This is a genomic window from Roseateles sp. FW301-B2, from assembly GCF_058788955.1.
In genome coordinates this window covers 55,299-99,346 of record NZ_JBYTBE010000020.1, presented here as the reverse complement: position 1 = coordinate 99,346, position 44,048 = coordinate 55,299, and the positions used below count along the sequence as shown (strand labels likewise).

Genomic DNA, 44,048 nt, shown 5'->3' with positions numbered 1-44,048 from the left:
CGCTGCGGCGGGCGCCTGCCCCAGCCGCAGCTGCCGCAGCTCCTCGCCCAGGGCGTTGAGCCTGGCCTGCATGCGCATCAGCAGCACGCCCACCAGGCCGCCCAGCACGGCCAGGCCGCCACCGCGCTGGCCGAAGATCTCGCCGGCCAGCCAGGCCAGCACCACGCCCCCTACCAGACCTAACCAACTCATGGTGCAGCCCCTTGTTATGGTGGGGCGATTCTAGGAGGCCGTCTCAGGGCTGCGGATAACGCCTCAGGCCCTGCAGCTCCAGCACCCGCACGCCGCCATATTCCACGCTGATCAGGCCGCGCTCCTGCAGATGGCTCAGGGCCTCGTTGACGCGCTGGCGCGACAGGCCCACCAGCTTGGCCAGCTCCTGCTGGGTGATGCGCAGCAGGCTGCCCACGCCGGGATAGAGCTGGGGGTGGAAGAGGGCGGCGAGATTGCGCGCCACGCGCAGGTCGGGGTCGGAGATGCGGTCGATCTCGCGCGCGGCGATGAACTGGCCGAGGCGCTCGTTGAGCTGGTTCAGCACGAAGCGGTTGAAGCCGATGCTGTGCTCCAGCAGGTCGTGGAAGGTCTCGATCGGCAGGCCCGCCACCACGCTGCGGCGCAGCGGCTGGATGTTGTAGCGGTAGACCTCGCGCTTGAGCAGGGTGCCCTCGCCGAACCAGCCGCCCGGCGGCACGCCGGTGAAGGTGATGGACTGGGCGGCGGCATCGTCGTTGCTCATCTTCAAGAGGCCGTCGATCACGCCGAACCAGAAGTTGGCCGGCTTGCCGATGCGGCAGACGCGCTCACCCACCTCGGCGTCGGCCACCTGCAACTGGGCCACGGCGGCCTCGCGCTGCGCCGGCTCCAGCACGGCGAGCCAGGGAATCGCTTCAAGTTCGGCGGCGCTGGGTGGCCGCGCGCGCTGGCGAAGGGTCAGGTTTTGCGTCACTGTCGAGTTCATCCCTCTATTCATCGCCGCTCAGCATGACGTGATCCTGACGCGGCACCCCCGGGAAAGCACGGGCCGTGATTTCCATCAAATGTCGTCGCAACGACAACACGGCGTCAAAGTAAAGGCCTAGGATTGCACCGCAACAAGGCATGCACCGCCCATCCGTTTCCGTTCGTTCCCGCTTGTGGGGCGCAGTGCACCGAGGAGACACACGGTGACCAGCACGACTTTTCCCAGGCTCTTGCTTGACCATGCGGCCCAGCGTCCGAATGACGCCGCGCTGCGCGAGAAGGAATACGGCATCTGGCAGGCGCTCAGCTGGGCGCAGCTGGCGGAGCTGGTGTGTGCGCTGGCCCATGGCCTGCACCAGGCCGGCGTGCAGCGCGGCCAGCATGTCATCGTGGTCGGCGAGAACCGCCCGCGCCTGGCGGCCAGCATGCTGGCGGCCCAGGTGCTGGGCGCGATTCCGGTGCCGCTGTACCAGGATGCGGTGGGCGCGGAGTTCGTGTTCCCCATCAACAACGCCGAGGTGGCCTTCGCGATCGTGGAGGACCAGGAGCAGGTCGACAAGCTGATCGAGATACGCGGCCAATGCCCGCAGCTCACCCACCTCTGGTACGACGATCCGCGCGGCCTGCGCAACTACGACGAGCCCGGCGTGGCGCCGCTGGACAGCCTGATCGCCGCCGGCGCGGCCGCCGCCAAGACGCAGCCGCAGCTGTTCCGCGAATGGGCCGAGCGCGTCAAGCCCGACGATGTGGCGGCGATGTTCTTCACCTCGGGCACCACCGGCAACCCCAAGGGCGTGGTGCACAGCCATGCCACCCTGATCGACCGGGCCCAGGCCGGCGCGCGCTTCGACAAGCTCGGCAGCCACGAAGAAGTGCTGGCCTATCTGCCGCCCGCCTGGATCGGCCAGAACATCTTCAGCTATGCCCAGTGGCTGGCCTGCGGCTACGTGGTGAACTGCCCCGAGTCGGCCAGCACCGTCTCGATCGACCTGAAGGAGATCGGCCCCACCTATTACTTCGCACCGCCGCGCGTGTTCGAGGGCCTGCTCACCAGCGTGATGATCCGCATGGAGGATGCCGGCAGCCTGAAGCGCTGGCTGTTCGCGCGCTGCATGGCGCTGGCGCAGCGCGTCGGCCCGGCGCTGATGGACGGCAAGCCGGTGGGCGCCCTGGACAAGCTGAAGTACGCGCTCGGCAATCTGCTCATCTACGGGCCGCTGCGCAACACCCTGGGCTTCTCGCGCGTGCGGGTGGCCTACACCGCCGGCGAGGCGATCGGCCCCGACCTGTTCAGCTTCTACCGCTCGATCGGCATCAACCTCAAGCAGCTCTACGGCTCCACCGAGACGGCGGTGTTCGTCTGCCTGCAGCCCGACAACGAGGCGCGCTCCGACACCGTGGGCGTGCCGATCGACGGCGTGGAGATCAAGCTGGACGCGAGCGGCGAGATCCTGGTGAAGTCGCCGGGCCTGCTGAAGGGCTATTACAAGAACGAGGCCGCCACCAACGAGGTGCTCACCGCCGAGGGCTGGTACCACACCGGCGACGCCGGCTTCATCGATGCCAGCGGCCACCTGAAGATCATCGACCGCGCCAAGGACGTGGGCCGCATCCTGGGCGGCCCCAACGACGGCGCCATGTTCGCGCCCAAGTATGTGGAGAACAAGCTCAAGTTCTTCGCCCACATCAAGGAGGCGGTGGCGCTGGGCGACAAGCGCGAGCGCGTCTGCGCCTTCATCAACATCGACTTCGAGGCGGTGGGCAACTGGGCCGAGCGCCGCAACCTGCCCTATGCCGGCTACACCGATCTGGCGCAGAAGCCCGAGGTCTACGAGCTGATCCGCGAATGCGTGGAGAAGGTGAACGCCGACCTGGCCCAGGACGAGTTGCTGGCCGGCAGCCAGATCACCCGCTTCCTGATCCTGCACAAGGAACTGGATGCCGACGATGGCGAACTCACCCGTACCCGCAAGGTGCGGCGCGGCGCGATCGCCGAGAAATACGCGGTGCTGATCGATGCGCTCTACGGCGGCAAGAGCTCGCAGTTCATCGAGACGGCGGTGAAGTTCGAGGACGGCCGCAGCGGCTCGGTCTCGGCCGATTTGAGAATCATGGACACGAAGACGTTTCCGGCTGTCAGGAGGGCTGCTTGATGGCCAAGAAGATTGGCGAGGTCATCCTCGAGGTCAAGAACATCTCGCTGAGTTTCGGCGGCGTGAAGGCGCTCACCGACATCAGCTTCAATGTGCGCGAGCATGAGATCCGCTCCATCATCGGGCCCAACGGCGCGGGCAAGAGCTCGATGCTCAACTGCATCAACGGCGTCTACCAGCCGCAGCAGGGCGAGATCACCTTCCGCGGCCAGCATTTCAAGCATATGAACTCGCGCCAGGTGGCCGAGATGGGCGTGGCGCGCACCTTCCAGAACCTGGCCCTGTTCAAGGGCATGAGCGTGCTGGACAACATCATGACCGGCCGCAACCTGCACATGAAGAGCAACCTCTTCCTGCAGGCGCTGCGCTGGGGCCCGGCCGAGCGAGAGGAGATCGCGCAGCGCGAGAAGGTCGAGCGCATCATCGATTTCCTCGAGATCCAGGCCTATCGCAAGACCCCGGTGGGCCGCCTGCCCTATGGCCTGCAAAAGCGCGTGGACCTGGGCCGCGCGCTGGCGATGGAGCCGACGGTGCTGCTGCTGGACGAGCCGATGGCCGGCATGAATGTGGAGGAGAAGCAGGACATGTGCCGCTTCATCCTCGACGTGAACGACGAGTTCGGCACCACCATCGTGCTGATCGAGCACGACATGGGCGTGGTGATGGACATCTCCGACCGCGTGGTGGTGCTGGACTACGGCAAGAAGATCGGCGATGGCGCGCCCGACGAGGTGCGCCAGAACGAAGACGTCATCCGTGCCTACCTCGGCACCAGTCACTGAGCGAGAGCGCCATGGGATTCTTCCTTGAGACATTGATGGGCGGACTGATGTCCGGCATGTTGTATTCGCTCATTGCCCTGGGCTTTGTGCTGATCTACAAGGCCTCGGGCGTGTTCAATTTCGCCCAGGGTGCGATGGTGCTGTTCGCCGCGCTGGCGATGGCGCGCTTTGCCGAATGGATCCCGCAATGGACCGGGGTGCAGAGCCTGCTGATGGCCAATCTGCTGGCCTTCGTGGCGGCGATGGCGGTGATGATCGTGGTGGCCTGGCTGATCGAGAAGCTGGCGCTCTCGCGCCTGGTGAACCAGGAGGGCATCACCCTGCTGATGGCCACGCTGGGCATCACCTACTTCCTCGACGGCCTGGGCCAGACCCTGTTCGGCAACGACATCTACAAGATCGATGTGGGCATGCCCAAGGACCCCATCATCGTCGGCGAGTCGCTGTTCCAGGGCGGCCTGCTGGTCAGCAAGGAAGACCTCTACGCGGCCCTGATCGCGGCGGCCCTGGTCGCCCTGCTGGCGCTGTTCTTCCAGAAGACCGCCACCGGCCGCGCGCTGCGCGCGGTGGCCGACGACCACCAGGCCGCGCAGTCGATCGGCATCCCGCTCTCCACCATCTGGGTGATCGTGTGGAGCGTGGCGGGCTTCGTGGCCCTGGTGGCCGGCATCATCTGGGGCAGCAAGCTGGGCGTGCAGTTCTCGCTCTCGCTGGTGGCGCTGAAGGCGCTGCCGGTGGTGATCCTGGGCGGCCTGACCTCGGTGCCCGGCGCCATCATCGGCGGGCTCATCATCGGCGTGGGCGAGAAGCTCTCGGAGATCTATGTCGGCCCGATGCTGGGCGGCGGCATCGAGATCTGGTTCGCCTATGTGCTGGCCTTGTTGTTCCTGCTGGTGCGGCCGCAAGGGCTCTTCGGCGAAAAAATCATCGATCGGGTCTGAGCCATGCTGTACAGAGAAAACGGCCAGTTCAAGTCCAGCTACCGTGCTGACCAGCAGATCCTGCCGATCCGGCAGGACCGCATCGCGATGGCCCTGCTGCTGCTGGTGGCCTTCGTCGTGGTGCCGCTGAGTGCGCCGGAATACTGGTTCCGCGCCATCCTCACGCCCTTTCTGATCCTCTCGCTGGCGGCGCTGGGGCTCAACATCCTGGTCGGCTATTGCGGCCAGATCTCGCTGGGCACCGGCGCCTTCATGGCGGTGGGCGCCTATGCGGCCTACAACTTCCAGGTGCGCGTCGAGGGCATGCCGCTGATCGCCTCGCTGCTGCTGGGCGGACTGTGCTCCACCGTGGTGGGCGTGCTGTTCGGCGTGCCCTCGCTGCGCATCAAGGGCCTCTACCTGGCGGTGGCGACGCTGGCGGCGCAGTTCTTCGTCGACTGGTCGGCGCTGCGCCTGAAATGGGTCACGAACGGCTCGGACTCGGGTTCGGTGAGCGTGGCGGGCCTGCAGGTGTTCGGCATCCCGATCGAGAGCCCGGCCGCCAAATACCTGTTCTGCCTGAGCTTCGTGGTGGTGTTCGCGCTGCTGGCCAAGAACCTGGTGCGCTCGAATATCGGCCGCGAATGGATGGCGATGCGCGACATGGACGTGGCGGCCGCGGTGATCGGCATCCGCCCGGTCTATGCCAAGCTGACGGCCTTCGCGGTGAGCGCCTTCATCGTCGGCGTGGCCGGCGGGCTGTGGGGCTTCATCCACCTGGGCGCCTGGGAGCCGGCGGCCTTCAACATCGACCGCAGCTTCCAGCTGCTCTTCATGGTCATCATCGGCGGCCTCGGCTCCATCATGGGCGGCTTTCTGGGCGCGGCCTTCATCGTGCTGCTGCCCCTGCTGCTGGACCGCCTGCCGGCGATGCTGGGCATCCCGATGTCCACCGCCATGTCCTCGCACCTCACCAGCATGGTGTTCGGCGCGCTGATCGTGTTCTTCCTGATCGTCGAGCCGCATGGCCTCGCCCGGCTCTGGGCCACCGCCAAGGAAAAGCTGCGGCTCTGGCCTTTCCCGCATTGATTCACCCTCATTGATTCCAAAAACCGCACCACGAGTGCAAGCAACCGGAGACAAGGTATGAGACAACTGAAGTCGTTTGCATTTGCAGCCACCCTGATGGCCGCCGGGCTCTCCGGCTTGGCCAGCCAGGCCCAGGCACAGGCCAAGGAACAGTTCTTCCCGCTGCTGGTCTACCGCACCGGCGCCTATGCGCCCAACGGCACGCCCTGGGCCAATGGCAAGCAGGATTACATCAAGCTGATCAATGCCCGCGATGGCGGCATCAACGGCGTGAAGATCACCTTCGAGGAATGCGAGACCGGCTACGCCACCGACAAGGGCGTGGAATGCTATGAGCGCCTGAAGGGCAAGGGCGCCAGCCTGATCGACCCGCAGGCCACCGGCATCACCTTCGCGCTCACCGACAAGGTGCCCAACGACAAGATCCCGCTGGTGACGCTGGGCTACGGCCTCTCGGCCTCGCAGGACGGCAATGTCTTCAAGTGGAACTTCCCGCTGATGGGCAGCTACTGGACCGCGGCCGACATGCTGATCCAGCACATCGCCAAGAAGGAAGGCGGCTTCGACAAGCTCAAGGGCAAGAAGATCGCCATCGTCTATCACGACTCGCCCTTCGGCAAGGAGCCCATGCCGCTGCTGGACGAGCGCCAGAAGATGCACGGCTTCGAGCTGGTGAAGATCCCCGTCACGGCGCCGGGCGTGGAGCAGAAGTCGGCCTGGCTGCAGGTGCGCCAGCAGCGCCCCGACTACGTGCTGCTGTGGGGCTGGGGCGTGATGAACTCCACCGCGCTGAAGGAAGCGCAGGCCACCGGCTATCCGCGCGAGAAGATGTATGGCGTGTGGTGGTCGGGCGCCGAGCCGGACGTGAAGGACGTGGGCGAGGGCGCCAAGGGTTACAACGCCCTGGCGCTGAACGGTTACGGCCAGAACCCCAAGGTGATCCAGGAGATCCTCAAGCATGTGCATGGCAAGGGCCAGGGCACGGGCCCCAAGGAGGAAGTTGGCTCGGTGCTGTATTCGCGCGGCCTGATCATCCAGATGCTGGGCATCGAGGCGGTGCGCCGCGCGCAGGAGCGCTTCGGCAAGGGCAAGGTCATGACCGGCGAGCAGGTGCGCTGGGGCCTGGAGAACCTGGCGCTGGACCAGAAGAAGCTCGACGCGCTGGGCTTCACCGGCATCATGCGGCCGCTCAGCACCTCCTGCGCCGACCACATGGGCTCGACCTCGGCGCGCGTCCACACCTGGGACGGCAGCAAGTGGAACTTCAGCTCCGACTGGCTGCAGGCCGATGAGCAGATCATCAAGCCGATGGTCAAGGCCGGTGCCGACAAGTACGCCGGCGAGAAGAAGCTGACGCGTCGCACGCCGGAAGACTGCCAGAGCTAAGCAAGCAGATGAGGGCCTCGCGAGGGGCCCTCTGCGCAGCATCGCGTGCGGTGCTGCCCAGAGTCCAAGGTCCAAGGTCAAAGGCCGATATGAGCAACATCCTTCTGAACGTCAACGGCATCGAGGTCATCTACAACCACGTGATCCTGGTGCTCAAGGGCGTGTCCCTGCAGGTGCCCGAGGGTGGTGTGGTGGCCCTGCTGGGCGGCAACGGCGCGGGCAAGACGACCACGCTGCGCGCCGTCTCCAATCTGCTGGCGGGCGAGCGCGGCGAGGTCACCAAGGGCAGCATCGAGCTGCGCGGCGAGCGCATCGAGAAGCTCTCCACCTCGGAGATGGTGAACCGCGGCGTGATCCAGGTGATGGAGGGGCGGCATTGCTTTGCCCACCTCAGCATCGAGGAGAACCTGATGACCGGCGCCTACACGCGCCAGGACGGCAAGGCCGCGGTGGCCGCCACGCTCGAGAAGGTCTACAACTATTTCCCGCGCCTGAAGACGCGCCGCGGCTCGCAGGCCGCCTACACCTCGGGCGGCGAGCAGCAGATGTGCGCGATCGGCCGCGCCCTGATGGCCAACCCCAAGATGGTGCTGCTGGACGAGCCCTCGATGGGCCTGGCGCCGCAGATCGTCGAGGAGGTGTTCGAGATCGTCAAGGACCTGAACGCCAAGGAGGGCACGACCTTCCTGCTGGCCGAGCAGAACACCAATATGGCGCTGCGCTATGCCGACTACGGCTACATCCTGGAGAACGGCCGTGTCGTGATGGACGGCGAGGCCAAGGCCCTGCGCGAGAACGAGGACGTCAAGGAGTTCTATCTCGGCATGGGCGGCGGCGATCGCAAGAGCTTCAAGGACGTGAAGAGCTACAAGCGCCGCAAGCGCTGGCTGGCCTGAGGCAGGAGCACCGCCGTGTCGGATGAGTTCTTCGCCCCCCCCGCCTTCAACCCCGAGCAGGCGCTGCTGCAGTTCAAGCGCAATCTGCGCGATCTGCGGCCGCTGGCCGAGCGCGGCAACAGCTTCACCCTGCAGGGCCAGCCGGTGATCGAGCTGGCCGCTGACAGCGAACACCTCAATGTGCGCCTGGCCAAGAGGCCGGCGCGTGCGCCCGAGTGGGAACTGCGCGCCTGCCGCAACAGCGCCGACGTGCGCGCCCTGCTGGACGAGATCAAGCGGCGCCTGGCGCGCTGGACGGACGAGACATGAGCATCAGCGATAGCACCACCTTCCACGACGCCCTCGAGGCGCGCGACCCGGCCGAGCGCGAGGCCGCGCTGCTGGCGGCGCTGCCGCGGCAGATCGCCCATGCGCAGCGGCAGGCGCCGGCCTTCGCCGAGTTGCTGGCGGGGGTGGACGCCGCAGGCGTCGACAGCCGCGCCGCGCTGGCGCGCCTGCCGGTGACGCGCAAGCACGAGCTGCTGGAGCGCCAGCAGGCCCGGCGCCAGCTGCAGGAGGGCCGCGATGTGTTCGGCGGTTTCTCGGCCATCGGCTGGGCCGGCTGCGTGCGCACCAGCGGCGCCAAGCGGGTGTTCCAGTCGCCCGGCACGATTTACGAGCCCGAGGGCCATGCGAGCGACTACTGGCGCGTGGCGCGCGCCATCCATGCGGCGGGCTTTCGCAGCGGCGAGCTGATCCACAACAGCTTCAGTTACCACCTCACGCCGGCCGGTTCGATGATGGAAACCGGCGCCCATGCGCTCGGCTGCACGGTGTTCCCGGGCGGCGTGGGCAATACCGAGATGCAGCTGCAGGCGGTGGCCGAGCTGCGCCCGCAGGGCTATATCGGCACGCCCAGCTTTCTGAAGATCCTGCTCGACAAGGCGGCGGAGCAGGGCCAGCGCCTTTCATTTGCCAAGGCGCTGGTGAGCGGCGAGGCCTTCCCGCCCTCGCTGCGCGACTGGCTCGCCGAGCGCGGCGTGCAGGGCTACCAGTGCTATGCCACCGCCGACATCGGCCTGATCGCCTACGAGACCGCGGCGCGCGAGGGCCTGGTGCTGGACGAGGGCGTGATCGTCGAGATCGTGCGCCCCGGCACCGGCGACCCGGTGCCCGAGGGCGAGGTGGGCGAGCTGGTGGTCACCACCCTCAACCCCGACTACCCGCTGGTGCGCTTCGGCACCGGCGACCTCTCTGCGGTGCTGCCGGGCCGCTGCCCCACGGGCCGCAGCAATCAGCGCATCAAGGGCTGGATGGGCCGGGCCGACCAGAGCGCCAAGGTGCGCGGCATGTTTGTGCATGCCTCCCAGGTGGGCGAGCTGCGTAAGCGCTTCCCCGAGCTGGGCCGCGCGCGCCTGGTGGTGGAGGGCGAGATGGCGAACGACCGCATGAGCCTGCTGCTGGAGCTGGCCGGTGGGCCCGACGCAGCGCCCGAGGGCCTGGCCGAGCGCGTGGCCGCCGCGGTGCGCGACATCACCAAGCTGCGCGCCGAGGTGCGCTTCGTGGCGCCCGGCAGCCTGCCCAATGACGGGCGCGTGATCGAGGACGCGCGCAAATACGAATGATCAGCCGCGCCCGAGGCGCTCGCGATCCTCGCGGCTGAGGACGAAGGCCTGCACCAGGCCGCCCAGGCGCAGCGACTGATCCTTCAGCGATTCCGCCGCGGCGGCGGACTCTTCCACCAGTGCGGCGTTCTGCTGCGTCATCTGGTCCAGTTGCGAGACGGCCTGGTTCACGCGCGTCAGGCCCTGGCTCTGCTCGCCGGAGGAGGCGGTCACCTCGCCGATGATGTCGGCCACGCGCTGCACGCTGCTGACGATCTCCTGCATGGTGCTGCCGGCGTCGCCCACCAGGCGTGCGCCGGCGTCGACGTTCTCGAGGCTGTGGCCGATCAGGGTCTTGATCTCCTTGGCCGCCTCGGCCGAGCGCTGCGCCAGCGAGCGCACCTCGCTGGCCACCACCGCGAAGCCGCGGCCCTGCTCGCCGGCGCGCGCCGCCTCCACCGCGGCATTCAGCGCCAGGATATTGGTCTGGAAGGCGATGCCGTCGATCACGCCGATGATGTCGCCGATCTTGCGCGCGCTGTGGCTGATGCTGTCCATGGTGGTGACCACCTCGCCCACCACCTGGCCGCCGCGCGTGGCCACCTGGGCGGCCGAATGCGCGAGCTGGTTGGCCTGGGCCGCCGAGTCGGCGGACTGGCGCACCGTGCCGGTGAGCTGCTCCATCTGCGAGGCCGAGGTCTGCAGGCTGCTGGCGGTCTGCTCGGTGCGCTGCGACAGATCCAGATTGCCGCTGGCCACCTCTTGGCTGGCGGTCTGGATCGACTCCGCGGTGTGGCGGATCTCGCCCACCAGCTCGCGCAGCTTGTCCTGCATCGCGGCCAGGCCGGCCAGCAGCTGGCCCAGTTCGTCGTCGGACTCGGGCACGAAGCTGGATGACAGATCGCCCTGGGCGATGCGCTCGGCCACCACGATGGCGCGGTCCACCGGGCGCTTGATGCTGCGCGTGATGCGCCAGGCCAGCAGGGTGCCCACCGCCAGCGCGGCCAGGCTCAGCAGGCCCAGCACCCACAGGGACTGACGGGCGCCGGCCGAGATCTCGACGCTGGCCGCCTGGCTCATGCGCTCCTGTGCCTCGACGATCTCGGTGACCTTGCGCCGCCAGGCGGTCTCCACCGGCTTGACGGCCTGGGTGAGGGTCAGGGTGGCCTCGATATTGGCGCCGTCCTGGCCCTCCTTGGCGGCGCGCTGCAGCAGGGGGATGGTCTTGGCCGCGCCCTCCTGCACCGCCTTCATCAGCGCCTGCTCATCGGCATCGCCCTGCTGCGACATCAGGTCCGCCAGCTTGCTCTCGATGCCCTTGTAGCGCTCCACCGCGGCGTTCAGCACCTTGACCTCGGCGTCGATCTCCTTGACGTCGGTCAGCAGGGTCACCGAGCGGGCCTGGATGGCCATCTCGTTGATGGCATGCAGCATGCTGTTGGCCTGGGCGCTCTTGGCGTTGTTGACCTGCACCAGCTGTTCGACCCTGGCGCCCACCGAGCGCATCTGCAGCGCCGCCAGCACCGCCAGCAGCAGCAGCAGGGCCAGTACGGCCCCGAAGCTCAGCGCCAGCCTGCGGCCTACCGACATCTTCAACTTGTGCATGCCCATGTCTCGTCACCCCAGCCGATGTTTTGTGGATTGCATCCGGACGGACGCTTATCCAAGGTCTTATCGGCAGGGCGGGCGGGAAGTTGAGCTTACGTAGTTTCCGTAACAACGGCCTCGCCGGGCGGACCTAGCATGCGGCTTCACCCCTACCATCGTTGAGGCAACATGAACAAACTGCTGCTCGCCTGCCTGGCGGCCCTGGGCACCACCGCCGCCTGGGCCGAGTACCCGGAAAAACCCATCACCATCGTCGTGCCCTTCGCGGCCGGCGGCCCCACCGACAAGGTGGCGCGTGATCTGGCCGAGGCCCTGCGCAAGCCCCTCAACGCCACGCTGGTGATCGAGAACGTGGGCGGTGCCGGTGGCACCCTGGGGGCGACCAAGGTGGCCAAGGCGGCGCCGGATGGCTACACCATCCTCTTGCACCACATCGGCATGTCGACCTCGCCGGCCCTGTACCGCAATATGCAGTACAAGACCCTGGACGACTTCGAGTACCTGGGCCTGGTCAACGAGGTGCCGATGACCCTGATCGCCAAGCCCAGCATGGCGGCCAGCAACTATGCCGAGCTGAGCAAGTGGATCGCGGCCAACCAGGGCAAGATCAACCTCGCCAATGCCGGCCTGGGCTCGGCCTCGCATCTGTGCGGCCTGCTGTTCCAGAGCACCCTGAAGGTGGACATGACCACCGTGCCCTACAAGGGCACCGGCCCGGCCATGACCGACCTGATCGGCGGCCAGGTGGACCTGATGTGCGACCAGACCACCAACACCAGCAGCCAGATCGAAAGCGGCAAGGTCAAGGCCTATGCGGTCACCACCGGCAAGCGCCTCACGGCGCCCGCGCTGGCCAAGCTGCCGACGCTGGACGAGATGGGCCTGAAGGGCTTCAACGTCTCGATCTGGCATGGCGTCTATGCGCCCAAGGGCACGCCCAAGCCGGTGCTGGACAAGCTCAACACCGCGCTGAAGACGGCCCTCAAGGACGCCGACTTTCACAAGCGCCAGGAAGCCCTGGGCGCGGTGATCGTCAACGACGCCCGCAACAACCCGGCCGATCACAAGAAGTTCGTCGAGGCCGAGATCAACAAATGGGGCCCCGTCATCAAGGCGGCGGGGCAGTACGCCGATTGACTAGCGGCGGCTGACGACGCTCAAGCCTCGGCGCGGCATACCAGCGCCAGCTTGTTGCCGTCCAGATCGCGGAAATAGGCCGCGTAGAAGTTCGGCCCGTAGGCCTCGCGCAGGCCGGGCGCGCCCTCGCTGCGGCCGCCCTGGGCCAGTGCGGCGGCATGGGCGGCGTCCACCTGGGTGCGCGTGCTGGCTTCCAGGGCCAGCATGCTGCCATTGCCGGCGCTGGCGTCCAGGCCGTTGTAGGGCTTGCAGATCCACAGCTGGGTCTTGGCATCGGGCGCGTCGGGGCCGTAGCCGACGAAGTCGTCGTCCGCATAGCTGGCCTTCATACCCAGGGGCTGCAGCACGGCGTCGTAAAAGGTCTTGGCGGCCTGGCGGTTGTTGCTGCCCAGGGTGGCGTAGCTGATCATGGCGCGGGTCTCCTCGGTCAATTGATGATGCGCATCGGGATGGTGACGGGGCCGTCGTTGACGAGGCTCACCTGCATGTCGGCCCCGAACTCGCCGCTTTGTACCAAGCCATGCCGGGCGCGGGCAAAAGTCAGGCAATGCTCGTAGAGCTTGCGGCCCAGTTCGGGGCCGGCCGCGCCACTGAAGCTGGGGCGGTTGCCGCCGGCCAGGTCGGCCGCCAGGGTGAACTGCGACACGATCAGGAGGCCGCCGTCCACGTCCTGCAGGCTCAGGTTCATCTTGCCGGCCGCGTCGCTGAAGATGCGCAGCTTGAGCAGCTTGGCGATGAGCTTCTCGGCCTGGGCCACGCCATCGTCCGGCTCGGCGCAGACCAGCAGCAAGAGGCCGGGGCCGATCGCGCCGATGGTCTGGCCGGCCACGTCCACGCGGGCCTGCTTGACTCGCTGCACCAGGCCGATCACAGCAGGTCCTTGGGGTCGTCGAAATGGGCTTCCACGTCCATCGGCAGCAGCTGGATGGTGGCGCGCAGGCCGGGCACGGCGCTCATCAGCGCCTGCTCGACCGAGGTGCGCACCGCAGCGGCGCGCCCCAGGCTCCAGGCCGCGGGCATGTGCATGTGCAGGTCGACGAAGCGGCGCTGGCCGGCGCAGCGCGTGGCGATATGGTCGAAGCGGATGGTCTGGTGGGCAAAGTCGTCCAGCACCTGCTGGATGGCGGCGCGCGACTCGGCGTCCAGGGCCTGGTCCATCAGGCCGTCGGTGGACTTCCAGATCAGCAGCGCACCCTCGCGCATGATGTTGAGCGCCACCAGCATCGCCAGCAGCGGGTCCAGCCAGAGCCAGCCGGTGGCCATCACGCCCAGCAGGCCGGCCACCACGCCGGCCGAGGTCCAGACGTCGGTGAAAAGGTGACGCGCATCCGCCTCCAGCGCCATCGAGCGGTGCTCGCGGGCCTTGCGCAGCATCGCCCAGGCCAGGCCGCCGTTGAGGGCCGAACTCAGCAGCGAGAGCGCAATGCCGAAACCCAGTGCCTCCACCGGTTGCGGGGCCAGCAGGCGGTGCACGGCGGCCCAGATGATGCCCGCGGCGGCGGCCAGGATCAGCACGCCCTCGAAGCCGCTGGAGAAGTACTCGGCCTTGTGGTGGCCGAAGGGGTGGTCTTCGTCGGGCGGGCGCTGCGCCACCGTCACCATCGCGAGGGCGAAGATCGCACCGGCCAGGTTGACCAGCGATTCCATCGCGTCGGACAAGAGGCTGACCGAATCGGTCCACCACCAGGCGCCGGTCTTGAGGGCGATGGTCACCAGGGCGACGCCCACCGAGATGCGCAGATAGGAGCTGACTTGCATGGCCGGCATTGTCGCCGCGGCCGCGGCCGGGAGCCGCCGACGCAGGGGGTGGGTCCTACAATCTGCGGCAGCCCCATCCACGCCTTTTGATCCAGCGCATCATCATGAGCCAAGAAGCACAGCACCAGACGGACGTCTCCCACATCGCCCCGCGCGAGAAGGCCGAGATCCTCTCGCAGGCCCTGCCCTATATCCGCAAGTACCACGGCAAGACCATCGTCATCAAATACGGCGGCAACGCCATGACCGACCCGGCCCTGCAGCAGGACTTTGCCGAGGACGTGGTGCTGCTCAAGCTGGTGGGCCTGAACCCGGTGGTGGTGCATGGTGGCGGCCCGCAGATCGAGGGCGCGCTGAGCCGCCTGGGCAAGAAGGGCCACTTCATCCAGGGCATGCGCGTCACCGACGAGGAGACCATGGAAGTGGTCGAGTGGGTGCTGGCCGGCCAGGTGCAGCAGGACATCGTGGGCCTGATCAATGTGGCCGGCGGCAAGGCCGTGGGTCTGACCGGCCGCGACGGCGGCATGATCCGCGCCAAGAAGCTCAAGATGGTGGACAAGGACGACCCCGCCAAGGAGCACGATGTCGGCCAGGTGGGCGACATCGTCAGCATCGACCCCAGCGTGGTGAAGGCGCTGCAGGACGACCAGTTCATCCCGGTGATCAGCCCGATCGGCTTTGGCGAGCACAACGAGAGCTACAACATCAATGCCGATGTGGTGGCCGGCAAGCTGGCCGAGGTGCTGAAGGCCGAGAAGCTGGTGCTGCTGACCAACACCCCCGGCGTGCTGGACAAGGCCGGCAACTTGCTCACCGACCTGTCGGCGCGCGAGATCGACGGCCTGTTCGCCGACGGCACGCTCTCCGGCGGCATGCTGCCCAAGATCGCCTCGGCGCTGGACGCGGCCAAGAGCGGCGTGAACGCAGTGCACATCATCGACGGCCGCGTGCCGCACTCGATGCTGCTGGAGATCCTGAGCGACCAGGCCTACGGCACCATGATCCGGTCTCACTGAGTTGAGCAAGCGCCGCCAGCCGGTCTGGCTCTTCGACCTCGACAACACCCTGCACAACGCCTCGCACGAGGTGTTCGGTGCGCTCAATGTGGCGATGACGCGCTATATCGAGCGGGAGCTGGGCGTCGACACGGCCGAGGCGAACCGGCTGCGCGCCCAGTACTGGGCCCGCTACGGCGCCACCCTGATCGGCCTGGTGCGGCACCACGGCGTGGACGCCGCGCATTTCCTGCGCGTCACGCATGCCCTGCCGGGCCTGGAGGACGGCCTGCACACCCATGCCCATGACCTGGCCGCGCTGAAGCGGCTGAAGGGGCGCAAGGTGCTGCTGACGAACGCGCCGCTGGCCTATGCGCTGCGCGTGCTGAAGGCCCTGAAGATGCGGCGCTGCTTCGACAGCGTGCTGGCGCTGGAGCACATGGCCATGTTCGGCGAGCTGCGCCCCAAGCCGGACCGGCGCATGTTCCGCTACATCGCGGCCAGGCTGAAAGTGCCGCCCTGGCGCTGCATCCTGGTGGAGGACACCCTGATCCACCAGAAGACGGCGCATGGCCTGGGCATGGGCACGGCCTGGATGCAGCGCTGGGCCGCGCGCTCGACGCATGGGCCCGAGGCCGGGCTTGCGCTCAAGCGCAGGCCCGTCTATGTGCGCCAGCGCATCGCCAGCCTGGGCGCGCTGCGGCCAGAGGAGTGCGGGCGCTGAGTATCGCCGTGGCGGTGCCACCGGCACCCTGGGGCAAACCGCCGTTGGGGCAGGGAAGCTACGCTCCTCTAAGCGTGGGATTGCAGGCACCGCTGCCGCTGCCAGAATGGGGTTCCATCACGTGGCGACCCTCGCATGTCATTGTTCAGTGTTCTGATCGTTGAAGACCAACTCAGGTTCCGAGAGGCATTCGCGCACGCGCTCGAGAAGGCGCCGGATATACGCCTGCTGGGCATCGCCACCGACCTGCCGCAGGGGCGCAAGCTGTTCGACCAGACCCGGCCCGATGTGCTGCTGGTCGACCTGGACCTGCCCGGCGGCAGCGGCATCGAGCTGATACGCCATGCCGCCCACACCATGCCCGAGTGCGAGGTGATGGTGATCTCGGTGTTCGGTGACGAGCAGCATGTGCTCTCCAGCATCGAGGCCGGCGCCACCGGCTATCTGCTGAAGGACAGCCTGGCGCTGGATCTGCCGGGCCAGTTGCGCTCCCTGCGCGCCGGCGGCAGCCCCATCAGCCCGGTGATCGCACGCCGCCTGCTGATGCGGCTGGCACCCCAGGCCGGCCATGGCCCGGCGCCCGATACCGGCACCCTGCCGCTGGACGACGAGACCGTGGTGGCGCTGTCCGAGCAGGAATCGCGCGTGCTGCACCTGGCCGCCAAGGGCTTCACCTTCGACGAGATCGCCCAGTTCATGAGCGTCTCGCCGCACACCATCATGACCTATGTGAAGCGCACCTACCGCAAGCTGCAGGTGCGCTCCAAGGTCGAGGCGATCTACGAGGCGCGCCGCCTCGGCTGGCTGCGCGACTGACGTTTCGGGGCGGGGCCGGGCGCCTATGCCAGAATCGGCGCACCCAACCCGCGCCAGCGCACCGAGCCGATGCACGCCACCCCCGACGACCTGAGCGACGCCGAATCCGCGCCTTCTGCCCCCAGCAGCGCGCCGCGCAAGCGCCCGCGCCCGGGCGAGCGCCGCGTGCAGATCCTGCAGGTGCTGGCCGGCATGCTGGAGCAGCCCGGCGCCGAGCGCGTCACCACCGCGGCGCTGGCGGCCAAGCTGGAGGTGAGCGAGGCGGCGCTGTACCGGCATTTCGCCAGCAAGGCGCAGATGTTCGAGGGCCTGATCGAATTCATCGAGACCAGCATCTTCAGCCTGGTGAACCAGATCACCGAGCGTGAGGGGTCAGGTCTTGCGCAGGCGCAGAAGATCGTCTCGGTGCTGTTGCAGTTCGGTGAGCGCAACCCCGGCATGACGCGGGTGATGGTGGGCGACGCGCTGGTGACCGAGAACGAGCGCCTGGTGGCGCGCATGAACCAGTTCTTCGACCGCATCGAATCCTCGCTGCGCCAATGCCTGCGCAGCGCGGCTGAGGCCAGCGGCTCGGCCACGCCCACGGTGGACGCGAACGCGCAGGCCTCGGTGCTGGTGAGCTTCGTGATCGGCCGCCTGCAGCGCTATGCGCGCTCGGGCTTCAAGCGCCAGCCCACCGAGCAACTGGAAGCCGCGCTGCGCATGCTGCGATAGGGCCTGTTAATACTACGCCGATGGGCCGCGAAGGCTCGCCTCAGCGGGCCAAGCTAGGCGCGGCGCGCCGCCCGCACTGGCGTGCGGGCCAGCGTTGCAACAACGCGTGGCCCGCCGAGACGCGCCTTCCCGCAGGGTTGTGGCCAGAAAGACCGCAGGCCGCGTTGCAAATCCTCGCCGGGTGTCCAACCCGGCTGCGGTTTGCGCCTTGCCTGCGGCCTTTCTGGCCGACAACGCGACCCATTGGCGTAGTGTTAGCAGGCCCTCGTTCATTCCGTACACTGACGGAATGTCTGCAGTTGAACACCTGATGGCACGCGCCGAGGCGCTGCTTGGCCGGCTCGAAGCCGTGCTTCCCCAGCCGCTTGCGGCCCCCGATTGGCAGGCCTCCACGGCCTTTCGCCTGCGCAAGCGCGCCGGCCGCATGGTGCTGGAGCCGGTGCGGCATGTGGCGGGCATCCGCCTCTCGGATCTCAAGGAGGTCGAGCCGCAGAAGCAGCGCCTGATGCGCAATACCGAGCAGTTCGTGGCCGGCCGCCCGGCCAACAACGTGCTGCTGACGGGTGCCAAGGGCACCGGCAAGAGCTCGCTGATCAAGGCCTGCCTGAATGAATTCGCCGCCCAGGGCCTGCGCCTGATCGAGGTGGACAAGGCCGATCTGGTGGAACTGCCCGATCTGGTGGACCTGGTGGCCGAGCGGCCCGAGCGCTTCGTGATCTTCTGCGACGACTTGAGCTTCGACGAGGGCGAGCTGGGCTACAAGGCGCTCAAGTCCATGCTGGACGGCTCCATCGCCGCCGGCAGCGACAACGTGTTGATCTACGCCACCAGCAACCGCCGCCACCTGCTGCCCGAGCAGATGCGCGACAACCTCGGCTACAAGCACACCGAGGATGGTGAGGTGCACCCGGGCGAGGCGGTGGAGGAGAAGATCTCGCTGTCCGAACGCTTCGGCCTGTGGGTCAGCTTCTACCCCTTCAGCCAGCAGGAATACCTGGCCATCGTGGCGCAATGGCTGAGCCATTTCGGCCTCGGCGAGGCCCAGATCGCGGCGGCGCGCCAGCCCTCGCTGGTGTGGGCGCTGGAGCGCGGTTCGCGCTCGGGCCGCGTGGCCTATCAGTTCGCGCGCGACCTGGCGGGCCGTGCCGAGGCGCTGCCCGCCGCGGCGCAATCCAACATGGCCAGCCCGCCGGAGGGCCTGGACCATGTCTGAGCGGACCCCCGTGGACGTGGCGGTGGGCGTGCTGGTGGAGCGCGACGCCGCCGGGTGCGAAGGGCGCTTTCTGCTCACCTCGCGGCCCGAAGGCAAGGTCTATGCAGGCTACTGGGAGTTCCCGGGCGGCAAGCTGGAGGCCGGCGAAAGCGTGGAGCAGGCCCTCAAGCGCGAGCTGCACGAGGAGTTGGGCATCCAGATCGGCGCCGCCCACCCCTGGAAGGTGGAGCTGATGGACTATCCGCATGCGCGCGTGCGCCTGCACTTCTGCAAGGTCTACGACTGGCAGGGCGAGTTCGAGATGCGCGAGCAGCAGGCGATGGCCTGGCAGAGCCTGCCGGTGCAGGTGCAGCCGGTGCTGCCGGGCACCGTTCCCGTGTTGCAGTGGTTCGCGGCGGAGCGCGGCCACCAGGGTCCAACCCATCACGATTAGCCATGCCGGCTAAACTTGGCGCATGAACAGCCTGGATCAAGTCAAGTGGGATCGCGACGGCCTGGTGCCCGTGATTGCCCAGGAGCGCGACAGCGGCGACGTCGTCATGTTCGCCTGGATGAACCGTGAGGCGCTGGCGCTCACGATCGAGAAGGGTCAGGCGGTGTACTGGAGCCGCTCGCGCGCCCGCCTCTGGCACAAGGGCGAGGAGTCCGGCCATGTGCAGCAGGTGCACGAGATCCGCCTGGACTGCGACAACGACGTGGTGCTGCTGAAGATCACGCAGCTGGGGCATGAACCTGATCAACCTGGCATAGCCTGCCATACCGGCCGCCATTCCTGCTTCTACCAGCGCCTGGAGAACGGCGTCTGGCAGAGCGTCGAGCCGGTGCTCAAGGATCCGGCCAGCATTTACGCCCAACAAGCATGAACGGCAACGACATCCTCAGCCGCCTGGCCGACGTGATCGACTCGCGCAAGCCCGCGGCTGGCGGCGACCCCGCCACCAGCTATGTGGCCAAGCTCTTCCACAAGGGCACCGACGCGATCCTGAAGAAGGTCGGTGAGGAGGCCACCGAGGTGGTGCTGGCCGCCAAGGACGGCGATGCGCAAAAGCTCGTCTACGAGGTGGCCGATCTCTGGTTCCACTCGATGGTGGCGCTGTCCGCCCAGGGCCTGCGCCCCGAGCAGGTGCTGGCCGAGCTGGCGCGGCGCGAGGGCCTGTCGGGCCTGGAAGAATTTGCCCAGCGCCCGCATCCCTGACATCCCGAGTTTTCTTTTTCCCGCCTATGTCGCACGACCCGAACTGCATTTTCTGCAAGATTGTTGCCGGCCAGATTCCGTCCAAAAAGGTCTACGAGGACGAGCAGGTGCTGGTTTTTCACGATATTCACCCCTGGGCGCCGGTGCACATCCTCTTGATTCCCAAGCTGCACATCCCCAGCTTGGTCGAGGTGACGGGTGAGCATGCGGCCCTGCTGGGCCATATGAGCACGCTGGCGCCGCGCCTGATGAAGGAGCTGGGGGTGACGAACGGCTTCCGCACCGTCATCAACACCGGCCCGGACGGGGGGCAGGAGGTCTACCACCTGCACATGCATGCCATGGGCGGGCCGCGGCCCTGGCTCAAAGGCTAAGCTGGTTCAAGGTCATGTCATCGCGCGCCACCTAGAATGGCCGCTTCGTTTCCAGGAGAAGACATATGGGTTCGTTCAGCATTTGGCACTGGCTCATCGTGCTGGCCGTGGTGGTGCTGATCTTCGGCACCAAGAAGCTCAAGAACGTGGGTTCTGACCTCGGCGCCGCAGTGAAGGGTTTCAAGGACGGCATGAAGGACGGCAGCACATCCGACGCACCGCCCCAGCAGGTCACCAGCAACAAGGTGGCGGATGCCAACACGGTCGACGTTGAAGCCAAGACCAAGCAGTGATTGATTTCGGTTTTGACAAGCTGGCCCTGATCGGCGCGGTGGCGCTGATCGTGATCGGGCCCGAGCGTCTGCCGCGCGTGGCCCGCACCGTGGGCCATCTGCTGGGCAAGGCGCAGCGCTATGTGGCGGATGTCAAGGCCGAGGTGAACCGCTCCATCGAGCTCGAGGAGCTCAAGAAGATGAAGGGCCAGTTCGAGGACGCGGCGCGCGAGGTCGAGAAGAACGTGCAAAGCGAAATCAACTCGGCCAACCAGGCCTTCGAGCAGACCTGGGGCGAGGTGACCGGGCAGACCTCGATCGAGAACAGCTACGCCAGCAGTGCCGGCTACAAGCCGCCGAAGAAGAACTGGCGTGTGAAGCGCGGCGCCACGCCGATCTGGTACAAGCAGCGCCAGGGCGTGCGCCGTCACGCCCAATCCGGCGCCGCCCGCGTGGCGCGCTTCCGCCCGCCCCGCAGAGCAGCATGAGCACAAGCCCCCAAGAAGACGAACTCGCCGGCACCGAACAGCCTTTTGTCTCGCACCTGATCGAGCTGCGCGATCGCCTGATCCGCGCGGTGATCGCGATTGCGCTGTGCTTCGGCGTGCTGTGCATCTATCCCGGCCCGGCCGGGCTGTACGACATGCTGGCCGCGCCCCTGGTGGCGCACCTGCCGCCGGGCTCGACCCTGATCGCCACCAATGTGATCTCGCCCTTTCTGGTGCCGCTCAAGATCACCCTGATGGCCGGCTTCCTGCTGGCCCTGCCGGTGGTGCTGTACCAGATCTGGGCCTTTGTGGCGCCGGGCCTGTACACGCATGAGAAGCGCCTGGTGCTGCCCCTGGTGGTGTCGAGCACGCTGCTCTTCATCGTCGGCGTGGCCTTCTGCTATTTCTTCGTGTTCGGCCAGGTGTTCAAGTTCATCCAGAGCTTTGCGCCCAAGAGCATCACCGCCGCGCCCGATATCGAGGCCTATCTGAGCTTCGTGCTGTCGATGTTCATCGCCTTTGGCGCCGCCTTCGAGGTGCCGGTGGTGGTGGTGGTGCTGGCGCGCATGGGCCTGGTGAGCGTGGAGAAGCTGCGTGAGTTCCGCGGCTACTTCATCGTGCTGGCCTTCATCATCGCGGCGGTGATCACGCCGCCGGACATCGTCTCGCAGCTGGCGCTGGCGATTCCCATGTGCCTGCTCTACGAGGCGGGCATCTGGGCCGCGGGCATCTTTGTGCGCTACTCCAAGGCGCCCGAGGACGAAGAGACCCCCGCCGCCTGACGGCGCCGATCCGCCGCCGATCCGCCGGCCTCACTCCGGCGCTTCGTCGGCCTGGATCTGCGGCTTGGGCCGCTGACCCACCAGCAGTTTCAGCTCCAGGCTTTCGCTGCCGCGCTGCACCGCCAGCAGCACCTGGCTGCCGGGCTTGAGCGCCGCCGCCGCGCTGAGCAGCTCGGCCGGGCTCAGCACCGGCTTGCCGGCCACGCCGGTGACCACGTCGCCGGGCTTCACGCCCGCCGCGGCCGCCGGGCTCTTGCCCACCACGCCGCTCACCAGCACGCCCTGCTTGGTACTGAGCTTGAAGGCATCCACCATCTCGGGCGTGAGCTCGCGCGTCTGCACGCCGATCCAGCCGCGCGCCACCTGGCCATCCTTCACCAGCGCTTCCAGCACCTGGCTGGCGGTGCTGATGGGGATGGCGAAGCCGATGCCCAGGCTGCCACCGCTGCGCGAGAAGATCGCCGTGTTGATGCCCACCAGCTGGCCCTCGGCATCCACCAGCGCGCCGCCCGAGTTGCCGGGGTTGATGGCGGCATCGGTCTGGATGAAGTTCTCGAAGGTGTTGATGCCCAGCTGGCTGCGCCCCAGCGCGCTGACGATGCCCGAGGTAACCGTCTGGCCCACGTTGAAGGGGTTGCCGATCGCCAGCACCACATCGCCCACCTGCAGGGTCTCGGCCCGGCCCAGCCGTATCACCGGCAAGCCGGGCAGCCGGATGCGCAGCACCGCCAGATCGGTCTCGGGATCGGTGCCCACCAGCTCGGCGCGCGCCTCGCGGCCATCGCTGAGCAGCACCTCGATGTCGGAGGCGCCCGCCACCACATGGTTGTTGGTGAGCAGGTACCCTTCGCTCGAGACGATCACGCCCGAGCCCAGGCCCACCTGAGGCCGGCCCTCGCCGCGCCGGTTCAGCGGGAAGGGGTGCCAGGGCGCCTCGCCGCGCGCGCTGCGCGCCGGCGGCTTGCTGGCGGTGATGCTCACCACCGCGGGCGTGGCCAGCCGCGCCGCCTGCGCATAGCCGACGCGCGCGGGGCTGGAGGCCGCCGGCGCCGGCGCCTGTTGCAGCAGCACCGGTGCCGCAGAATGCAGCCAATGCGGCTTCAGCGTGCCCACCACGAACCAGGCCGCCAGCGCGACCGTCGTGGCCTGGGAGAATAGCAACCACCACGCACGCAAACCGCTCTTCTGCAAACCGACCCCCAAGCCATGGCGCAACGCACCGACATCGAACGCACACTCGGCAACTGGCTGGAGCCGGGCCGTTTCAAGGATTATGGGCCGAACGGCCTGCAGGTCGAGGGCCGCGACGAGATCGGCCGCATCGTCTGCGGGGTCACCGCCAGCCTGGCGCTGATCGATGCCGCCATCGCGGCCCGGGCCGATGCCATCCTGGTGCACCATGGCCTGTTCTGGCGTGGCCAGGACGGGCGCGTCACCGGCTGGATGAAGCAGCGCCTGGCGCGCCTGCTGGCGGCCGACATCAGCCTGTTCGCCTACCACCTGCCGCTGGATGCCCATGCCGAGCTCGGCAACAACGCCCAGCTGGGCCTGCGCCTGGGCTGGCAGGCGGATGCGCGCTTCGGCGAGCAGGAGCTGGGCTTTGCCGGCGCGCTGCCCGCCGGCCAGCAAGACCTGACCCTGCTGCAAGGCCATGTGCAGGCGGTGCTGGGCCGCGCGCCCACGGTGCTGGCCGGCGATGGCCGGCCGCTGCGCCTCGTGGCCTGGTGCACCGGCGGGGCGCAGGGCTATTTCGAGGCTGCCATCGCCGCCGGCGCGGATGTCTTCCTCACCGGCGAGCTTTCCGAGCCGCAGGCGCATATCGCCGCCGAGACCGGCGTGGCCTTCATTGCCGCCGGCCACCATGCCACCGAGCGTTATGGCGTGCAGGCGCTGGGCGAGCGCCTGGCCGCCGAGTTGGGGCTGCAGCAGCAGTTCATCGACATTGCGAACCCCGCATGAGCAAGCCGCTGCTCCTCACCATGGGCGATGCCTGCGGCATCGGCCCCGAGATCATCGCGATGGCCTGGGCGCGCGAGGCGCTGCAAGCAGGTCCGCGCGATGTCTGCGTGGTCGGCGATGTGGGCGTGCTGCGGCGTGCCCTTGCCTGGGCGGGTGTTGCGGTGCCGCTGGCCAGCCTGAGCGCGCCCGACGAGGCCGCACCGCCCGGCGCGCTGCCGGTGTGGCAGCCGCCCGGCCTGCCCGCCGGGCTGCTCGACTGTCCCGTCGGCCGGGTCGATGCGCGCGCCGGCGCTGCCGCGGCGCTGTGCATCGAGGCCGCGGTGCGCGCCATCCGGTCCGGCCAAGGTAGCGCGCTGGTGACGGCGCCCATCCACAAGGAGGCCCTGCACGCCGCCGGTTCGCCCTATCCGGGCCACACCGAGATGCTGCAGATGCTGGCCGCGGCCGACGGCCGGCCGGCGCCGGTGCGCATGATGCTGGCCAACGAGGAGCTGCGCACCGTGCTGGTGACCATCCACGTGGCGCTGCGCGAGGCGATCGACCTGATCAGCCGCGCGCGCGTGCTGGAAACCTTGTGCATCACCGATGCCGCGCTGCGCGCCTGCGGCATCGCGGCGCCGCGCATTGCGGTGGCGGGCCTGAACCCGCATGCGGGCGAGGGCGGGCTGTTCGGGGACGAGGAGATCCTGCACATCGCGCCCGCGATCGCCGACGCCCGCGCCCTGGGCATTGCGGCCAGCGGGCCGATTGCGCCGGACACCGTCTTCATGCGCGCCCGCAACGCTCCGGGCCATCCGGGCGAGTTCGACGTGGTGGTGGCGATGACGCACGACCATGGCCTGATCCCGGTGAAGTACCTGGGGGTGGAGCAGGGCGTCAACGTCACCCTGGGCCTGCCCTTTGTGCGCACCAGCCCGGATCACGGCACGGCCTTCGACCTGGCGGGCAGTGGCCGCGCCGACCCGTCCAGTCTGCTGGCGGCGCTGCGCATGGCGCGTCGGCTGCTCGCCGGGGCATGACATACTGCGAGGCCTAACGAGTCGAGGGAGCGGTATGAAAAAATCTCTATGGGCGCTGCTTCTGAGCGGCCTGGCTCTGCAGACCAGTGCCCATGCCGAGGAGAGCTACCGGACGGCGGTCTGGTTCGACGCCTTGTTCGATGCCACCGGCCAGGTGCGCGAGCTGCAGGCGCAGGACGAGGCCGAGCAGACGCCGGCCTTCTGGGCCCAGCTGCGCAGCCGCGTGCTGCGCGCGCGCATTCCGCCGGTCAGCGAGCAGGGGCAGCCCGCCACCTTCCGTACCGGCGTGCGGGTGAGCCTGGAGGTGCGCAAGGACGCCGCCGCCGGCGCGGTGGCCATCAAGGGCCTGGAGATGGCGCCGCTGCCGATCGAGCGCAACTTCGTCGGCTACCCGGCCGATGCCAAGAATTCGCCGGGTTGGAGCGGCGCGGTGACGGTGGCCTGCACCGTCACCGTCGAGGGCCTGTGCCGCGACATCGTGGTGGATGCGCTGCCGGGCATGCCGGAGTCGGTGCGCAAGTTCGGCAAGGCCTCGCTGGAGGCCTGGCGCTTCCGGCCGCAGGAGGTCAACGGCAAGCCGGTGGAGGGGCGGGCGCTGGTGTCGCTGCAGCTCGAGACCTCGGACAGCCAGCCCAAGGACTTCCGCGAACCCCGGCGCGTGTTCTGATCAGTGACGTGAGTTGAGCGCGGCCAGCTGCTTGCGGGCCCGCGCGGTGGCGCGTTCGATCAGGTAGGCGTTCTCGAAGGCGCGCAGGCGGCCGGACTCGCACAGCTTGCGCAGCATGCGTGCCGTCATGGTGACGGTTTCCTGGTGCTTGTGGCCCTGGGTGAAGATGAAGAAGCTGCGGCCGGCGCTGATATGGGCCAGGCGCACCTTGTGCCACTGGTCGCCGGTGTGCATCTGGTAGGCGAAGCCGAGCTGCAGATGGTCGATCAGCAGGCCGCCCGAGCTGGGTTCGGCCTCGTCCTCGACGGCGGGCAGGCCGTCGATGCTGATGTCCACGGACTGCAGCGGTGCCTCGGCGCCGAGGTCGATGTCGACCTGGCCGTTCCAGTCCACCGCGGCCTCGTTCATCAGGCCCAGGCTCTTGGCCTCTTCGGCGCTCAGCCGGCTGCCCATGTCCAACTCGGCCGGCACGGTGACGCTGCCGCCGGCGGGCAGATCCTTCTCGCTCGGCGGGGCGCAACCGAACACGCCCTCCAGCTGCTTGGCCAGCAGGTTGTACTCCAGCGGGGTCAGGGCTTGCCCCTTGAGCGAATCGGCATGCGCAGGCAGCAGTGCGCCGAAGAACTGCTTGCGCGCGGCCTCCGGCCAGCGGATCAGGTCCAGCCCCTCGTTGAGCGTGGCCATCAGCTTGGGCAGCGAGGCCAGGAAGGCCTGGCGTTGCGGCGAGCCGGCCTTGGGCTGCACGCTCAGCACGATGTCGCGGCCGAACTGGCGGTAGCGTTCGGCGCGCTCGGGCGCCGACTTGGGGTCGCGCGCCGCCAGCACGATGGCCTGGCTCCAGATCTGCGCCAGGAACACGCGCAGGAATTCCGGCATGGTGATGGGCGCCAGCGCCGCCTGCAGCTGCTGCGTGTAGCGCTGCTGCAGGCGCAGATCGGTTTCCTTGCGCTCCACCAGCTCGGCCGCGTTGCCCTGCGCCTGCAGGGCCGCGCTGGTCTGTTCGCCGATGAAGCGCTCCAGCTCGTCCAGCTTGGTCTCGTAGAGATCCATGCGGTCGAAATCGCCGTTGGCGACTTCCTGCACCAGCTCGCGCACCAGGGCCAGGAAGGCCTTGCCCGGGTCCTCGGAGAAATCGTCGTAGGCGCAGGCCAGCGAGGCAATGCGGTTGACGAAGCGCCGCACCGGGTGCTTGCGCGAGGAGAAGAAGCTGTTGTCGCCCAGCGCCGCGCGCAGCACCGGCAATTGCAGGCGCGCGATCTGGCGTGCCATCTGCGGCGGCACCTTGGGGTCGGAAAGAATCTGGTCGAACAGGCTGCCGACCACGTCGATCACCATGTGGTCGAGGTTGCCGCTGGCGGCCTGGCGCAGCTCATCGCGATGCACATGGATCAGATTGGGCGGCAGCTGGCCAGCCCAGCCGGGGTCGCCGTAGTCCTCATTCCAGCCGGTCATGCGGCCGCCACCGTCAAAGTGGCCGGATGCGCCGTAGGCGCTGTCGCCCTGCATCGCGCCTGCCCCGGACGCGCCCGGCATCACGGGCATGTGGGCGAGGCGCCGCAGCAGGTCCATCATGCGCGGGTCGACCTCGCCGATCGAGCCCGCAGCAGCCATGCCGCGGCCACCCCAGGCGCCGCCCATGGTCGGCATGCCGCTGCGCGTCGAGGCCAGGTCGCCGTAGGCGCTGTTCATGGTGTCGGGGCCGCCGGGCGCGCGCGCGGATGCGGTGCCGCGCACGCGCAGGTCCTGCGGGCGCAGGCCGCGGCTGCGCAGCAGGCCGGCGATGTCGGCGTAGCAGGCGCGCATTTCCTGCGCCAGCGAGCGTGTCAGCTCATCGGACAGGATCTGGCGTGTTTCGCTGTCGTCGCTGACGACCTGGATGCCGTCCAGCAGGGCCTGGGCGATCACCTGGGGGCGCAGGGGGTTGCGGTCCTCGGGACGCTCGGAGTCGGGCGCCAGATTGCCGATATAGGACTCGACCTCGCGCAGCTCCCACTCGCATTGGTGGCCGATCGCCAGGCCGATGCGGTCGGCCGCGACCATGGCGTTGACCTGGTCGTCGTCCATCAGCGACAGCTCGCCCCAGTTGGTGCTGCTCTTGGCGCTCTTGGCCATGGGCTCACCGGCCTTCACGGCCACGGGCGCCGCATTCGCCGCCAGTTGGCGCCGCAGCGACTGGTAGAAGCCATTGGAAAACAACGCCTGCTGCTTGCGGAACAGCATCTGCGTCACCAGCAGCACGTCGCGCCGCTTGGCCTGGCCGGCCGACAGTGCGGCCATGCCCATGCCCTCGGCCGCGCGCTCGGCGGCCTGCTCGGCGGCCGTGCGTACGCGCTGCAGCGCAGCTTCCAGGTGCGGGTTGAGTCGGATGTCGGGCGAATTCATGGCGGGTTATGGGCCTTGCTGTGGGTTTGAAGCCACAAGCTATGCCGGCAAGTATCGCGCCATTCCCGGGCGCTCAATGACATTGCCTGCGCATGGCGCACAGGCCCTGCGCAATACCTGACAGATCCGGCATGCCTTACGCTTTGTCACGCTTGAGCGAATCGCGGATTTCGCGTAGCAGCACGATGTCTTCCGGCGTCACCGGCGCCTCCACCGGGGCGGGTGCCGGGGCGTCGCTGCGCTTGAGGCGGTTGATCTGCTTGATCATCAGGAAAATGATGAAGGCCAGGATCAGGAAGTTCAGCAGCACGGTGAGGAAGCTGCCATAGGCGAACAGCGGCACGCCGGCCTTGGTGAGCGCCTCATAGGTCATCGGGCCCTTGAAGTCGGCCGGCGGGCTGCTGAGCATGACGAAGTAGTTGGAGAAGTCCAGGCCGCCGACCACCTTGCCGACCAGGGGCATGATCAGGTCCTTCACCACCGAGTCGACGATCTTGCCGAAGGCGCCACCGATGATCACGCCCACCGCCAGGTCCACCACATTGCCCTTGACGGCAAACTCCCTGAATTCGCTCATGAAACCCATGTGTCGCTCCTGTGTGGACCATGACGGTCCGTTTGTTTGGTCTGGCGCTATTGTGCTTGTTTGGGGCCGTCCTGCAGCGGCTTCGGCCTCAGGCTAAACCAGGGGTCAGATCATGCCTCGTGCGGCGGTCGATCAAGGGTTTTTGCGCTCGCGCAGATCAAAGCCGGGTCGGGGGCTTGACGGCGTCCGTTAGAATCCCCGGTTGCCCCTGATCAGAAGTCTCCATTGAGGACCCACATGAGTGACCAGCAAGTGGACCAAGGCAAGCGCACCTGGCTGATTGCCACCGGTTGCGCCGGTGCCGTTGGCGGCGTCGCCACCGCCGTGCCCTTTGTCAGTACTTTTTCGCCCTCCGAGCGTGCCAAGGCCGCCGGTGCTGCCGTTGAAGTCGATATCAGCGCCGTCAAACCCGGCGAAAAATTGACCGTCGAATGGCGCGGCAAGCCGGTGTGGATCGTCCGCCGCACGCCCGAGCAGCTCGAAGCGCTGAAGAAGAACGAGGCGCAGCTGGCCGACCCGGCCTCGGCTCGCACGGCCTATCCGACGCCCGAGTACGCCAAGAACCCGGCGCGCTCGATCAAGCCCGAGTATCTGGTGGTAGTGGGCATCTGCTCGCACCTGGGTTGCTCGCCGAGCGACAAGTTCCAGGCCGGTGCCCAGCCCTCGCTGCCCGACGACTGGACTGGCGGCTTCCTGTGCCCCTGCCACGGCTCGACCTTCGACCTGGCGGGCCGCGTGTTCAAGAACAAGCCGGCGCCCGACAACCTCGAAGTGCCGCCCCATATGTACCTGTCCGACACCAAGCTGCTGATTGGTGAGGACAAGGCTGCCTGACGCTAGAGCACAGAGGTCAATCAACATGGCTGAATTCAAAGAAGCTCCCGCAGGCGCATCCATGGGCGAACAGCTCATGACCTGGGTGGACAACCGGTTCCCGGCCACCAAGATGTACAAGGAGCACATGTCGGAGTACTACGCTCCGAAGAACTTCAACTGGTGGTACATCTTCGGTTCGCTGGCGATGCTGGTGCTGGTGATCCAGATCGTCACCGGCATCTTCCTGGTGATGCACTACAAGCCCGATGCGGCCCTGGCCTTCGGCTCGGTCGAGTACATCATGCGCGATGTGCCCTGGGGCTGGCTGATCCGCTACATGCACTCCACCGGCGCCTCGGCGTTCTTCGTGGTGGTGTATCTGCACATGTTCCGCGGCCTGATCTATGGCTCGTACCGCAAGCCGCGCGAGCTGGTCTGGATCTTCGGTTGCGGCATCTTTCTGTGCCTGATGGCCGAGGCCTTCATGGGTTATCTGCTGCCCTGGGGCCAGATGTCCTACTGGGGCGCCCAGGTGATCGTGAACCTGTTCGCCGCCGTGCCCTTCGTCGGCCCCGACCTGGCGCTGCTGATCCGCGGCGACTACGTGGTGGGCGATGCCACGCTGAACCGCTTCTTCAGCTTCCACGTCATCGCGGTGCCGCTGGTGCTGCTGGGCCTGGTGGTGGCGCACATCATTGCGCTGCATGAAGTGGGTTCCAACAATCCCGACGGCGTCGAGATCAAGGGCCCCAAGGCACCCAAGGATGCGAACGGCCATCCGCTGGATGGCATTCCCTTCCATCCCTACTACACCGTGCACGATGTGTATGGCGTGGGCCTGTTCCTGATGGTGTTCACCGCCATCATCTTCTTCGCACCGGAACTGGGCGGCTACTTCCTGGAGTACAACAACTTCATCCCGGCCGATCCGCTGAAGACGCCCGCGCACATCGCGCCGGTGTGGTACTTCACGCCCTTCTACTCGATGCTGCGCGCCACCACCGATCCGATGGTGAACGTGCTGGCCGGTGTGGTGGGCCTGGGTGCGGTGCTGACGGTGCTGAAGGGCAACTTCTCCGGCAAGGGCAAGATTGCCACGCTGGTGATCGCTGCCGTGGCCATCTTCCTGCTCAAGACCTTCGACGCCAAGTTCTGGGGCGTGGTGGTGATGGGCGGTGCCGTGGTGATCCTGTTCTTCCTGCCCTGGCTGGATCACAGCCCGGTCAAGTCGATCCGTTATCGCCCCGACTGGCACAAGTACATGTACGGCGTGTTCGTGGTGTTCTTCCTGGTGCTGGGCTATCTGGGCATCCAGCCGCCGACCGATATCGGCACCCTGATCGCCCAGGTCGGTACGCTGTTCTACTTCGGCTTCTTCCTGCTGATGCCCTGGTGGAGCAAGCTGGGCACGCCCAAGGCGGTGCCCGAGCGCGTGACCTTCCACCCTCACTGAGCCAACAGCACCGGAGTCGACCGATATGAAAAAACTCATCGCTACGCTGCTGCTGGGCCTGGGCCTCGTGAGCGGCGCTCAAGCCGCCGCGGGCGGCATCGAGTGGGACAAGTTCCCCAAGGAGAAGATGACGGACGTGGCGGCGCTGCAAAACGGCGCCAAGATCTTCGTCAACTACTGCCTGAACTGCCATTCGGCAGCCTTCATGCGCTACAACCGGCTGCGCGACCTGGGCCTCACCGAAGCCCAGATCAAGAGCAATCTGCTGTTCGCGTCGGAAAAGGTTGGCGAGACCATGAAGGTGTCGCTGGACCCCAAGCAGGCCAAGGAATGGTTCGGGGCGCTGCCGCCTGACCTGACCGTGATCGCACGTTCGCGTGCCGACGGTGCCAAGGGCTCGGGTGCGGATTACCTCTACACCTATATGCGGACCTTCTACCGCGACGAGACCAAGGCCACCGGCTGGAACAACATGGCCTTCCCCAGCGTGGCCATGCCGCATGTGCTGTGGGAACTGCAGGGCCAGCGTGCCGCCAAGTTCGAGGAAGCCGCCGATCCGCACGACGCGAGCAAGAAGGTGCATGTGTTCAAGGGCTACGAGCAGCTCACGCCCGGCACCCTGAGCCCGCGCCAGTACGACGAGGCCGTGGGTGATCTGGTGGCTTATCTGCAGTGGATGGGCGAGCCGGCCCAGGCGCAGCGCTTCCGCCTCGGCGTGATGGTGCTGCTGTTCCTGGCTGTGTTCACCGTGTTCGCATGGCGTCTGAATGCGTCTTTCTGGAAAGACGTGAAGTAAGCATCCGCGGCCCGGCACCAGCCGGGCCCAGTACGCAGTGGGGCGCTCTCGGGCACCCACTGCGTTTGCCTTTTGTGATCGGGCCCGCTGCCCGGACATGAAATCTGTCCTTGACCTGAACTTCAGGAGTCCGCCGCCATGATGGTGCTTTATTCTGGAACCACTTGCCCCTACTCGCACCGCTGCCGCTTTGTGCTGTTCGAGAAGGGCATGGACTTCGAAATCCGCGATGTGGACTTGTTCGCCAAGCCCGAAGACATCGCCCTGATGAACCCGTACAACGAGGTGCCCATCCTCGTCGAGCGCGACCTCATCCTGTACGAGTCGCACATCATCAACGAGTACATCGACGAGCGCTTCCCGCATCCGCAGCTGATGCCCGGCGATCCGGTGGCGCGTGCGCGCGTGCGCCTGTTCCTGCTCAACTTCGAGAAGGAGCTGTTCGCGCATGTGAACGTGCTGGAAGGCCGCTCGCAGGCCGTCAAGGCGACCGACAAGCAGCTTGAGAAGGCGCGCTCGCAGATCCGCGATCGCCTGACCCAGCTGGCGCCGATCTTCCTGAAGAACAAGTACATGCTGGGCGACGATTTCTCGATGCTCGACGTGGCCATCGCGCCGCTGCTGTGGCGCCTGGACTACTACGGCATCGACATGTCGAAGAACGCCCTGCCGCTCTTGAAGTACGCCGAGCGCATCTTCTCGCGCCCGGCCTATATCGAGGCGCTGACGCCGTCCGAAAAGGTCATGCGCAAGTAAGAGAGCACCGCCGCAGCATGGATCAAAACTCTGATGGCGGCGCGTCCGCCGGCGCGCCCAGCACGTCCACCCGGCCCTATCTGATCAGGGCCTTGCACGACTGGTGCACCGACAACGGTTTCACGCCCTATATCGCGGTGCATGTGGATCGCCATGTGCAGGTGCCGATGGAGTACGTCAGCAACAACGAAATCGTGCTGAACGTGGGTTTCGAGGCCACCAGCAGCCTGGACCTGGGGAACGAGTTCATCCAGTTCAAGGCCCGCTTCGGCGGGGTGGCGCGCGAGATCCATGTGCCGGTCGATCACGTGGTGGCCATCTATGCGCGCGAGAACGGCCAGGGCATGGCCTTCCCGGCGCCCACGCCGGAAGAGCCCAATGCCGTGGCCACGCCGCCCGCGGCTACGGCCGCGCCGCGCCCGGCCACGCCCTTGCGCGGCCTGCGCCTGGCTGGCCAGGCGGAACCAGCGCCCGCGCCGGCGGTGGTGCCCGAGCCTGCGAAGGACGAGGGTCGCGACGATGGCGACGATACGCCGGCCGGCCCGGGCGGCGGACGGCCCTCGCTCAAGCGCGTGAAGTGATGTTTTTTTGCGCATAGAATGCGCAGCTCTTGAAGCCGTGCCGGCTTAGCTCAGTTGGTAGAGCAACCGCCTTGTAAGCGGTAGGTCATCAGTTCGAATCCGATAGCCGGCACCATCTCGCTGAATCAGGCGCTTCAAGCCCCATCTAATGCTGCTGCACCTTGATGCGCAGCTTGCCCTGCATCAGGCCCTGTTCCTGCAGCAGCAGCTCCAGCCGGGGCTGCAGCTGACGCAGCTTGGCGGCCACAGCGGCATTGGCCGCCAGCATGGTCCAACCTTCCTCATCCAGCGGCCCCGCGAACACGAAGCGCGCCAGTGCGCCCGGCAGGGCCACGCGCACCACGGCCATGCGCCGGTTCGATTCCTGCATCAGCAGGCCCAGCCGCGCCAGCCCGCTGTGCTGGCTCAGCGCCGTGGCGATGGTCAGGGGCTCGGGCACGGAGGGGCCCTTGGGCTGGGCCAGGTAGCGGGGCGAGCGGGAACGCATGGCCTCAGTGTAGTCCCGGGGCCGGCGCGGCGAGGGCACAGGGGGCCGGATGCTAAACTCCGCGGGTTTTTCTGGAGCGAGAAGCTGCCGGGCGCGCGCTTGCATTTGCGCGGGGGCGCCCCCAGTTTGTTCCGGCGTCAGAAATTTCCAAACCAATAAACAAACCCGCCACGGCCTGAGCGCGACCGCATTCCGGTGCGCCTGGCGCCGCCGAACATCTTTAGCGTCCAGGCTTGCGCCGGGGCGCACGCTACCGAACCACTACGCTGCATGTTGCCCAAGCTTCTTACCCAGATTTTCGGCAGTCGCAATGACCGCCTGCTCAAAGGCTACCGTCGCATCGTCCAGCAGATCAATGCGCTGGAGCCGCAGTTCGAGGCGCTCAGCGACGAGCAGCTGCGCGGCAAGACGGCGGAGTTCAAGCAGCGCGTGGCCGGCGGCGAGAGCCTGGACGCGATCCTGCCCGAGGCCTTCGCGGTCTGCCGCGAGGGCGGCAAGCGCGCGCTGAAGATGCGCCACTTCGATGTGCAGCTGATCGGCGGCATGGTGCTGAATTCCGGCAAGGTGGCCGAAATGCGCACCGGCGAGGGCAAGACCCTGATGGCCACGCTGCCGGTCTACCTGAATGCGCTCACCGGCAAGGGCGTGCATGTGGTGACGGTGAACGACTACCTGGCACGCCGCGATGCCGAGTGGATGGCCAAGCTCTACAACTTCCTGGGCCTGACGGTGGGCATCAACCTGCCGCAGATGCCGCGCGAGGAGAAGCAGGCTGCCTACGCCGCCGACGTCACCTACGGCACCAACAACGAATACGGCTTCGACTATCTGCGCGACAACATGGTCTACGAGACCAAGGACCGCGTGCAGCGCGGCCTCTCGTACGCCATCGTCGACGAGGTCGACTCGATCCTGATCGACGAGGCGCGCACGCCGCTGATCATTTCGGGTCAGGCCGATGACCAGACCGATGTCTACCTGGCCATCAACAAGGTCTCGCCGCTGCTGAAGAAGCAGATCGGCGAGCTGGATCCGCGCACCGGTGAGGGCGTCGAGGTGCCGGGCGACTTCACCGTCGACGAGAAGTCGCACCAGATCTACCTGACCGAAGACGGCCACGAGAACGCCGAGCGCCTGCTCGCCGAGGCCGGCCTGCTGGCCGAGGGCGCCAGCCTCTACGATGCCGGCAACATCACGCTGATGCACCATCTGTACGCGTCCTTGCGCGCCCAGCACGTGTATCACAAGGACCAGCATTACGTGGTGCAGAACGGCGAGGTCATCATCGTCGACGAGTTCACCGGCCGCCTCATGACCGGCCGCCGCTGGAGCGATGGCCTGCACCAGGCCGTGGAAGCCAAGGAAGGCGTGGCGATCCAGAGCGAGAACCAGACGCTCGCCTCGATCACCTTCCAGAACTACTTCCGCATGTACGGCAAGCTCTCGGGCATGACCGGCACGGCCGATACCGAGGCCTATGAGTTCCAGGAGATCTACGGCCTCGAGACCGTGGTGATCCCGCCGAACCGCCCGACCATCCGCAAGGACGAGCTGGACCTGGTCTACAAGACCTCGAAGGAAAAGTTCGACGCGGTGATCCTGGACATCCGCGACTGCCATGAGCGCGGCCAGCCGGTGCTGGTGGGCACCACCTCGATCGAGAACTCCGAGCTGATCTCCGAGCTGCTGAAGAAGGCCAAGCTGCCGCACCAGGTGCTGAACGCCAAGCAGCATGCCCGCGAGGCCGAGATCGTGGCCCAGGCCGGCCGCCCGGGCGTCATCACCATCGCCACCAATATGGCGGGCCGCGGCACCGACATCGTGCTGGGCGGCAACGTCGAGAAGCAGATCCAGTTCATCGAAGCTGACGCGGCGATTGCCGAGGCCGACAAGGCCGCGCGCATCCAGCAGCTCAAGGACGAGTGGCAGGGCCTGCACGACAAGGTCAAGGCCGAGGGCGGCCTGCGCATCATCGCCACCGAGCGCCACGAGAGCCGCCGCATCGACAACCAGCTGCGCGGCCGTTCGGGCCGCCAGGGCGACCCGGGCTCCTCGCGCTTCTACCTCTCGCTGGACGACCAGCTGATGCGCATCTTCGCGGGCGACCGCGTGCGCGCCATCATGGACCGCCTGAAGATGCCCGAGGGCGAGGCGATCGAGGCCGGCATCGTGACGCGCTCGATCGAGAGCGCGCAGCGCAAGGTCGAGGCGCGCAACTTCGATATCCGCAAGCAGCTGCTCGAGTACGACGACGTCTCCAACGACCAGCGCAAGGTGATCTACCAGCAGCGCAACGACATCCTCGAGGCCGAGACCCTGGTGGCCCAGATGGCCAATCTGCGCGCCAGCAGCCTGACCGACGTGGTGCGCACCTTTGTGCCGGCCGAGAGCCTGGAAGAGCAGTGGGACCTGCCCCAGCTCGAGCGCGTGCTGAAGGACGAGTGGCAGCTCGAGGTGCCGCTGGTGGCCGAGCTCAAGAAGAGCGACTCCATCACCGACGAGGACATCGTCGAGCTGGTGGTGAAGGCCGGCGACGCCTCCTTCGCCGACAAGCTGGAGCGCGTGGGCCTGGAGCAGTTCACGCCCTTCATGCGCATGGTGCTGCTGCAGTCGATCGACCAACATTGGCGCGAGCATCTGGCGGCGCTGGACTATCTGCGCCAGGGCATCCATCTGCGCGGCTACGCCCAGAAGAACCCCAAGCAGGAGTACAAGCGCGAGGCCTTCGAGCTGTTCTCCCAGCTGCTGGACGTGGTGAAGATGGAGGTCACCCGCACCCTGCTGAACGTGCGCATCCAGTCGCAGGAGGAGGCCAGCCGCGCCGCCGAGGCGATCGAGGAGCGTGCCGAGCAAGTCAGCAACGTGACCTACACCCACCCCAACGAGGATGGTTCGGTCTCGCAGGACACCGACCCGGCCACGCAGTTCGGCCACGTCGGCCGCAACGATCCCTGCCCCTGCGGCAGCGGCAAGAAGTACAAGGCCTGCCACGGCAAGCTCAGCTGAGTCGCTGCAGTTCCCGCACAAGGGCCGCTTCCGCGGCCTTTTTCATGCGCGGGCATCCCCCCGGCTTGCGGGGGACTGTGCGCTATTGCGCGAATTTCAAGCGCTGCCCACATGGGTGGGGGGTGCCCAGAACCCGGGTACCCCCCTAAAGTGAAGTCCACGGTGCGGGAGGTAGGCACCGTGCCGGTGCATCCAGACCCAACAAGACATCCACGCTTATGAAGAAGATCAAACTTGCGGCAAATTCCACCTGCTTGGCTCTGGCCGCTGGCTCGGCGCTTGCCGCGCCGGTCAGCTTCAACAGCGGCGTCCTGCACGGCAATCTGCTCAATGGCGGGGCGTTCAGCGAGTCGCACCCCTTCAATGTCGATGCCGACGGCCTGTTCGACCTCAGCCTGCTGACCCGCAGCAAGGACGCCAATGACGTCACCATCCAGTCGGTGGTGCTCAGCAAGGGCGCGCAATCCTTCGTGTTCGACAGCACGCCCGACGCCACCGCCTTCATCAGCTCCGGCTGGCAGACCGTCGCGGGCACCGAGACGAATGCCAAGGGCAAGACGATTCCGGTGACCTTCTTCGACGACACCATCGCGCTCAGCCGCGTGTTCCTGAGCGCCGGGCACTGGACGCTGACCGTCAACGGCCTGGATCGCAACGACAAGGTCAAGGGCTCCTACACCGTCACGGCCAATGCGGTCCCAGAGCCGCAGAGTCTGGCGCTGGTCGCGCTGGCGCTGGCCGGTGTGGCCGTGTTTGGCCGCAAGCGCGCGGCGCGCTGATCCCTGTCCTCGCCCCGACAACAAGGTACCGACGAGATGAACGCCTACAGCAAGACTTTGATCGCCACGCTGGCCCTGGCCGGCGCCGCCGGGGCGCAGGCCCTGGGCAATGTGAGCATTGAGTATGTCTCCACCAGCGGTGTGGAGCTGAGCACCACGCTGACCGATGAATTCCTGTCCGGCGCGATGCAGTACACCGCGGGCGGCCAGAGTTTTGCCGCCTTCTGCATCGAACTGGCGCAGACGCATGCCCCGTCCGCCCTGGGCAGCCAGATCTACACCGCCTCCAGCTTCGGCGGCGCGACCGGCGTGCTGCTGCAAGGCCTGTTCTCCAGCAACTACGGCAGCGTCAGCAGCGACTTCCAGAAGGCCGCCTTCCAGACGGCCATCTGGGAGATCACGCATGAAAAGACGGCCGCGCTGGATGTGAACGCCGGCACCTTCCAGTTCGGCTGGACCAGCACCGGCAGCACGGCCGACGACGCGGCACTGGCCTCGCTGGCGAACAAGTACCTGTCGGACGCCCAAGGCTACCAGGGCGACGCCAAGTACACGCTGACGCGCCTGTCCAACCCGACCTACCAGGACCTGGTGACGGTCTCCAGCGTGCCCGAGCCCGGCAGCTATCTGCTGATGGCCACCGGCCTGATGGCGGTGGGCTTCATGGCGCGCCGCCGCCAGGGGCGCTGAGCCTAGGGCCCGCAGGGCGCAGGCAGGAAAAGGGCTTCTTCGGAAGCCCTTTGTCATTCGGGGGTGCCTACAATTCGCGCCATTCCCTTCTGTCAGAGCCAGCCCATGCCCGTCAATCTCAGCGCCCCCGATCCCGCCTCTCTGTTCCCCGTGCCCGGTGTGCGCCTGGGGGTGACGATGGCCGGCATACGCAAGGCCAACCGGCGCGATCTGAGCGTGATCGCGCTGGACGAGGGCGCCGCGGTGGCCGGCGTGTTCACCAAGAACCGTTTCTGCGCTGCGCCGGTGCAGATCTGCCGCGAGCACCTGGCTTCGCACGGTGGCATCCGCGCCATCCTCATCAACACCGGCAATGCCAATGCCGGCACCGGCGAAGACGGCCTGCAGCGCGCGCGCCAGAGCTGCGACGCGCTGGCCCGGCTGATGGGCGTGCAGCCCAGCCAGATCCTGCCCTTTTCCACCGGCGTGATCATGGAAACCCTGCCGGTGGATCGCATCATCAACGGCCTGCCGGCCGCGCTGGCGGCGCTGAAGGCCGATGCCTGGGCCGATGCCGCCGCCGGCATCATGACCACCGACACCTTGCCCAAGGCGGCCTCGCGCCGGGTGCAGATCGCTGGCAAGACGGTCACCATCAGCGGCATCTCCAAGGGCGCCGGCATGATCCGCCCCAATATGGCCACCATGCTGGGCTTCGTGGCCACCGACGCCAATATCGCGCCCGAGTTGCTGCAAAGCCTGGTGCGCGATGCGGCGGACGCCTCCTTCAACCGCATCACCATCGACGGCGACACCTCCACCAACGATTCCTTCGTGCTGATCGCCACCCAGCAGGCCGGCCATGCGCGCATCGAGAGCCTGTCCAGCGCCGAGGGTCAGGTCTTGCGCGAGGCGGTGATCGCGGTGTCGCAGCAGCTTGCCCAGGCGATCGTGCGCGACGGCGAGGGCGCCACCAAGTTCATCACGGTGCAGGTGGAGGGCGGCCGCGACGAGGCCGAATGCCAGCTGGCCGCCTACGCGATCGCGCATTCACCGCTGGTCAAGACGGCCTTCTTCGCCAGCGACCCGAACCTGGGTCGCATCCTGGCGGCGGTGGGCTATGCCGGCATCGCCGACCTGGACCAGACCCTGATCGATCTGTTCCTCGATGAGGTGCATGTGGTGCGCCAGGGTGGCCGCCACCCCGACTACCGCGAGGAAGACGGCCAGCGCGTCATGAAGCAGGCCGAGATCACGGTGCGCGTGAAGCTGCACCGCGGCCTGGCCCACACCACGGTGTGGACCTGCGACCTCAGCCACGACTACGTGTCGATCAACGCCGACTACCGCAGCTGAGTTCGTGCATCAATGCCGGCAGCCCGGCCCATGCACATGCACGACCTGCTCGTGCTTGTGTTCATGGCCGTGGCCGTGCCCGTGATCGTGCCCATGGCCGGCATGTGATTCCGCATAAGCGCCCGCCTCGGGCTCGAAGGCGGCCTGCACCTCGGTGACGATCAGATGCATCTGGCGCAGCAGCTGAGCCAGCACATGGTCGGGCTCGAACTGCAGATGCTCGGGCGTCAGTTCCAGCTGCACATGCCGGTTGCCCAGGTGGTAGGCCGCGCGCAGCAGGTCGAAGGGCGAGCCATGCTCGGCACAGCTGCTGACGCGCAGCAGCGCCTGCGGCGCGGCCTGCACCTGGATCAGCGAGCCATCCTCGGCCACCAGCACGTCGCCGCCGCGCATCACGGTGCCGCGCGGCAGGAAGATGCCCAGGGCGCGACCCTGGCTGTCGCTCGCATCGAGCCGGCTTTTCTGGCGCTGGTCCCAGTCCAGCGAGAGGCTGGTGGCGCGCTTGAGCAGGGCCGGGGCCAGGCCCTGGCCGCGGGGAATGAGTTTGTTGACGGTCAGCATGGCTAGAAGTCTACAGCCCGGGTCTTCATGCCCCTCGCGATCAAGGTGGCATTGATCAGCTGGGCTTCCTCGCGGGTGGCGAAGGGCCAGATGGTGGCGCGCCAGCCCTCGGGCGTCTGCATCACCTCGGCCTGCAGGCGGCTGCGATCGCCCACGGACTGCGCAACCATGGCGCGCATGCGCGTCAGCATCGCCTCGGCGTCGCTCTTGCTGGCCAGGCTGGGGCCCACCAGGGCCACCACGCTCTGGCTGCGCGCAGCGAGCCGGGCGGTGGCCGTCTTGGCGGCCTCCGAGGGCGCTTCGCCCGAAAGCGTGCCGGCCGCGGAGGCGGCGGGCGCGGGCTCCCGCTTCTTGGCCGGGGCCGGCTTGGGCGCGGGCGCGCTCGCCGCGGCCGCCATCGCCGGTCTGGGCGCCTGGCTGGCGGCCTGGCTGGCTGCTTCGGCGGCCGCCTTGCGGGTGCGCGGCGTGCTCACCATATTCGGCCTGATGCTGGGAATGGTGCCGGCCGGCGCGAGTTCGTTCGGCAGCTCGGCTGCCGTCACGCCCACGGCTGCCGGAGGTGGCGCCGATGCCGGGATGGATGCCGATGCCGGTGACGATGCCGGCACGGAAGCGGCCGTGGCCGCCGGTATGCTGGGCTGGCTGGCCGGCGCGGCCACTGGCTCGGCTGCGGCGCTGGCGGGCGCGCTGGCCGCGCTGCTCCCGGCGTTGATGGCACTGGCGGCACTGGCGGCACTGGCGGCACTGGCGGCCAGGCTGGGCGCGGAGGCGGCGCTTGGTGGCGCCTCCTGCTGCGGCCCGGCCGAGGGCCAGAGCAGCCAGGCCGGCAGGGCCAGCAGGGCGGCCAGCAGCAGGCCCAGCGCGGCGACACGGCGCTTGTCCAAGCAGCGCCGCCCCAGCATCAGCAATTCGCTGCCATCGCCCTGGCCGATCAGCACGCGCGTGCGGGCGTCGCCGACATCGATGCCGGCGCTGGCAAGGTAGAGCTCCATCGGCCAGGCCCCCTGGCTGGCCCTGGCCACCAGGCTTTCGTCGATGGCGACGATGCGCTGCGGCCAATCGGCCTCGCCGGGCTGGGCGGTATAGCCATGGGCGAGCGCGAACTGGGCCACCTGGGCCGACCGCAGGCCCGGGATGAAGCGTTCGCTGAAGACCGGCCAGGGCAGTTCGCCCAGCAGGCCGCGGGTCGGGCTGGCAAACAGCTGGCGCGGGTCCAGCGCCTTCCACCAGGGTTGCGGCGCAGCGAAGGCCGCGGTCGCCCGGCTGGCCGCATCGGCCGCGCGTGCCTGTGCCTCCTCCTCGCTGACCTCGTCGGTCAGCGTCGGCTCGCTCGCCTCCGCTGGCCGGCTGCCGCGCATGAAGGGCAGGGCCACGACACCCAGGGTGTGCACATCGCCGGGTGTGATGCGCAACGCCAATGGATGCCGGTTGTGCCAGGCCACCAGCTGTTCGACCAAACGCTCCATGCTCTCCCTAAGTCATTCCGTCAGATCCGGATGATGGGGTATCGGCAGATTGGGGTCAGGTCTGAATGGGTCAGCCTGTCAGGGCAGCTCGCGCACCAGTCGCATGCCCACCAGGGTGTAGCGCGTGTCCGGATCGTTCCAGTTGCGGTAGGACGCGCGGGCATAGAAGCTCCAGGTGTGCCAGGAGCCGCCGCGCCGCACCTTCACGCCGCCCTCGGCAGGGCCCTGCGGATCGTCCACCGGCGAGTGGGCGTAATAGTCGTCGCCATGCCAGTCCGACACCCATTCCCAGGCGTTGCCATGCATGTCGTGCAGGCCCCAGGCATTCGGCGCAAAGCTGCCCACCGGCGCGGTGAAGGAGAAACCATCGTGCTGCGGCAGCGCAAAGGCACGCCATTGGGGCCAGAGGCGGGCGCTGTCCTGGTCGAACACATTCGCCACCTGGGCCAGGCTCGCGGGCGTATCGCCGCTGTGATAGCGGGTGCGGCTGCCGGCGCGGCAGGCGTACTCCCATTCGGCCTCGGTGGGCAGGCGGTAGCGCCGGCCCTCGGTCTGGCTGAGCCAGGCCGCCAGCGCCTGGGCGTCGTGCCAGGTCACGTTCACCACCGGATGCTCTTCGCTCTGCGTGAAGCCGGGGTTGCGCCAGGAGTAGCGCCGCTGCCGCCCCTCGAAGGCATCGCCGCGCGCGCTGCTGGCGGGGTCGTAGCTGGGGTTGTAGCCATAGCCCCCGGTGCCGTCGCGCTCTGCGTCGGGCACATAGCCGGAGGCGAGCAGAAAGCGGCGGAACTGGCCCACCGTGACCTCGTGCTGGCCCATCTGGAAGGCGCGTGTGATGCGCACCCTATGCACCGGCGCCTCGTCCGCCAGCAGCAGGAAGCGCTCGCGCGGGTATTGCGGGTAGGCCTGGGCCAGGGTGTCCGGGCGCTCGTCGCTGCCCATCATGAACTCGCCCGCCGGGATGGTGACGAAGTGCATGCCCAGGCTGTTGGTGCTGCGCTCGGGCGGCGCCATGCGCCCGCCGGCGCAGCCCCCCAGCAGGGCGCAACAAAGCAGCAGGCCGGCAACGGCCGGGGGCGCGATGGATGGGAATGCGGGCAGATGCATGAGCCCAATGATCCGACCGCCGGGCGATGTGCGTGCCTGCCGAAAACCCTGCTTGAGTGTCAGGTCTTGCCCTGTGACTTTCTCCCCAATTTCTACCCCCTTCATGGGATATACGAAAAGTAACAGCGTGCTACATTTTCCGCCGTTTGACGCGTTCCGGCCGCGCAAGGCCGGGGTGCTTGGACAACGGCGCCGCTGCATTGGCGGCATGTTCAATGCAATGCTCACGAGAGGATGCAGGGCGCGCCGGGATGGGTCCGTGCAAGCGGATCGGCCTTGCTCTCTCCGATCGAGCTGGGAGAGTAATTTGAATAATCACAAGATCTTGCGCTCATGGGGTGCCCTGAGCCTGTCCGGCGCGTTGTTGCTGCTGGGCGGCTGCGCGTCCATGCAGAGCCACGACAAGCATGCCTCGGCCGTGCAGGCCACCGCCCGTACCGGCGGCGTGGCGGCGGCGCTGGCCCAGCATGAGGCCTCCGCCACTTCGGCCGACGCCAAGGCCGAGCTGCTGTTCAATATGGAGCGCGGCGAGCTGCTGCGCCTGAACAAGCGCTATGCCGACAGCACCGAGGCCTTCCTGCTGGCCGACCAGAAGGTGCAGCAATGGGAAGAGACCGCCAAGACCAACCCCAGCAAGCTGCTGGGCATGGCCGGTGCGGCGCTGATCAGCGAGCGCCTCAAGGTCTACGAAGGCCAGGACTATGAAAAGGTCTGGCTGACCACGCGCCTGGCGCTGAACCGCCTCTCCGAGGGTGACCTGGAGAAGGCGCGCGTCGACGTCAAGCGCACCCACGAGCGCGAGGCGGTGATTGCCGAGCTGCGCGCCAAGGACACCGCGGCGGCCGAGGAGGAAGCCAAGTCCAAGGGCGTGGATTCCAAGGGCAAGGAGCTCAACGGCTATCCGGTCGAGACGCTCAACGACCCCGAGGTGCTGCAACTCAAGAACGGCTACCAGAATGCGCTGAGCCATTACCTGGCCGGCTTCATCTACGAGGTGACCAATGAGCCGGGCCTGGCAGCACCGGGCTATCGCAAGGCCATCGAGCTGCGCCCCGAGACGCCGCTGCTGGAAGAAGGCCTGCGCGGCCTGGACGACCGCACCAGCTTCACCCACAAGCGCCGCCAGCAGATGACCGACGTGCTGTTCGTGGTGGAGGCCGGCAATGCACCGGCGCGCAAGCCCAAGGGCTTCACCATCCCGGTGCCGGTGGGCGGTTCGCTCCGCACGGTGAGCATTTCCTACCCGGTGATCGACCCGTCCAAGGACGCGATGCTGAGCAATCTGCAGGCCGGCGGCCGTGACTTCAAGCTCGAGCGCGTGGTGGACGTGAACGTGATGGCACGCCGGGCGCTGAAGGACGAAATGCCCGGCATGGTGCTGCGTGGCGTGACCCGCGCGGTCGCCAAGGCAGTGGTGCAGAACGAGCTGGAAAAGCGTGCCGGCATGTTCGGCGCGCTGGTGGGCATCGCCGCCTCGGCGGTGACCGAGCAGGCCGACGACCGCATCTGGCGCATGTTGCCCGGTCGCGTCTATCTGGCCCGCGGCTATCTGCCGCCCGGTGAGCATCAGGTGAGCATCAATGGCCGCGCACTGGATGCACCGGTGAAGGTGGCGGGCCAGTACGCCGTGGTGCCGCTGCGCGTCTACGAGGAGCAATTCCTGGTCGGCGACGTGTCGCAGTTCGGCCGCCTGATGGCCGCCGCGCCGCCGGCCGCCGCACCCGCCGCCACCGCTGCGGTGGTGAGCGAACCCGTCAAGC

46 protein-coding genes, 1 tRNA gene and 1 pseudogene (1 of these 48 only partly in view) are annotated in these 44,048 nt (G+C 67.5%); 35 read left to right on the top strand and 13 right to left on the bottom strand.

The genetic code is table 11. The features are described 5' to 3' along the window. Together AC3WQY_RS15050 and AC3WQY_RS15045 are read right to left on the bottom strand one after the other, a co-directional pair. The coding region (locus AC3WQY_RS15050) for a hypothetical protein (RefSeq protein WP_492709472.1) at nucleotides 1-192 on the bottom strand (192 nt) is incomplete at its 3' end. Nucleotides 193-235: 43 nt separating this feature from the next. Continuing rightward, the gene (locus tag AC3WQY_RS15045) at nucleotides 236-958 is read right to left on the bottom strand and encodes a Crp/Fnr family transcriptional regulator (RefSeq protein WP_285233404.1); all 723 of its coding nucleotides are present in this window, start codon (nucleotides 956-958) and stop codon (nucleotides 236-238) included. 205 nt (nucleotides 959-1,163) lie between these two features. Here AC3WQY_RS15045 and AC3WQY_RS15040 point away from each other — a divergent pair, with 205 nt between their 5' ends. The 8 genes from AC3WQY_RS15040 to AC3WQY_RS15005 all read left to right on the top strand — a co-directional run bounded on the left by AC3WQY_RS15040 (nucleotide 1,164) and on the right by AC3WQY_RS15005 (nucleotide 9,790). Further along, on the top strand, nucleotides 1,164-3,113 hold the full coding sequence (locus AC3WQY_RS15040) for an AMP-dependent synthetase/ligase (protein WP_285233402.1): 1,950 nt from the start codon (nucleotides 1,164-1,166) through the stop codon (nucleotides 3,111-3,113). After that, nucleotides 3,110-3,895 (top strand): ABC transporter ATP-binding protein, encoded by a 786-nt coding sequence (locus tag AC3WQY_RS15035; RefSeq protein ID WP_492709469.1) that lies wholly within the window; start codon nucleotides 3,110-3,112, stop codon nucleotides 3,893-3,895. Before AC3WQY_RS15040 ends, AC3WQY_RS15035 begins: the two co-directional genes overlap by 4 nt. 11 nt (nucleotides 3,896-3,906) lie before the next feature. Continuing rightward, entirely contained in the window at nucleotides 3,907-4,836 is a 930-nt protein-coding gene (locus AC3WQY_RS15030) for a branched-chain amino acid ABC transporter permease (protein ID WP_285233398.1), read from the top strand. A 3-nt stretch (nucleotides 4,837-4,839) separates the two neighbouring features. Next, nucleotides 4,840-5,904: a branched-chain amino acid ABC transporter permease gene (locus AC3WQY_RS15025; RefSeq protein ID WP_285233397.1), complete on the top strand. Its 1,065-nt coding sequence runs from the start codon at nucleotides 4,840-4,842 to the stop codon at nucleotides 5,902-5,904. A 57-nt stretch (nucleotides 5,905-5,961) separates the two neighbouring features. Further along, complete coding sequence (locus tag AC3WQY_RS15020; protein WP_492709466.1) at nucleotides 5,962-7,290, top strand: ABC transporter substrate-binding protein; 1,329 nt, start codon at nucleotides 5,962-5,964, stop codon at nucleotides 7,288-7,290. A gap of 89 nt (nucleotides 7,291-7,379) precedes the next feature. After that, nucleotides 7,380-8,186: an ABC transporter ATP-binding protein gene (locus tag AC3WQY_RS15015; protein ID WP_285233396.1), complete on the top strand. Its 807-nt coding sequence runs from the start codon at nucleotides 7,380-7,382 to the stop codon at nucleotides 8,184-8,186. A gap of 15 nt (nucleotides 8,187-8,201) precedes the next feature. Then, the gene (locus AC3WQY_RS15010) at nucleotides 8,202-8,495 is read left to right on the top strand and encodes a hypothetical protein (RefSeq protein WP_492709464.1); all 294 of its coding nucleotides are present in this window, start codon (nucleotides 8,202-8,204) and stop codon (nucleotides 8,493-8,495) included. After that, nucleotides 8,492-9,790, top strand: coding sequence for a phenylacetate--CoA ligase family protein (locus AC3WQY_RS15005; RefSeq protein ID WP_492709462.1), 1,299 nt, complete (start codon nucleotides 8,492-8,494; stop codon nucleotides 9,788-9,790). Before AC3WQY_RS15010 ends, AC3WQY_RS15005 begins: the two co-directional genes overlap by 4 nt. Here the strand turns inward: AC3WQY_RS15005 and AC3WQY_RS15000 are convergent, their stop codons facing one another. Next, the gene (locus AC3WQY_RS15000; protein WP_285233393.1) at nucleotides 9,791-11,374 is read right to left on the bottom strand and encodes a methyl-accepting chemotaxis protein; all 1,584 of its coding nucleotides are present in this window, start codon (nucleotides 11,372-11,374) and stop codon (nucleotides 9,791-9,793) included. It lies immediately after the preceding gene. Nucleotides 11,375-11,545: 171 nt separating this feature from the next. Here AC3WQY_RS15000 and AC3WQY_RS14995 point away from each other — a divergent pair, with 171 nt between their 5' ends. Continuing rightward, the gene (locus AC3WQY_RS14995) at nucleotides 11,546-12,514 is read left to right on the top strand and encodes a tripartite tricarboxylate transporter substrate-binding protein (protein WP_492709460.1); all 969 of its coding nucleotides are present in this window, start codon (nucleotides 11,546-11,548) and stop codon (nucleotides 12,512-12,514) included. A gap of 20 nt (nucleotides 12,515-12,534) precedes the next feature. Here AC3WQY_RS14995 and AC3WQY_RS14990 read toward each other — a convergent pair whose 3' ends face one another. Genes AC3WQY_RS14990 through AC3WQY_RS14980 form a run of 3 tightly spaced genes read right to left on the bottom strand, consistent with a single transcriptional unit; the run spans nucleotide 12,535 to nucleotide 14,272 of the window. Next, the gene (locus AC3WQY_RS14990; RefSeq protein ID WP_285233391.1) at nucleotides 12,535-12,924 is read right to left on the bottom strand and encodes a VOC family protein; all 390 of its coding nucleotides are present in this window, start codon (nucleotides 12,922-12,924) and stop codon (nucleotides 12,535-12,537) included. Nucleotides 12,925-12,941: 17 nt separating this feature from the next. Beyond that, a complete protein-coding gene (gene dtd, locus AC3WQY_RS14985) occupies nucleotides 12,942-13,385 on the bottom strand; it encodes a D-aminoacyl-tRNA deacylase (protein WP_492709458.1) in 444 nt (147 codons plus the stop codon). After that, complete coding sequence (locus AC3WQY_RS14980; protein WP_285233389.1) at nucleotides 13,382-14,272, bottom strand: cation diffusion facilitator family transporter; 891 nt, start codon at nucleotides 14,270-14,272, stop codon at nucleotides 13,382-13,384. Before AC3WQY_RS14980 ends, dtd begins: the two co-directional genes overlap by 4 nt. Nucleotides 14,273-14,376: 104 nt before the next feature. Between AC3WQY_RS14980 and argB the strand changes: the two genes are divergently transcribed. The 12 genes from argB (at nucleotide 14,377) to tatC (ending at nucleotide 21,845) form a co-directional block, all read left to right on the top strand. Then, nucleotides 14,377-15,288 carry an acetylglutamate kinase gene (argB, locus tag AC3WQY_RS14975; protein WP_285233388.1) on the top strand — a complete coding sequence of 304 codons (912 nt, stop codon included), beginning with the start codon at nucleotides 14,377-14,379 and terminating at the stop codon, nucleotides 15,286-15,288. Between the two features lies 1 nt (nucleotide 15,289). Next, on the top strand, nucleotides 15,290-15,991 hold the full coding sequence (locus tag AC3WQY_RS14970; protein WP_492709455.1) for an HAD-IA family hydrolase: 702 nt from the start codon (nucleotides 15,290-15,292) through the stop codon (nucleotides 15,989-15,991). A 135-nt stretch (nucleotides 15,992-16,126) separates the two neighbouring features. Beyond that, the gene (locus AC3WQY_RS14965; RefSeq protein ID WP_285233386.1) at nucleotides 16,127-16,807 is read left to right on the top strand and encodes a response regulator; all 681 of its coding nucleotides are present in this window, start codon (nucleotides 16,127-16,129) and stop codon (nucleotides 16,805-16,807) included. Nucleotides 16,808-16,876: 69 nt separating this feature from the next. Beyond that, a complete protein-coding gene (slmA, locus tag AC3WQY_RS14960; protein ID WP_492709453.1) occupies nucleotides 16,877-17,521 on the top strand; it encodes a nucleoid occlusion factor SlmA in 645 nt (214 codons plus the stop codon). A gap of 289 nt (nucleotides 17,522-17,810) precedes the next feature. Beyond that, complete coding sequence (locus AC3WQY_RS14955) at nucleotides 17,811-18,734, top strand: ATP-binding protein (RefSeq protein ID WP_492709451.1); 924 nt, start codon at nucleotides 17,811-17,813, stop codon at nucleotides 18,732-18,734. After that, entirely contained in the window at nucleotides 18,727-19,167 is a 441-nt protein-coding gene (locus tag AC3WQY_RS14950; protein WP_492709449.1) for an NUDIX domain-containing protein, read from the top strand. The genes AC3WQY_RS14955 and AC3WQY_RS14950 overlap by 8 nt, the downstream gene beginning before the upstream one ends. Nucleotides 19,168-19,189: 22 nt before the next feature. Beyond that, a complete protein-coding gene (gene hisI, locus AC3WQY_RS14945; RefSeq protein WP_492709447.1) occupies nucleotides 19,190-19,597 on the top strand; it encodes a phosphoribosyl-AMP cyclohydrolase in 408 nt (135 codons plus the stop codon). Beyond that, nucleotides 19,594-19,929, top strand: a complete 336-nt coding sequence (locus tag AC3WQY_RS14940) for a phosphoribosyl-ATP diphosphatase (protein ID WP_285233381.1) — start codon at nucleotides 19,594-19,596, stop codon at nucleotides 19,927-19,929. Before hisI ends, AC3WQY_RS14940 begins: the two co-directional genes overlap by 4 nt. A 26-nt stretch (nucleotides 19,930-19,955) precedes the next feature. After that, a complete protein-coding gene (locus AC3WQY_RS14935; protein WP_285233380.1) occupies nucleotides 19,956-20,303 on the top strand; it encodes a histidine triad nucleotide-binding protein in 348 nt (115 codons plus the stop codon). A 65-nt stretch (nucleotides 20,304-20,368) separates the two neighbouring features. Continuing rightward, on the top strand, nucleotides 20,369-20,596 hold the full coding sequence (gene tatA / locus AC3WQY_RS14930) for a Sec-independent protein translocase subunit TatA (RefSeq protein ID WP_285233379.1): 228 nt from the start codon (nucleotides 20,369-20,371) through the stop codon (nucleotides 20,594-20,596). Continuing rightward, on the top strand, nucleotides 20,593-21,063 hold the full coding sequence (gene tatB, locus AC3WQY_RS14925) for a Sec-independent protein translocase protein TatB (protein ID WP_285233378.1): 471 nt from the start codon (nucleotides 20,593-20,595) through the stop codon (nucleotides 21,061-21,063). The genes tatA and tatB overlap by 4 nt, the downstream gene beginning before the upstream one ends. Beyond that, nucleotides 21,060-21,845, top strand: a complete 786-nt coding sequence (tatC, locus tag AC3WQY_RS14920; protein WP_285233377.1) for a twin-arginine translocase subunit TatC — start codon at nucleotides 21,060-21,062, stop codon at nucleotides 21,843-21,845. The genes tatB and tatC overlap by 4 nt, the downstream gene beginning before the upstream one ends. Nucleotides 21,846-21,875: 30 nt before the next feature. Here tatC and AC3WQY_RS14915 read toward each other — a convergent pair whose 3' ends face one another. Then, nucleotides 21,876-23,021 carry a S1C family serine protease gene (locus tag AC3WQY_RS14915; RefSeq protein ID WP_492709444.1) on the bottom strand — a complete coding sequence of 382 codons (1,146 nt, stop codon included), beginning with the start codon at nucleotides 23,019-23,021 and terminating at the stop codon, nucleotides 21,876-21,878. Between the two features lie 30 nt (nucleotides 23,022-23,051). On the opposite strand from AC3WQY_RS14915, the gene AC3WQY_RS14910 reads away from it, so the two are divergent. From AC3WQY_RS14910 to AC3WQY_RS14900, 3 genes are read left to right on the top strand one after another with little or no spacing between them, the layout of a single operon-like run. Next, nucleotides 23,052-23,804 (top strand): Nif3-like dinuclear metal center hexameric protein, encoded by a 753-nt coding sequence (locus tag AC3WQY_RS14910; protein WP_285233375.1) that lies wholly within the window; start codon nucleotides 23,052-23,054, stop codon nucleotides 23,802-23,804. Beyond that, nucleotides 23,801-24,823, top strand: coding sequence for a 4-hydroxythreonine-4-phosphate dehydrogenase PdxA (gene pdxA / locus AC3WQY_RS14905; RefSeq protein ID WP_492709442.1), 1,023 nt, complete (start codon nucleotides 23,801-23,803; stop codon nucleotides 24,821-24,823). The genes AC3WQY_RS14910 and pdxA overlap by 4 nt, the downstream gene beginning before the upstream one ends. A 34-nt stretch (nucleotides 24,824-24,857) precedes the next feature. Next, nucleotides 24,858-25,490 (top strand): energy transducer TonB, encoded by a 633-nt coding sequence (locus tag AC3WQY_RS14900; protein ID WP_492709440.1) that lies wholly within the window; start codon nucleotides 24,858-24,860, stop codon nucleotides 25,488-25,490. Here the strand turns inward: AC3WQY_RS14900 and AC3WQY_RS14895 are convergent, their stop codons facing one another. After that, on the bottom strand, nucleotides 25,491-27,872 hold the full coding sequence (locus AC3WQY_RS14895) for a DUF1631 family protein (RefSeq protein WP_492709438.1): 2,382 nt from the start codon (nucleotides 27,870-27,872) through the stop codon (nucleotides 25,491-25,493). It lies immediately after the preceding gene. Nucleotides 27,873-28,008: 136 nt separating this feature from the next. Continuing rightward, the gene (gene mscL, locus AC3WQY_RS14890) at nucleotides 28,009-28,458 is read right to left on the bottom strand and encodes a large conductance mechanosensitive channel protein MscL (RefSeq protein WP_285233371.1); all 450 of its coding nucleotides are present in this window, start codon (nucleotides 28,456-28,458) and stop codon (nucleotides 28,009-28,011) included. Nucleotides 28,459-28,695: 237 nt separating this feature from the next. On the opposite strand from mscL, the gene petA reads away from it, so the two are divergent. From petA to AC3WQY_RS14860, 6 genes are all read left to right on the top strand, one after another. After that, a complete protein-coding gene (petA, locus tag AC3WQY_RS14885) occupies nucleotides 28,696-29,292 on the top strand; it encodes a ubiquinol-cytochrome c reductase iron-sulfur subunit (RefSeq protein WP_285233370.1) in 597 nt (198 codons plus the stop codon). A gap of 25 nt (nucleotides 29,293-29,317) precedes the next feature. Then, nucleotides 29,318-30,727 carry a cytochrome b gene (locus AC3WQY_RS14880; RefSeq protein ID WP_285233369.1) on the top strand — a complete coding sequence of 470 codons (1,410 nt, stop codon included), beginning with the start codon at nucleotides 29,318-29,320 and terminating at the stop codon, nucleotides 30,725-30,727. A gap of 25 nt (nucleotides 30,728-30,752) precedes the next feature. Next, on the top strand, nucleotides 30,753-31,523 hold the full coding sequence (locus tag AC3WQY_RS14875; RefSeq protein ID WP_492709435.1) for a cytochrome c1: 771 nt from the start codon (nucleotides 30,753-30,755) through the stop codon (nucleotides 31,521-31,523). 138 nt (nucleotides 31,524-31,661) lie between these two features. After that, entirely contained in the window at nucleotides 31,662-32,279 is a 618-nt protein-coding gene (locus AC3WQY_RS14870; RefSeq protein WP_195793978.1) for a glutathione S-transferase N-terminal domain-containing protein, read from the top strand. Between the two features lie 17 nt (nucleotides 32,280-32,296). Then, entirely contained in the window at nucleotides 32,297-32,860 is a 564-nt protein-coding gene (locus AC3WQY_RS14865; RefSeq protein ID WP_492709432.1) for a ClpXP protease specificity-enhancing factor, read from the top strand. Between the two features lie 39 nt (nucleotides 32,861-32,899). Beyond that, nucleotides 32,900-32,975, top strand: a tRNA-Thr gene (locus AC3WQY_RS14860). Between the two features lie 30 nt (nucleotides 32,976-33,005). On the opposite strand, the gene AC3WQY_RS14855 is transcribed toward AC3WQY_RS14860, so the two are convergent. After that, entirely contained in the window at nucleotides 33,006-33,347 is a 342-nt protein-coding gene (locus tag AC3WQY_RS14855; protein ID WP_285233337.1) for a hypothetical protein, read from the bottom strand. A gap of 270 nt (nucleotides 33,348-33,617) precedes the next feature. Here AC3WQY_RS14855 and secA point away from each other — a divergent pair, with 270 nt between their 5' ends. From secA to argJ, 4 genes are all read left to right on the top strand, one after another. Beyond that, nucleotides 33,618-36,353, top strand: coding sequence for a preprotein translocase subunit SecA (gene secA, locus AC3WQY_RS14850; protein ID WP_492709430.1), 2,736 nt, complete (start codon nucleotides 33,618-33,620; stop codon nucleotides 36,351-36,353). 254 nt (nucleotides 36,354-36,607) lie between these two features. Next, entirely contained in the window at nucleotides 36,608-37,132 is a 525-nt protein-coding gene (locus AC3WQY_RS14845; RefSeq protein ID WP_492709428.1) for a PEP-CTERM sorting domain-containing protein, read from the top strand. Between the two features lie 36 nt (nucleotides 37,133-37,168). Then, nucleotides 37,169-37,822 (top strand): PEP-CTERM sorting domain-containing protein, encoded by a 654-nt coding sequence (locus AC3WQY_RS14840; RefSeq protein WP_492709426.1) that lies wholly within the window; start codon nucleotides 37,169-37,171, stop codon nucleotides 37,820-37,822. A gap of 105 nt (nucleotides 37,823-37,927) precedes the next feature. Further along, nucleotides 37,928-39,157 carry a bifunctional glutamate N-acetyltransferase/amino-acid acetyltransferase ArgJ gene (gene argJ, locus AC3WQY_RS14835; protein WP_492709424.1) on the top strand — a complete coding sequence of 410 codons (1,230 nt, stop codon included), beginning with the start codon at nucleotides 37,928-37,930 and terminating at the stop codon, nucleotides 39,155-39,157. A 12-nt stretch (nucleotides 39,158-39,169) separates the two neighbouring features. Here argJ and ureE read toward each other — a convergent pair. The 3 genes and pseudogenes from ureE to AC3WQY_RS14820 form a co-directional block, all read right to left on the bottom strand. Further along, nucleotides 39,170-39,718: pseudogene (gene ureE / locus AC3WQY_RS14830) on the bottom strand (urease accessory protein UreE); the annotation flags it as partial. 2 nt (nucleotides 39,719-39,720) lie between these two features. After that, on the bottom strand, nucleotides 39,721-41,184 hold the full coding sequence (locus AC3WQY_RS14825) for a hypothetical protein (RefSeq protein ID WP_492709423.1): 1,464 nt from the start codon (nucleotides 41,182-41,184) through the stop codon (nucleotides 39,721-39,723). A gap of 78 nt (nucleotides 41,185-41,262) precedes the next feature. Continuing rightward, nucleotides 41,263-42,195, bottom strand: coding sequence for a formylglycine-generating enzyme family protein (locus AC3WQY_RS14820; RefSeq protein ID WP_492709474.1), 933 nt, complete (start codon nucleotides 42,193-42,195; stop codon nucleotides 41,263-41,265). 400 nt (nucleotides 42,196-42,595) lie between these two features. On the opposite strand from AC3WQY_RS14820, the gene AC3WQY_RS14815 reads away from it, so the two are divergent. Further along, nucleotides 42,596-44,048: the 5' portion of a COG3014 family protein gene (locus tag AC3WQY_RS14815; protein ID WP_492709421.1), read on the top strand. 89 nt of this gene lie beyond the right edge of the window; the window shows 1,453 of its 1,542 coding nt (coding positions 1-1,453); it begins with the start codon at nucleotides 42,596-42,598; its stop codon lies beyond the right edge, outside the window.

Excerpts from the sequence above, each read along its gene's own strand:
- AC3WQY_RS15045 (WP_285233404.1), bottom strand. The coding sequence starts at position 958 with ATGAACTCGACAGTGACGCAAAACCTGACCCTTCGCCAGCGCGCGCGG.
- AC3WQY_RS15030 (WP_285233398.1), top strand. The coding sequence starts at position 3,907 with ATGGGATTCTTCCTTGAGACATTGATGGGCGGACTGATGTCCGGCATG.
- AC3WQY_RS15025 (WP_285233397.1), top strand. The coding sequence starts at position 4,840 with ATGCTGTACAGAGAAAACGGCCAGTTCAAGTCCAGCTACCGTGCTGAC.
- AC3WQY_RS15020 (WP_492709466.1), top strand. The coding sequence starts at position 5,962 with ATGAGACAACTGAAGTCGTTTGCATTTGCAGCCACCCTGATGGCCGCC.
- AC3WQY_RS15015 (WP_285233396.1), top strand. The coding sequence starts at position 7,380 with ATGAGCAACATCCTTCTGAACGTCAACGGCATCGAGGTCATCTACAAC.
- AC3WQY_RS15005 (WP_492709462.1), top strand. The coding sequence starts at position 8,492 with ATGAGCATCAGCGATAGCACCACCTTCCACGACGCCCTCGAGGCGCGC.
- AC3WQY_RS15000 (WP_285233393.1), bottom strand. The coding sequence starts at position 11,374 with ATGCACAAGTTGAAGATGTCGGTAGGCCGCAGGCTGGCGCTGAGCTTC.
- AC3WQY_RS14995 (WP_492709460.1), top strand. The coding sequence starts at position 11,546 with ATGAACAAACTGCTGCTCGCCTGCCTGGCGGCCCTGGGCACCACCGCC.
- AC3WQY_RS14990 (WP_285233391.1), bottom strand. The coding sequence starts at position 12,924 with ATGATCAGCTACGCCACCCTGGGCAGCAACAACCGCCAGGCCGCCAAG.
- AC3WQY_RS14980 (WP_285233389.1), bottom strand. The coding sequence starts at position 14,272 with ATGCAAGTCAGCTCCTATCTGCGCATCTCGGTGGGCGTCGCCCTGGTG.
- argB (WP_285233388.1), top strand. The coding sequence starts at position 14,377 with ATGAGCCAAGAAGCACAGCACCAGACGGACGTCTCCCACATCGCCCCG.
- AC3WQY_RS14965 (WP_285233386.1), top strand. The coding sequence starts at position 16,127 with ATGTCATTGTTCAGTGTTCTGATCGTTGAAGACCAACTCAGGTTCCGA.
- slmA (WP_492709453.1), top strand. The coding sequence starts at position 16,877 with ATGCACGCCACCCCCGACGACCTGAGCGACGCCGAATCCGCGCCTTCT.
- AC3WQY_RS14955 (WP_492709451.1), top strand. The coding sequence starts at position 17,811 with ATGTCTGCAGTTGAACACCTGATGGCACGCGCCGAGGCGCTGCTTGGC.
- AC3WQY_RS14950 (WP_492709449.1), top strand. The coding sequence starts at position 18,727 with ATGTCTGAGCGGACCCCCGTGGACGTGGCGGTGGGCGTGCTGGTGGAG.
- hisI (WP_492709447.1), top strand. The coding sequence starts at position 19,190 with ATGAACAGCCTGGATCAAGTCAAGTGGGATCGCGACGGCCTGGTGCCC.
- AC3WQY_RS14940 (WP_285233381.1), top strand. The coding sequence starts at position 19,594 with ATGAACGGCAACGACATCCTCAGCCGCCTGGCCGACGTGATCGACTCG.
- AC3WQY_RS14935 (WP_285233380.1), top strand. The coding sequence starts at position 19,956 with ATGTCGCACGACCCGAACTGCATTTTCTGCAAGATTGTTGCCGGCCAG.
- tatA (WP_285233379.1), top strand. The coding sequence starts at position 20,369 with ATGGGTTCGTTCAGCATTTGGCACTGGCTCATCGTGCTGGCCGTGGTG.
- tatC (WP_285233377.1), top strand. The coding sequence starts at position 21,060 with ATGAGCACAAGCCCCCAAGAAGACGAACTCGCCGGCACCGAACAGCCT.
- AC3WQY_RS14910 (WP_285233375.1), top strand. The coding sequence starts at position 23,052 with ATGGCGCAACGCACCGACATCGAACGCACACTCGGCAACTGGCTGGAG.
- pdxA (WP_492709442.1), top strand. The coding sequence starts at position 23,801 with ATGAGCAAGCCGCTGCTCCTCACCATGGGCGATGCCTGCGGCATCGGC.
- AC3WQY_RS14900 (WP_492709440.1), top strand. The coding sequence starts at position 24,858 with ATGAAAAAATCTCTATGGGCGCTGCTTCTGAGCGGCCTGGCTCTGCAG.
- AC3WQY_RS14895 (WP_492709438.1), bottom strand. The coding sequence starts at position 27,872 with ATGAATTCGCCCGACATCCGACTCAACCCGCACCTGGAAGCTGCGCTG.
- mscL (WP_285233371.1), bottom strand. The coding sequence starts at position 28,458 with ATGGGTTTCATGAGCGAATTCAGGGAGTTTGCCGTCAAGGGCAATGTG.
- petA (WP_285233370.1), top strand. The coding sequence starts at position 28,696 with ATGAGTGACCAGCAAGTGGACCAAGGCAAGCGCACCTGGCTGATTGCC.
- AC3WQY_RS14880 (WP_285233369.1), top strand. The coding sequence starts at position 29,318 with ATGGCTGAATTCAAAGAAGCTCCCGCAGGCGCATCCATGGGCGAACAG.
- AC3WQY_RS14875 (WP_492709435.1), top strand. The coding sequence starts at position 30,753 with ATGAAAAAACTCATCGCTACGCTGCTGCTGGGCCTGGGCCTCGTGAGC.
- AC3WQY_RS14870 (WP_195793978.1), top strand. The coding sequence starts at position 31,662 with ATGATGGTGCTTTATTCTGGAACCACTTGCCCCTACTCGCACCGCTGC.
- AC3WQY_RS14865 (WP_492709432.1), top strand. The coding sequence starts at position 32,297 with ATGGATCAAAACTCTGATGGCGGCGCGTCCGCCGGCGCGCCCAGCACG.
- AC3WQY_RS14855 (WP_285233337.1), bottom strand. The coding sequence starts at position 33,347 with ATGCGTTCCCGCTCGCCCCGCTACCTGGCCCAGCCCAAGGGCCCCTCC.
- secA (WP_492709430.1), top strand. The coding sequence starts at position 33,618 with ATGTTGCCCAAGCTTCTTACCCAGATTTTCGGCAGTCGCAATGACCGC.
- AC3WQY_RS14840 (WP_492709426.1), top strand. The coding sequence starts at position 37,169 with ATGAACGCCTACAGCAAGACTTTGATCGCCACGCTGGCCCTGGCCGGC.
- argJ (WP_492709424.1), top strand. The coding sequence starts at position 37,928 with ATGCCCGTCAATCTCAGCGCCCCCGATCCCGCCTCTCTGTTCCCCGTG.
- AC3WQY_RS14825 (WP_492709423.1), bottom strand. The coding sequence starts at position 41,184 with ATGGAGCGTTTGGTCGAACAGCTGGTGGCCTGGCACAACCGGCATCCA.
- AC3WQY_RS14820 (WP_492709474.1), bottom strand. The coding sequence starts at position 42,195 with ATGGCGCCGCCCGAGCGCAGCACCAACAGCCTGGGCATGCACTTCGTC.